Source organism: Luteibacter sp. Sphag1AF (assembly GCF_014192715.1).
Lineage (GTDB): Bacteria > Pseudomonadota > Gammaproteobacteria > Xanthomonadales > Rhodanobacteraceae > Luteibacter.
Window position 1 is genome coordinate 396,366 of record NZ_JACHYH010000003.1, and the last position, 57,671, is coordinate 454,036.

The 57,671-nt window shown below is 63.1% G+C and carries 47 protein-coding genes and 1 other RNA gene (2 of these 48 cut by a window edge); 20 read left to right on the forward strand and 28 right to left on the reverse strand.

The genetic code is table 11. The features are described 5' to 3' along the window. The 6 genes from lptD to FHW69_RS11270 all read left to right on the forward strand — a co-directional run. Positions 1-336: the final stretch of an LPS assembly protein LptD gene (gene lptD, locus FHW69_RS11245; protein ID WP_343204010.1), read on the forward strand. It extends 2,142 nt beyond the left edge of the window; 336 of the gene's 2,478 nt are visible here — the last part of the coding sequence; its start codon lies off the left edge, out of view; its stop codon occupies positions 334-336. A 94-nt stretch (positions 337-430) separates the two neighbouring features. Further along, entirely contained in the window at positions 431-1,816 is a 1,386-nt protein-coding gene (locus FHW69_RS11250; RefSeq protein WP_183423141.1) for a peptidylprolyl isomerase, read from the forward strand. A 7-nt stretch (positions 1,817-1,823) separates the two neighbouring features. Beyond that, the gene (gene pdxA / locus FHW69_RS11255; RefSeq protein WP_183423142.1) at positions 1,824-2,819 is read left to right on the forward strand and encodes a 4-hydroxythreonine-4-phosphate dehydrogenase PdxA; all 996 of its coding nucleotides are present in this window, start codon (positions 1,824-1,826) and stop codon (positions 2,817-2,819) included. Then, positions 2,816-3,607, forward strand: a complete 792-nt coding sequence (gene rsmA, locus FHW69_RS11260) for a 16S rRNA (adenine(1518)-N(6)/adenine(1519)-N(6))-dimethyltransferase RsmA (protein WP_183423143.1) — start codon at positions 2,816-2,818, stop codon at positions 3,605-3,607. Before pdxA ends, rsmA begins: the two co-directional genes overlap by 4 nt. A gap of 51 nt (positions 3,608-3,658) precedes the next feature. Next, complete coding sequence (apaG, locus tag FHW69_RS11265) at positions 3,659-4,042, forward strand: Co2+/Mg2+ efflux protein ApaG (protein ID WP_183423144.1); 384 nt, start codon at positions 3,659-3,661, stop codon at positions 4,040-4,042. Between the two features lie 57 nt (positions 4,043-4,099). Next, on the forward strand, positions 4,100-4,951 hold the full coding sequence (locus FHW69_RS11270) for a symmetrical bis(5'-nucleosyl)-tetraphosphatase (protein ID WP_183423145.1): 852 nt from the start codon (positions 4,100-4,102) through the stop codon (positions 4,949-4,951). A gap of 84 nt (positions 4,952-5,035) precedes the next feature. Here FHW69_RS11270 and secA read toward each other — a convergent pair whose 3' ends face one another. Next, positions 5,036-7,750, reverse strand: a complete 2,715-nt coding sequence (gene secA, locus FHW69_RS11275; protein WP_183423146.1) for a preprotein translocase subunit SecA — start codon at positions 7,748-7,750, stop codon at positions 5,036-5,038. A 139-nt stretch (positions 7,751-7,889) separates the two neighbouring features. After that, positions 7,890-8,756, reverse strand: a complete 867-nt coding sequence (locus FHW69_RS11280) for a peptidoglycan DD-metalloendopeptidase family protein (protein WP_255494757.1) — start codon at positions 8,754-8,756, stop codon at positions 7,890-7,892. 97 nt (positions 8,757-8,853) lie between these two features. Here FHW69_RS11280 and FHW69_RS11285 point away from each other — a divergent pair, with 97 nt between their 5' ends. Next, positions 8,854-9,324, forward strand: a complete 471-nt coding sequence (locus FHW69_RS11285) for a DUF721 domain-containing protein (protein WP_183423148.1) — start codon at positions 8,854-8,856, stop codon at positions 9,322-9,324. Positions 9,325-9,534: 210 nt separating this feature from the next. Here FHW69_RS11285 and lpxC read toward each other — a convergent pair whose 3' ends face one another. From lpxC to rsmI, 17 genes are all read right to left on the reverse strand, one after another. After that, positions 9,535-10,446: a UDP-3-O-acyl-N-acetylglucosamine deacetylase gene (gene lpxC / locus FHW69_RS11290; protein ID WP_183423149.1), complete on the reverse strand. Its 912-nt coding sequence runs from the start codon at positions 10,444-10,446 to the stop codon at positions 9,535-9,537. Between the two features lie 296 nt (positions 10,447-10,742). Continuing rightward, positions 10,743-11,927, reverse strand: a complete 1,185-nt coding sequence (gene ftsZ, locus FHW69_RS11295; protein WP_183423150.1) for a cell division protein FtsZ — start codon at positions 11,925-11,927, stop codon at positions 10,743-10,745. Between the two features lie 127 nt (positions 11,928-12,054). Beyond that, positions 12,055-13,290: a cell division protein FtsA gene (gene ftsA / locus FHW69_RS11300; RefSeq protein WP_183423151.1), complete on the reverse strand. Its 1,236-nt coding sequence runs from the start codon at positions 13,288-13,290 to the stop codon at positions 12,055-12,057. Next, on the reverse strand, positions 13,287-14,039 hold the full coding sequence (locus tag FHW69_RS11305) for a cell division protein FtsQ/DivIB (protein WP_183423152.1): 753 nt from the start codon (positions 14,037-14,039) through the stop codon (positions 13,287-13,289). The genes ftsA and FHW69_RS11305 overlap by 4 nt, the downstream gene beginning before the upstream one ends. Beyond that, positions 14,036-15,037 carry a D-alanine--D-alanine ligase gene (locus FHW69_RS11310; protein WP_183423153.1) on the reverse strand — a complete coding sequence of 334 codons (1,002 nt, stop codon included), beginning with the start codon at positions 15,035-15,037 and terminating at the stop codon, positions 14,036-14,038. Before FHW69_RS11310 ends, FHW69_RS11305 begins: the two co-directional genes overlap by 4 nt. Continuing rightward, positions 15,037-16,476 carry a UDP-N-acetylmuramate--L-alanine ligase gene (murC, locus tag FHW69_RS11315; RefSeq protein WP_183423154.1) on the reverse strand — a complete coding sequence of 480 codons (1,440 nt, stop codon included), beginning with the start codon at positions 16,474-16,476 and terminating at the stop codon, positions 15,037-15,039. Before murC ends, FHW69_RS11310 begins: the two co-directional genes overlap by 1 nt. Beyond that, positions 16,473-17,540, reverse strand: coding sequence for an undecaprenyldiphospho-muramoylpentapeptide beta-N-acetylglucosaminyltransferase (gene murG / locus FHW69_RS11320; RefSeq protein ID WP_183423155.1), 1,068 nt, complete (start codon positions 17,538-17,540; stop codon positions 16,473-16,475). The genes murC and murG overlap by 4 nt, the downstream gene beginning before the upstream one ends. Next, positions 17,537-18,757 (reverse strand): putative lipid II flippase FtsW, encoded by a 1,221-nt coding sequence (ftsW, locus tag FHW69_RS11325; RefSeq protein WP_183423156.1) that lies wholly within the window; start codon positions 18,755-18,757, stop codon positions 17,537-17,539. Before ftsW ends, murG begins: the two co-directional genes overlap by 4 nt. 5 nt (positions 18,758-18,762) lie before the next feature. Next, positions 18,763-19,845, reverse strand: a complete 1,083-nt coding sequence (gene mraY, locus FHW69_RS11330; RefSeq protein ID WP_183423157.1) for a phospho-N-acetylmuramoyl-pentapeptide-transferase — start codon at positions 19,843-19,845, stop codon at positions 18,763-18,765. After that, positions 19,835-21,196, reverse strand: coding sequence for a UDP-N-acetylmuramoyl-tripeptide--D-alanyl-D-alanine ligase (murF, locus tag FHW69_RS11335; RefSeq protein ID WP_183423158.1), 1,362 nt, complete (start codon positions 21,194-21,196; stop codon positions 19,835-19,837). The genes mraY and murF overlap by 11 nt, the downstream gene beginning before the upstream one ends. Further along, positions 21,193-22,683, reverse strand: coding sequence for a UDP-N-acetylmuramoyl-L-alanyl-D-glutamate--2,6-diaminopimelate ligase (locus FHW69_RS11340; protein ID WP_183423159.1), 1,491 nt, complete (start codon positions 22,681-22,683; stop codon positions 21,193-21,195). Before FHW69_RS11340 ends, murF begins: the two co-directional genes overlap by 4 nt. Next, positions 22,680-24,488 carry a penicillin-binding protein 2 gene (locus tag FHW69_RS11345; protein ID WP_255494758.1) on the reverse strand — a complete coding sequence of 603 codons (1,809 nt, stop codon included), beginning with the start codon at positions 24,486-24,488 and terminating at the stop codon, positions 22,680-22,682. The genes FHW69_RS11340 and FHW69_RS11345 overlap by 4 nt, the downstream gene beginning before the upstream one ends. Then, positions 24,485-24,757 carry a cell division protein FtsL gene (gene ftsL, locus FHW69_RS11350; RefSeq protein WP_183423160.1) on the reverse strand — a complete coding sequence of 91 codons (273 nt, stop codon included), beginning with the start codon at positions 24,755-24,757 and terminating at the stop codon, positions 24,485-24,487. The genes FHW69_RS11345 and ftsL overlap by 4 nt, the downstream gene beginning before the upstream one ends. Beyond that, positions 24,754-25,683 (reverse strand): 16S rRNA (cytosine(1402)-N(4))-methyltransferase RsmH, encoded by a 930-nt coding sequence (rsmH, locus tag FHW69_RS11355; protein WP_183423161.1) that lies wholly within the window; start codon positions 25,681-25,683, stop codon positions 24,754-24,756. Before rsmH ends, ftsL begins: the two co-directional genes overlap by 4 nt. A gap of 42 nt (positions 25,684-25,725) precedes the next feature. Further along, complete coding sequence (gene mraZ, locus FHW69_RS11360; RefSeq protein WP_183423162.1) at positions 25,726-26,172, reverse strand: division/cell wall cluster transcriptional repressor MraZ; 447 nt, start codon at positions 26,170-26,172, stop codon at positions 25,726-25,728. Positions 26,173-26,480: 308 nt separating this feature from the next. Continuing rightward, an RNA gene (gene rnpB / locus FHW69_RS11365) (RNase P RNA component class A) lies at positions 26,481-26,845 on the reverse strand. A gap of 58 nt (positions 26,846-26,903) precedes the next feature. Beyond that, positions 26,904-27,734 (reverse strand): 16S rRNA (cytidine(1402)-2'-O)-methyltransferase, encoded by an 831-nt coding sequence (gene rsmI, locus FHW69_RS11370; RefSeq protein WP_183423163.1) that lies wholly within the window; start codon positions 27,732-27,734, stop codon positions 26,904-26,906. Positions 27,735-27,858: 124 nt separating this feature from the next. On the opposite strand from rsmI, the gene FHW69_RS11375 reads away from it, so the two are divergent. From FHW69_RS11375 to FHW69_RS11385, 3 genes are read left to right on the forward strand one after another with little or no spacing between them, the layout of a single operon-like run. Next, on the forward strand, positions 27,859-29,667 hold the full coding sequence (locus FHW69_RS11375; RefSeq protein WP_183423164.1) for a penicillin-binding protein activator: 1,809 nt from the start codon (positions 27,859-27,861) through the stop codon (positions 29,665-29,667). A gap of 39 nt (positions 29,668-29,706) precedes the next feature. Continuing rightward, complete coding sequence (locus FHW69_RS11380) at positions 29,707-30,084, forward strand: YraN family protein (protein WP_183423165.1); 378 nt, start codon at positions 29,707-29,709, stop codon at positions 30,082-30,084. Positions 30,085-30,102: 18 nt separating this feature from the next. Further along, a complete protein-coding gene (locus FHW69_RS11385; protein WP_183423166.1) occupies positions 30,103-31,485 on the forward strand; it encodes an FAD-linked oxidase C-terminal domain-containing protein in 1,383 nt (460 codons plus the stop codon). Between the two features lie 99 nt (positions 31,486-31,584). On the opposite strand, the gene FHW69_RS11390 is transcribed toward FHW69_RS11385, so the two are convergent. The 3 genes from FHW69_RS11390 to FHW69_RS11400 all read right to left on the reverse strand — a co-directional run bounded on the left by FHW69_RS11390 (position 31,585) and on the right by FHW69_RS11400 (position 35,937). After that, positions 31,585-32,268: an HAD family hydrolase gene (locus tag FHW69_RS11390; protein ID WP_183423167.1), complete on the reverse strand. Its 684-nt coding sequence runs from the start codon at positions 32,266-32,268 to the stop codon at positions 31,585-31,587. Between the two features lie 87 nt (positions 32,269-32,355). Beyond that, positions 32,356-35,076 carry an EAL domain-containing protein gene (locus FHW69_RS11395; protein ID WP_183423168.1) on the reverse strand — a complete coding sequence of 907 codons (2,721 nt, stop codon included), beginning with the start codon at positions 35,074-35,076 and terminating at the stop codon, positions 32,356-32,358. Between the two features lie 84 nt (positions 35,077-35,160). Continuing rightward, a complete protein-coding gene (locus FHW69_RS11400) occupies positions 35,161-35,937 on the reverse strand; it encodes an iron-containing redox enzyme family protein (protein WP_183423169.1) in 777 nt (258 codons plus the stop codon). 273 nt (positions 35,938-36,210) lie between these two features. On the opposite strand from FHW69_RS11400, the gene FHW69_RS11405 reads away from it, so the two are divergent. Together FHW69_RS11405 and FHW69_RS11410 are read left to right on the forward strand one after the other, a co-directional pair. After that, the gene (locus FHW69_RS11405) at positions 36,211-38,268 is read left to right on the forward strand and encodes a M13 family metallopeptidase (RefSeq protein WP_183423170.1); all 2,058 of its coding nucleotides are present in this window, start codon (positions 36,211-36,213) and stop codon (positions 38,266-38,268) included. Positions 38,269-38,310: 42 nt separating this feature from the next. Further along, positions 38,311-38,511 carry an oxidoreductase-like domain-containing protein gene (locus FHW69_RS11410; protein WP_183423171.1) on the forward strand — a complete coding sequence of 67 codons (201 nt, stop codon included), beginning with the start codon at positions 38,311-38,313 and terminating at the stop codon, positions 38,509-38,511. Here the strand turns inward: FHW69_RS11410 and FHW69_RS11415 are convergent. After that, positions 38,477-41,059, reverse strand: coding sequence for a glycoside hydrolase family 31 protein (locus tag FHW69_RS11415; RefSeq protein WP_183423172.1), 2,583 nt, complete (start codon positions 41,057-41,059; stop codon positions 38,477-38,479). The genes FHW69_RS11410 and FHW69_RS11415 overlap by 35 nt on opposite strands. A gap of 83 nt (positions 41,060-41,142) precedes the next feature. Further along, positions 41,143-43,335 (reverse strand): ATP-binding protein, encoded by a 2,193-nt coding sequence (locus FHW69_RS11420; protein ID WP_183423173.1) that lies wholly within the window; start codon positions 43,333-43,335, stop codon positions 41,143-41,145. Positions 43,336-43,551: 216 nt separating this feature from the next. Between FHW69_RS11420 and FHW69_RS11425 the strand changes: the two genes are divergently transcribed. After that, positions 43,552-44,499 carry a DUF2167 domain-containing protein gene (locus FHW69_RS11425; RefSeq protein WP_183423174.1) on the forward strand — a complete coding sequence of 316 codons (948 nt, stop codon included), beginning with the start codon at positions 43,552-43,554 and terminating at the stop codon, positions 44,497-44,499. A gap of 48 nt (positions 44,500-44,547) precedes the next feature. Here FHW69_RS11425 and FHW69_RS19220 read toward each other — a convergent pair whose 3' ends face one another. After that, positions 44,548-45,936, reverse strand: a complete 1,389-nt coding sequence (locus FHW69_RS19220; protein ID WP_183423175.1) for a GGDEF domain-containing protein — start codon at positions 45,934-45,936, stop codon at positions 44,548-44,550. A 60-nt stretch (positions 45,937-45,996) separates the two neighbouring features. Continuing rightward, positions 45,997-48,294, reverse strand: coding sequence for an EAL domain-containing protein (locus tag FHW69_RS11435; RefSeq protein WP_183423176.1), 2,298 nt, complete (start codon positions 48,292-48,294; stop codon positions 45,997-45,999). Positions 48,295-48,776: 482 nt separating this feature from the next. On the opposite strand from FHW69_RS11435, the gene FHW69_RS11440 reads away from it, so the two are divergent. The 3 genes from FHW69_RS11440 to FHW69_RS11450 all read left to right on the forward strand — a co-directional run bounded on the left by FHW69_RS11440 (position 48,777) and on the right by FHW69_RS11450 (position 50,682). Continuing rightward, a complete protein-coding gene (locus FHW69_RS11440) occupies positions 48,777-48,929 on the forward strand; it encodes a hypothetical protein (RefSeq protein ID WP_183423177.1) in 153 nt (50 codons plus the stop codon). Positions 48,930-49,014: 85 nt separating this feature from the next. Beyond that, positions 49,015-49,791 (forward strand): glutaminyl-peptide cyclotransferase, encoded by a 777-nt coding sequence (locus FHW69_RS11445; protein WP_183423178.1) that lies wholly within the window; start codon positions 49,015-49,017, stop codon positions 49,789-49,791. 141 nt (positions 49,792-49,932) lie between these two features. Next, positions 49,933-50,682, forward strand: a complete 750-nt coding sequence (locus FHW69_RS11450; protein WP_183423256.1) for a glutaminyl-peptide cyclotransferase — start codon at positions 49,933-49,935, stop codon at positions 50,680-50,682. Positions 50,683-50,791: 109 nt separating this feature from the next. Here the strand turns inward: FHW69_RS11450 and FHW69_RS11455 are convergent, their stop codons facing one another. Continuing rightward, the gene (locus FHW69_RS11455; RefSeq protein ID WP_183423179.1) at positions 50,792-53,413 is read right to left on the reverse strand and encodes a M1 family metallopeptidase; all 2,622 of its coding nucleotides are present in this window, start codon (positions 53,411-53,413) and stop codon (positions 50,792-50,794) included. Positions 53,414-53,497: 84 nt separating this feature from the next. Beyond that, positions 53,498-54,112 carry a hypothetical protein gene (locus FHW69_RS11460; RefSeq protein WP_183423180.1) on the reverse strand — a complete coding sequence of 205 codons (615 nt, stop codon included), beginning with the start codon at positions 54,110-54,112 and terminating at the stop codon, positions 53,498-53,500. A gap of 183 nt (positions 54,113-54,295) precedes the next feature. Here FHW69_RS11460 and cycA point away from each other — a divergent pair, with 183 nt between their 5' ends. The 4 genes from cycA to FHW69_RS11480 all read left to right on the forward strand — a co-directional run. Further along, complete coding sequence (gene cycA, locus FHW69_RS11465; RefSeq protein ID WP_183423181.1) at positions 54,296-55,681, forward strand: D-serine/D-alanine/glycine transporter; 1,386 nt, start codon at positions 54,296-54,298, stop codon at positions 55,679-55,681. Positions 55,682-55,839: 158 nt separating this feature from the next. Then, complete coding sequence (locus tag FHW69_RS11470; RefSeq protein ID WP_183423182.1) at positions 55,840-56,622, forward strand: restriction endonuclease; 783 nt, start codon at positions 55,840-55,842, stop codon at positions 56,620-56,622. A 222-nt stretch (positions 56,623-56,844) separates the two neighbouring features. Further along, complete coding sequence (locus tag FHW69_RS11475) at positions 56,845-57,330, forward strand: nuclear transport factor 2 family protein (protein WP_183423183.1); 486 nt, start codon at positions 56,845-56,847, stop codon at positions 57,328-57,330. Between the two features lie 85 nt (positions 57,331-57,415). Further along, positions 57,416-57,671: the start of a histidine kinase gene (locus tag FHW69_RS11480; protein ID WP_183423184.1), read on the forward strand. Its footprint extends 815 nt past the window's final position; only the first 256 of its 1,071 coding nucleotides appear in the window; it begins with the start codon at positions 57,416-57,418; its stop codon lies off the right edge, out of view.

The window sequence follows — 57,671 nt, forward strand, 5'->3', positions numbered from 1 at the left end:
CGCAACGTGATGGAACAATTCGACACGTCCGTGGTCTATCCGGTCTCGGAACGCTGGCGCGCTCTGGCGCGCTGGGTATTTGCCCGTCGGGACGTGTTACCCAACCAGTACGGGCAGCAGGTCTTCACGTTCTCCCATCGCACCCTGGAAGCGGCGGCGGGTGTTGAGTACGACAGTTGCTGTGTGGCCTTCCGGCTCCTGGGCCGCCACTACGTCCGCGACTACACCCGCTCGACGACGAACGCGATCATGTTCGAGGTTGAATTCAAGGGCTTGGGCTCGCTCAGTCCGCAAACGGGGACCTATTTGCGGCGTGCTATCCTTGGCTATCAGTAAGAGGGATTAACCTCCCTTTTGTATACGACGGGGCGGCGCCTGGCGCCCCCCGGCGACTCACCGACACGCCCTGAAGGGCTCCAGGCTCGATTCGATGAAGCAGATCCTCGCTTACTCCCTGCTCGCTGCCGCCCTTGCGGTCGCCATGGCCCCCGCGCATGCCCAGATGCTGCCCTCTGCTGCACCGGCGGCTGGCACCAGCGGCGCCACGGGCAATGGCTCGCTCGACCGGATCGTGGCGGTGGTCGAAGAAGACGTCATCCTGCAAAGCGAACTGGACCAGGCGATGAACGCCATCGTCCAGCAGTACGCAAGCAACCCCGGTCAGCTCCCGCCGCGCGACGTGCTGGCCCGCCAGGTGCTGGACCGCCTGATCCTGATGAAGCTCCAAGTCCAGAAGGCCGAGGATCAGGGCATCCGCGTTTCCGACGCTGATATCGACGCTGCCGTCGGCAATGTCGCCCAGCAGAACAAGATGTCGGTCGACCAGTTGCAGGCCGCGGTCAACCAGCAGGGTGGCCCGGGCAGCTTTGCTGCATTCCGCAAGCAGATCGGCGACCAGATCCTGGCCCAGAAGCTCCACGAGAACGTGGTGCGCGACCAGGTGACCGTCACCGACGCCGAAGTGAACAACCTGCTGGACAGCGCCAGCTACAAGGCCGGCGAAGTTCACCTGGCCCATATCCAGATCAGCACCCCGGCCAACGGTGGCGCCAGCGACATCGCTCAGGCGCAGAAGAAGGCCGAGGACGCGATCAACGCTGTGAAGGGCGGCATGGACTTCAACGCTGCCGCCATCCGCTACTCCGATGCTCCGGACGCCCTGGAAGGCGGCGATCTCGGCTGGCGCCGCATGGACGAAGTGCCGCCGGCCTTCGCCGACGCCATCGCTGCCCTGAAGCCCGGCGAGACCAGCCCGGCCCTGCGCGGTCCCACCGGCTTCCATATCCTGAAGCTGATCGAGACCCGCGCTCCCGGCAAGCAGATCGTCACCGAGTACCACGCCCGCCAGATCCTCATTCGTCCGTCCGAGCTGGTTACGCCGGAACAGGCACAGAAGAAGGCTCAGGACATCTACAACCGCCTGGTCGACAAGAAGGAAGACTTCGCCAAGATCGCGAAGGACGAATCCAAGGACAACACCACGGCCAACGTGGGCGGCGACATGGGCTGGTTCGCGAAAGATTCCTGGGGCACCGCCATCGGCGGCGAGATTGCCGGCCTCAAGGACAACGAAATTTCCCATCCCATCCAGACCGAAGCTGGCTGGATCGTCATTCAGCGCCTGGGTACCCGCGAAAGCGATCTGACCGTGCAGTTGCAGCGCGATCAGGCCCGCCAGGCCATCGGCAACCGTAAAGCCGACACGGCCTACGAGAACTTCCTGCGCGAAACCCGCTCCAGCGCCTACGTGGACATCCGCGTACCGGAACTGCGCGACCCGGCCGACACCAACAGCCAGGCTTCCGCCGACAAGTGAGTCACTGATGACCTCCACCACCCTTCCACGGCTCGCCGTTACCGCCGGTGAGCCGGCCGGGGTGGGGCCGGAACTCATCGCACGACTGGCCGCCACGGACCTGGCAGCCGACCTGATCGCGGTCACAGACCGCGATCACCTGCTGGCTGCTGCCGCCATCTGCGGCATTGAGCTCACCCTTACTGACGACGACGGGCAACGCCTTTACGAGCGGCCGCCGGGGCATCTGCGCATCCGCCACGTGCCGCTGGGCTCGCCCGCAGTATTCGGCCAGCCGAGCCCTCGTCATGCTGCGCACGTCATTGCCACGCTGACACTGGCGGCCGACGGCTGCCTGTCCGGCGAGTTCGACGCCGTGGTCACGGCGCCCGTGCAGAAAGCCACCATCAATGAAGGTGGCATTCCTTTCAGTGGCCACACCGAGTTCTTCGCCGAGCGCGCGTCAGCCGAGGTGGTGATGATGCTGGCCAGCCCGGAATTGCGGGTGACCCTGGCCACCACGCATCTGCCGCTGTCAGCGATTCCCGCCGCGATCACCGCACCGCTGCTGGAACGTTGCCTGCGCATCGTGCAGCAGTCGCTACAGCGGCTGTTTGCCATCGCGCAGCCGCGCATCGCCGTGCTGGGCCTCAATCCGCACGCGGGCGAAGGCGGCCACCTGGGGCGCGAGGAAATCGAGACCATCGAACCGCTGCTGGAACGTCTGCGCGGCGAAGGCATGGATCTGCTGGGCCCACTGCCCGCCGACACGGCCTTCGTACCTGCCATGCGCTCCCGCTACGACGCCGTGCTGGCGATGTACCACGACCAGGCACTCCCCGTTCTGAAAAGCGAAGCGTTCGACCGCACCGTCAACGTCACGCTCGGACTTCCCTTTATCCGCACGTCGGTCGATCACGGCACCGCACTCGACCTCGCCGGCACCGGCCAGGCTGATGTGTCGAGCCTGATTGCCGCCACGCGCATGGCCATGGATCTGGCCCAACGTCGAGCTACCCGATGAACGCACGTCCCAAAAAGAGTTTCGGCCAGCACTTCCTGCATGAGAAGCGCTATATCGAGCGCATCGTCTCGTCCATCAGCCCGCGCGACGGCGATGTGGTGGTGGAGATCGGCCCCGGTGAAGGCGCACTGACGATGCCCCTGCTCGCCGCAGCAAAACGCATGACCGCCATCGAACTGGACACGGACCTCATCCCTGGCCTGCGCGAACGCGCGGCAGCCGTGGGCGAGCTCACGGTGATCCACGCCGACGTGCTGAAGGTGGACTTCACCGCACTTGCGCGCGACCTTGGGGTCGACAAACTGCGCATCGCGGGCAACCTGCCCTATTACATTTCCAGCCCGATCCTTTTCCATTGCGTGGAGCACGCGCCGGCCATCGCCGACATGCACTTCATGCTGCAAAAGGAAGTGGTGGACCGCATGGCGGCCGAGCCCGGCAGCAAAGTGTACGGACGCCTGAGCGTGATGTTGCAGCTGGCATGCAAGGTGGTGCCGCTGTTCAACGTGCCACCGGGTGCGTTCCGGCCGCCCCCGAAGGTGGACTCCGCCGTCGTACGGCTGGTGCCGCTGGCGCCCGAACAGCTTCCCCGCGTGGACGGCGATGCCATCTACAAGGTGGTGAAGGCCGCCTTCGCCCAGCGGCGCAAAACGCTGTCCAACACGCTGAAGGGACTGATCGACGAGCCGACTATCCGCTCGCTGGACATTGATCCCAAAGCACGCGCTGAGACGCTTTCGCCGAGCGACTTCGTGAGACTGGCGCAAACCCTGGCGCGCGATGACTGATCACCGCACGCCGGACTTGCTCCACCCCTCCCCGTCCCCGACAATCCCTCAATGACCGAGAAATCCCCCTACACGATCGCCGTGGAGGTTGAGAGCCGCTTTGAAGCCGAGCAATCCCAACCCGCCGACAATCGCTACGTTTTCGCCTACACGATCACCCTGCGGAATGCCGGCAGCGAAGGCGCGCAACTGATGACCCGTCACTGGGTCATCACGGACGCGAATGGCAAAGTCGAGGAGGTGCGTGGTGAGGGCGTGGTGGGTGAACAACCTTGGATGCGACCTGGCGAGACGTTCGAGTACACCTCCGGGGCTGTACTCGAAACCGCCGTCGGCACCATGCAGGGCAGTTACAGCATGCTGGCCGATGATGGCACGCGCTTTGATGCCCCCATACCGGCCTTCGTACTCTCCATTCCCCGCACGCTGCATTAGGAAGCAACACATGGATAGCGTGCACGCCGACAACGGCGCGGCGGAGCGCCTGTACTGATGGCCGTTTACGCAATCGGTGACGTACAGGGATGCTACCCCGAGCTCCAGCGGATGCTGGAGAAGATCCGCTTCGATCCTGCGGCGGATCGCCTGTGGTTCTGTGGCGACCTCGTCAACCGTGGCGGCCAGTCCCTGGAAACCCTGCGCCTTATTCATTCGCTGCGTGACAACGTCATCATTACGCTGGGCAACCATGACCTGAGTCTGCTGGCCATTGCGCAGCGGCGCGAGGATGCGCAGTCGCGCGTCAACGCCGAGTTGCGCGAAGTGCTGTTTGCAGAGGACGCTCCGGTGCTGCTTGAGTGGATGCGCAATCAGAAGTTGCTGCACACCGATGAATCACTCGGCTGGACCATGATTCACGCCGGCCTCGCCCCTTCCTGGACGCTGCGCCAGGCGCAGCGCGCCGCGCTGGAAGTCGAGCGCGAACTGGGCGGCCCGCGCCATCAGCGCCTGCTGAAGAACCTGTTCGGCAATCGCCCGCCGGGCTGGAACAATCGCCTTCAGGGTGTGGAGCGTCATCGCGCCACCATCAACACGCTGACCCGCATGCGCTATTGCGACGTGAATGGCCGCATTGATTTTGAAGGCAAGGGCACACCCGGGACACAGAAGCCGGGCATGTATCCGTGGTTTGAAGTGCCAGGCGTTCGCCGTCGCGAGACACGTGTGGTTTGCGGACACTGGTCAGCGCTGGGCCGCTTTGCCGGCCTGGGCGTCTATGCCATCGACACCGGCTGCGTCTGGGGCGGCCAACTCACGGCGCTGCGCCTGGATACGGAAGAGCCGGAATACATCACGGTGCAAGCCGAATCGCACAGGCAAAAGCCCAAGGGTGGCGGAGACTGAGCAAGTGAGCCAAAGCCCATTCTTGTCGGGCGTGGCGGAAAAAATGGATTAAAAAAAACCCGCCTTCTCCGGCGGGTTTTTTTATCAGCTGAGCTGACCGTGGCAGTGCTTGAATTTCTTGCCCGAACCGCAGGGGCAAGGATCATTGCGACCGACCTTCGGACCATCACCCAATGCCGTTGCCGTGGCCACCGAGGCGGCGGCAACCTCAGGCCCCTGGCCTGCGGAACCGGCATCGGCGTGCTGGAATTGCAGACGCTGCGATTCGGCGGCGCGCTGCTGCTCAGCTTCCATCTCGGCGACTTCTTCCTCGCTGCGAACGCGAATGCGCGCAAGCATCTGGACGACTTCGGCCTTGATGCGATTGAGCATCTCGGAGAACAGCTCGAACGACTCGCGCTTGAACTCCTGCTTCGGCTGCTTCTGGGCGTATCCGCGCAGGTAAATGCCCTGACGCAGGTAGTCCATGCTGGCCAGATGCTCCTTCCAGGCGTTGTCCACCACAGAAAGCATCACGTGCTTTTCGAGCGAACGCATGGTGTCGGCACCAATCTGCGCTTCCTTCTCGGCGAACAACGCATCAACCGCTGCGCGCACGTGCTCGAGGATGCCGTCAGCGTCGACTTCCGTCTGCTTCGCAACCCAGGCCACGAGGTCCAGATGCAGGTTGAGTTCGCTCTGCAGTTCGCGGTCGAGACCGGCGATGTCCCACTGGTCGTCGATGCTGTCGTGCGGTACGAATCGACGCACGAGGGCCGTCGAGACGTCCTCGCGGATGTCACGCACCATGTCGGAAATGTCGTCGATTTCCAGAAGCTCGTCGCGCTGCGCGTAGATGACCTTGCGCTGGTCGTTGGCGACGTCGTCGAACTCGAGGAGGTTCTTGCGGATATCGAAGTTGTGCTGCTCGACCTTGCGCTGGACCTTTTCGATCTGGCGCGTGATCAGGCGATCTTCCAGCGGCTCGTCTTCCTTCATGCCAAACATGCGCATCCAGCGACCGATCCTCTCGCCACCGAAGATGCGCATCAGGTTGTCCTGAAGCGACAGGTAGAAGCGGGACGAACCCGGATCTCCCTGGCGGCCTGAACGACCGCGCAGCTGGTTGTCGATACGACGCGACTCGTGACGCTCGGTACCGATGATGTGCAGACCGCCCGAAGCCAGCACCTGCTCGTGGCGCTTTTTCCATTCGGTACGGACCTGGGCGCGCTCAGCGTCAGTCGCATCTTCCGGCAGCGCGGCGAGAGCAGCTTCGAGGCTGCCACCCAGCACGATGTCGGTACCGCGACCGGCCATGTTGGTGGCGATGGTCACCGAACCGGGCGCACCGGCCTGGGCCACGATGTGCGCTTCGCGTTCGTGCTGCTTCGCGTTGAGCACTTCGTGCGGGATGCGCTCCTGCTTGAGCAGCGAGGACACCAGCTCGGACACGTCGATGGATGCCGTACCCACCAGCACCGGCTGGCCGCGCTCGTTGCACGCCTTGATGTCCTGGATGACGGCCTTGAACTTGGCTTCCGGCCCGAGGAACACGGAATCCGGATTGTCGACGCGGACCATCGGCTTGTGCGTGGGGATGACCACCACTTCCAGGCCGTATACGGTCTGGAATTCGTAGGCTTCGGTATCGGCCGTACCGGTCATGCCGGCCAGCTTGGAATACATGCGGAACAGGTTCTGGAATGTGATGGTCGCCAGCGTCTGGTTTTCGCGCTGGATGGGCACGCCTTCCTTCGCTTCCACCGCCTGGTGCAGACCCTCGGACCAGCGACGACCTGCCAGCGTACGGCCGGTGAATTCGTCCACGATGATGACTTCGCCGTCGCGCACGATGTAGTCCACATCGCGCTGGTAGATGGCGTTGGCGCGCAGCGCCGCATTCAGGTGGTGAACGATGGCCAGATTCTTCGAATCGTACAGACCGCTGTCCGGATCAATGACGCCGTCTTCGCGCAGCAGCTGCTCGGCGTGGGTCATGCCCTCTTCGGACATGTGCACCTGCTTCTGCTTCTCGTCCACCCAGTAATCGCCGGCGCCATCTTCGGCTTCCTGGCGGATCAGGCGCGGAACCACGCGATTGACGGCGATGTACAGCTGCGGAGAGTCTTCGGCCGGGCCGGAGATGATCAGCGGGGTACGGGCTTCATCAATGAGGATGGAGTCCACCTCGTCGACGATGGCGTAGTTCAGGCCGCGCTGATTGCGCTGGTCCTTGCTGAGCGCCATGTTGTCGCGCAGGTAATCGAAACCGAACTCGTTGTTGGTGCCGTAGGTGATGTCGGCGGCGTAGGCCGCTTTCTTGTCACCGTGGTCCATGCCCGGATAAACGACGCCGACGCTCAGGCCAAGGAAGTTGTAGAGCTTGCCCATCTGCGCCGAGTCACGGCGAGCCAGGTAGTCGTTGACGGTAACGACGTGAACGCCCTTGCCTTCCAGCGCGTTGAGGTACACCGGCAGCGTGCCGACGAGGGTCTTGCCCTCACCGGTGCGCATTTCCGCGATACGGCCCCCGTGAAGCACCATGCCGCCGATCATCTGGACGTCGTAGTGGCGCATGCCCAGCACGCGGCGCGCGGCCTCGCGGGTGGTGGCGAAAGCTTCCGGAAGCAGCTTGTCCAGCGTTTCGCCGGCCGCGAGGCGCTGACGGAATTCTTCCGTCTTGGCCTTCAGCTGGTCGTCCGATAGCTTTTCAAACTCCGGCTCGAGCGCGTTGATGCGGCGTACGTTTTTCGACAACTCGCGCAACACACGTTCGTTACGGCTGCCGAAAATACTCGTCAGTGCACGATTGAACATCGATCATCCGGATCAGAGACTTAAGGGGTCCCCGGCCGGCATACCCGGTCGGGACAGAAGGGCGATGATACTACGGCCCGCCCATGCTTTCCTCGGGGTGGCGGCGACCGGGGCGTGATTCAACCCCAGAAGCCGTGAGTCAGCGGTGACTGCGGGCAAAAGCCAGCGGATTGACCACCCGGTCGTGATACCAGACCTCGAAATGAACGTGCGAGCCCGTGGAACGGCCCGTGGAGCCGGCCTTGGCGATCACATCGCCCACGTGAACGCGCTGGCCCGGCTTGGCCACGATCACGCTGTTGTGCGCGTATCGGGTCATATAGCCGTTGCCATGGTCGATTTCGATGACATCGCCGTAGCCGTTGCGGATACCCGCGAAGGTGACCATGCCCTCAGCCACTGCCGTCACGGGCGTACCCGTGGGCGCGGCGATGTCGATGCCGGTATGACGTGCGCTGTGGCCGCTGAACGGATCGGGGCGACCACCGAAGTAAGAGGAGATGTAGCCCTGAACGGGCATGCCGGTGGGGCGCAGGCTGGATTCGATGCTGCGGTCGAGCAGCAGATTCTGCAGGGCCTGCAATTGGGCCTGCTGGCTGTCGAACTGACCGGCGAGGTCGTCGATACTGCGATCCAGGGTCTGCGGCAGGGCGTAGGAGACGTCGGTGGACGTGGTCTCCGGGCCGCCCACTGCGGGGGATTCGTCAAAGTTGAACTCACCATCGTCGAGCTTGCCGACCTCGGTAAGTCGTTCTCCAAGAGCGTTGAGACGGATGGACTGTGCCTGGAGCTGGCCGAGCTTCACGGCCAGGGCGTCCAGATCGCGCTGGGCGGTCTTGCGCACCTCGGCCAGCTGGTCGTTCTGGCTGGCCACTTGCTGGCGCAGCGTATGGATGTCTGACAGCGCACGGTCGTGCGGATTGGCCACGGTCAGTGCCAGAGCACCCCCGATGGCCGCGACGCCGAGAACTACGGCTGATGCGCCCAGAGCGATCTTCCGGCGCATGCGCCTGCATGAAAGATCCAGCGTTTTTGGCCCTTTCTGGCCACGTGACACGAGTATGATTTGCATACGATCCACAACAAAGATTTCCGACCGGCCCATGCAGCCTCCGTTCCAGCCACCCCGTCGCTCGACCCGCGGACTGAAGTCCGTTGCCGAGGCCGGGCCCGTCGCGTCGCTCGCCAAAAAGGCGCGCGAACTGGACGAACTGGACCGCAAGTTGCGCCAAACGCTGCCGTCACCACTGCGCGATCAGGTCCGTTTTGCCGATCTGCGCGATGGCCGCCTCGTTTTCCTGGCCCCCTCCTCCGCCTGGGCTGCGAGGCTGCGCATGTACCAGGCGCAAATCCTCTCAGCCGCGCGCGCCTTCGGCGCACCAGCAGGTTCGTTAGCCGTGAAAGTGGCCCCCTTGCCGCCCGAGGAAATCATTCCGGATCGGCATAAAGCACTTTCGGCCACGGCAGCCAGACATCTCGCAGCCGCCGCGGCGTCCCTGTCAGACCCCGTATTGAAGAGTCTGTTCCTCGAACTCGCCTCCCACGCCGAAAAACCCGGCGATTCAGAGACTTGAGATAGCGAGAACCCCCGTTCCACACCCCCGGCTGTCCGCCAGGTGATCACTTTTATAGCACGATCCGTAAGTGAGAACACAAGACCTGCACGCCGCCTTCACGGAAGTGTGACGGGAGCGACGACCGTCGGGCAGATTTGCAGACAACAAAAAAGCCGCGGCTTGCGCCGCGGCTTTTCCGTCCCTGATACGCCTTTAAGGCGTAGCCCGTCAGACCGCCGCAGCGGGATGGGCGTAGGAAATCGGCGCTTGCGCCGGATCCTTGAAGCTGACTTCTTCCCACGCAGTGGCATCGGCCATCAGCGTGCGCAGCAGCTTGTTGTTCAGTTCATGACCCGACTTGTGCGCGTAGTACGCGCCGATCAGGCTGTGGCCAAGCATGTAGATGTCGCCGATTGCATCGAGGATCTTGTGCTTCACGAATTCGTCGTCGTAACGCAGGCCGTCTTCGTTGAGCACGCGATAATCGTCCAGCACCACGGCGTTATCCATCGAACCGCCGAGGGTGAGGTTGCGCTCACGCAGCATTTCGATGTCGCGCATGAAACCGAACGTGCGGGCGCGGCTGACTTCCTTGACGAACGAGGTCGTCGAGAAATCCATCTCGGCCTGCGAATTGCGCTTGTTGAACAGCGGGTGGTTGAACTCGACCGAGAAACCCACCTTGAAGCCGTCGAACGGCTCAAAACGGGCCCACTTGTCGCCGTCCTGGACCTTGACCGGCTTCTTGATGCGGATGAAGCGCTTCGGGGCTTCCTGCTCCTCGATGCCAGCGGACTGGATCAGGAACACGAAAGGACCGGCGCTGCCGTCCATGATGGGGACTTCCGGGGCCGACAGGTCGACGTATGCGTTGTCGATGCCAAGGCCTGCCATCGCCGAAAGCAGATGCTCGACGGTGGAAACGCGGACGTCGCCGTTCACCAGGGTGGTGGAAAGACGCGTGTCGCCGACATTTTCAGGGGACGAGCGAAGCTCGACCACCGGTTCGAGGTCGGTGCGACGAAACACGATACCCGTGTTCGGCGCCGCGGGACGAAGCGTCATGTACACCTTGTCGCCGGTATGGAGGCCGACGCCCGTGGCGCGAATGATGTTCTTGAGCGTGCGCTGCTTAATCATTTTTGGTCAAACCTGTCTGGCAGCAGCCTGAAGTGGCGGAGATGCTAACACAGTCTTAACCTCGGAATAAACAAACCAGACGGTACAGTCTAGATTTGCTTCACTGTTCCTTCAGTCTCAAGTTGAGATTCGTTCTCATATTCCCGTCTCGAAAGTTCTTGCGAATCATGGATCTGGCGGCAGCGAACCGCGCTCCGCCACCGGACGGGGGGCGGCGGAGCGCGGCGGCGTCCAGGCTCCTGCCTGGCGTCGCCTCACGTCATCCCTGACGCGTCATGGGTGCTGCCGAAGCGGTATCAGTCAGCCTGGCGGCGCAGGAACGCCGGGATATCCAGGTAGTCGATAGCCGGCTCGGCCGATTTTGCCTGCACGGGCTCCGAACGCGTGGCCGCGACGGTTTCCGGCTGAGCGTAATCCACCACTTCGTTACCGGTACCGGTGCGAAGCACGACCGGACGCGGACGCTGGCGCATTTCCACCTGCTGCTGGACGGCCTGGCGCACCGGCTGCTGCTTGGCAGCGGCGGCACGGTTCAGGCCCGTGGCAACCACGGTCACGCGGACGTCGTCCTGCATTTCCGGGTCAAGCGAGGTACCGATGACCACGGTGGCGTCTTCGCTGGCGAAATCGTGGATCACGCGACCGATTTCGTCGAATTCGCGCATGGTCAGGTTCGGACCCGCCGTCACGTTGACGAGGATGCCGCAAGCGCCGTTCAGATTCACGTCTTCCAGCAGCGGGTTGTTGATCGCGGCTTCGGCGGCGGCCTGCGCGCGGTCGTCGCCACGGGCGGTGCCCGAACCCATCATCGCCATGCCCATTTCGCTCATGACCGTACGCACGTCGGCAAAGTCGACGTTGATGAGACCCGGGCTGGTGATGAGGTCAGCGATACCCTGAACGGCGCCCTGGAGGACGTCGTTGGCGGCCTTGAACGCATTCAGCAGGGTGACTTCGCGCCCCAGCACCGAGAGAAGTTTCTCGTTCGGCACGGTGATCAGGGAGTCGACATGCTGGGACAGGTCTTCGATACCCTTCAGGGCGACCTGCATGCGGCGACGACCCTCGAACGGGAACGGCTTGGTGACCACAGCCACCGTCAGGATGCCCTTCTCTTTCGCGAGCTGGGCCACGACCGGAGCCGCGCCCGTACCGGTACCACCACCCATGCCAGCGGTGATGAAAACCATGTCCGCGCCTTCCAGCATCTCTTCGATGCGCTCGCGGTCTTCCAGTGCGGCCTGACGGCCGACTTCCGGGTTGGCGCCAGCGCCAAGACCCTTGGTGACGTTGCTGCCCAGCTGAAGATGCGTGCGCGACGCGCAGGTCTTCATGGCCTGGGCATCGGTGTTGGCGACGACGAACTCGACGCCTTCGATGCTGGAGTTGACCATGTGGGCCACGGCGTTGCCACCGCCGCCACCGACGCCGATGACCTTGATGACCGCGTTGGGTGCCAGTTTCTCGATGAGTTCAAACATTTCCCGTCCTCCGCAGAACTTGTGATTTTTAGTTATGTCCCGTTCCCGACTCCTGTCGGGCGCGGGTTGCGGGCAGTCCTATCGCCCCGGCGCCCACCTCCTTCGGGCGCCGAAATAAATCATTTCGTCAGAAGTTCTTCGTAAACCAGCTACGGAACTTCTCGACCATTCCGCCGACACTGCCGCCCGACGAACCGGAGCTGCGCATGCCGCCGCCCGAACGCGAGCCATGCAGCAACAGGCCAACGCCCGTCGAATGCAGCTCACTGGACACGACATCACCCAGGCCCGACACGTGCTGAGGCACGCCGACGCGAACCATCTTGTGGAAAATTTCTTCCGCCAGTTCCAGCGCGCCTTCCATCCGCGAAGCACCACCGGTGAGAACGATGCCGGCAGCGACCAGGCTTTCGTAGCCCGACCGACGCAGTTCGTCCTGCACCATCTCGAAGATTTCTTCGTAGCGCGCCTGCACCGACTGCGCGAGGGCCTGACGTGCCAGACGACGCGGCGGACGATCACCCACGCTGGGCACCTGGATCGTTTCCTCGGCATGGGCAAGCTGAGCCAGCGCACACGCGTATTTGATTTTGATCTCTTCCGCGTGAGCGGTTGGTGTGTGCACCCCATACGCGATGTCGTTCGTCACCTGGTCGCCGCCGACCGGCAGCGACTTGGTGTAGCGAATGGCACCCTGCGTATAGATGGCGATATCGGTGGTGCCTGCGCCGATGTCGACAAGACACACGCCCAGTTCGAGCTCATCTTCGGTCAGCACCGCTTTCGCGCTGGCCACGGCCGCAGGTACCAGTTCGTCCACCGACAGCCCGCAACGCTGGATGCACTTGCTGATGTTCTGCACCGCGCTGGCCGCGCCGGTTACCAGATGCACGCTGGCTTCCAGACGCACACCGCTCATGCCAACCGGATGGCGGATGCCGTCCTGGCCGTCGATGCGATATTCCTGCGACTCCTTGTAGAGCACCTTGCGGTCAGCCGGAATGGCGACGGCGCTGGCCGCTTCCAGCACCTGTTCCAGATCGGCAGACATGACTTCACGGTCGCGGATCGCGGCGGTGCCGTGTGAGTTCTTCGTCTCAAGGTGGCTGCCGGAGATCGACGCATACACCGAGCGAATGTCGCAGCCGGCCATCAATTCGGCCTCTTCCACCGCGCGCTGGATGGAGTGCACGGTCGATTCGATGTCCACGACCGAACCGCGCTTCATGCCGCGCGACACGTGGGTACCGATGCCGATCACTTCGATCGGTTCGCCCGGCTCGTACTCACCCACAATCGCCACCACCTTGGAGGTGCCGATGTCGAGGCCGACGACGAGCTGTTTATCGTTCTTGTTTCTCATGTTCCGGCCTTAGCTTCCGCACGCGTGGCAGCCGGCGCTTCCGGCTGGGGCCACTTGACGGCAAATCCATTGGTGTAACGAAGGTCGGCGTAGGCGAACGAGCCCTGCCGACCGGCGATCAATTGCGGGTACACATCGAGGAAACGCGACAGCCGGCGGTCGGCCTGTTCGCGATCACCGATGACGATGTCGGCGCCACTTTCGGTCGTAACGCTCCAACTGCCACGATCACTCAACGACACGCCGGTCACCTGAAGCTGTGCACGGCCGGCAAACGCTTTCTGCGCCTGCGCATAGAAGCTCACCACTTCAGCCAGTCGCGCATCCGGGCCCCGCAATTGCGGCAGTCCGGCCATCTGATCGGCGCCGGGGGCCTGGAAAACCAGGCCCTGGCGGCTGATCAGCTTGTCGTCGTTCCAGCGCGCAAACGGCTGACGCTCGTAGATGCGAACCAGCAGCGTGTCGGGCCAGCGCTTGCGCACTTCCACCGACTCCACCCAGGGCAACGTGCCGATGGCCGTGCGCACGTCTTCCAGATTGGTAGCAAAAAAACCTTTCCCCAGATGAGGCAGCACAGCGCCGCGCAGCTGTTCGGCACTGACGTGCGTGAACTCCGCCTCGACTTTCAGCTGCGTCACCGGCCAGCGATTGGCCGCGAACCAGCCTTGCATCACGCCAACCACGGGCAACACCACCAAGGTAATGGCGATGACCCAGGCAACGATCCGCGTGGCGGCGCTTCCTTTCACTGATGTCCTCCGTTGGTGCGGACTTCTGCACGGAACGAGGTTTCCAGGATGCGCCAGCACAGATTCTGGAAATCCAGACCTGCCGCTGCTGCGGCCTTGGGAACCAGCGAATGGGTGGTCATGCCCGGTGCCGTATTGACCTCAAGCAGCCAGTTCCGGCCGTGCTTGTCGCGCATCACGTCCACGCGGCCCCACCCCGAGCAGGCCAGCGCATCGAATGCGGTGAGTGCCAGTGCACGCATCTCGGTTTCGGCATCGGCGGAAAGACCCGGAACGATGTACTGGGTGTCCTCGGCGATGTACTTGGCGTTGTAGTCGTAATACGCGCCCTTGGGCACGATCTTGATCGTCGGCAGCACTTCACGCCCAAGGACGCCGACGGTGAATTCGCCGCCCTCCCTGTCGTCACCTTCGATCAGCGTTTCCATCAGCATGTCGCCCGGATAGCGCAGCGCCAGTTCCACAGCAGAATCGAGCTGGTCTTCGGAGAACACGCGCGAGACGCCCACGCTGGAGCCTTCCCACGCGGGCTTTACGATCAGCGGAAAGCCGATCTCGGCGGCAGCAGCGTGCACGTCGGCACCGCGCGGCAACGCCTTGAAGCGCGGGGTGGGAAGGCCGAGCGAAGCCCAGACCTGCTTGGCGCGGATCTTGTCCAGCGACAGCGCGGAGCCCAGCACACCGGAACCGGTGAACGGGATGCCCAGCGATTGCAGCGCGCCCTGAAGCTCGCCGTTCTCGCCGCCACCGCCGTGAAGGATGTTGAACACGCGCGCGAAGTGACCGGCCCGCACGGCGTCCAGCAACGCCGGAATGCCGTCGATGGGGTGCGCGTCGATACCGCTGGCGCGCAGGGCGTCCAGTACATTGCGGCCGGAATTCAGGGACACCTCGCGTTCGGCCGAGCTTCCGCCCAGCACAACAGCGACGCGGCCGAACTGCGCCGGATCAGTCACCGTGTGGCCAAACGTGTTCTGGCCGGTGAGTTGGGTGCTCATCACTTCTCAGTCCTCAGATTTCCAACAGCAGCAAGGTCGATAGCGGCAGCGCCGATATCGCCTGCGCCAAGCAACATGACCAGATCGCCATCGCGCACCAGCGCCGGAAGCGCATCGCGCAGATCGCGGGGATGGTCAATCAGTACCGGGTCGGTCTTGCCACGCGCACGGATGGCGCGCGCCAGAGCGCGGCCATCAGCACCCGGAATCGGGCTTTCACCCGCCGGATAGACTTCCGTCAGCACCAGCACGTCCACTTCGGCAAGCACCTTGGCAAAGTCGTCCAGCAGATCACGCGTGCGGCTGTAACGATGCGGCTGGAACGCCACCACCAGGCGACGATCCGGCCAGCCACCACGCGCAGCAGCGAATACAGCAGCCAGTTCGCGCGGGTGATGACCGTAGTCATCCACCAGCAGCACACTGCCCTGATCCAGCGCCAGCTCGCCGCGACGATGGAAACGGCGGCCCACGCCTTCAAAGCGCTGCAATGCCGACGCAATGGCCGTGGCCTCCACGCCCAGCTGCCAGCCCACGGCGGCAGCGGCGAGCGCGTTCTGCACGTTGTGGCGACCGGGAAGATTCAGCGTGACCGGCAGCGTGCCATCCATGCCGGGCAGATGCAGGTCGAAGTGCATTTCAAAGCCCTGCTGACGCACGTTCGTCGCGCGAACGTCGGCATCCTGCGCATCGATACCGTAGGTCAGCATGCTGCGCGACGTGTCCTGCGCGAGCCTGGCCACTTCCTCATCATCAATGCACAACACGGCCAGGCCGTAGAACGGCAGGCGATGCAGGAAATCACCAAAGGCCTTCTTCACCTGCGCGAAGTCGCCGTTGTAGTTTTCCAGGTGATCGGCATCGATGTTGGTCACCACCGCCATCACTGGCGACAGCATCAGGAACGAACCGTCGGACTCGTCGGCTTCCGCCACCAGATACTGGCCGGTGCCCAGGCGCGCATTGGCGCCAGCGGCATTGAGCTGGCCGCCGATCACGAAGGTCGGATCGTAGTCAGCCTCTGCGAGCACGCTGGCCACAAGGCTTGTGGTGGTGGTCTTGCCATGGGTGCCGGCAATCGCGATGCCACGGCGGAAACGCATCAGCTCACCCAGCATTTCAGCGCGTGGCACCACTGGAATGCGATGGGCAAGGGCAGCCATCAGCTCGGGATTGTCGGCGCGAATGGCACTGGAGGTGACCACCACATCGGCGCCATCCACGTTGGCGGCATCGTGACCCACGTGCACGTCGATGCCCAGACGGGCCAGACGCTCGGACGTCGGCGACACGGCCCGGTCAGAACCGGACACGCTGTAGCCCAGGTTGTTCAGAACTTCGGCAATGCCACTCATGCCAACACCGCCCACACCAATGAAGTGCACGCGGCGGAAGGTGGTCATGAAATCGTCGTGGGCGCGCAAACGACTGGGCGTCATGCGGAAACCTCCATGCAATGACGTGCAATTGTTGCTGCGGCGTCGGGCTTGGCCAGCGTACGTGACGCTACGGCCATCGAGAGAAGGCGACCTCGGTCGCCGGTAAGTTCGCGGATGCGGCCGGCCAGCACACTGGCGTCCAGATCACGCTCCTGAATCATTTCTGCCCCACCGGCAGCGACAAGCGCCTGGCCGTTGCGGGTCTGGTGATCGTCCACCGCGTGCGGGAACGGCACCAGGATCGAGGCCACACCGGCAGCGGCAAGTTCAGCTACCGTCAGCGCGCCTGCGCGACAGACCACGAGGTCAGCCCATGCGTACGCCGCTGCCATGTCGGCAATGAAAGGCTCAACGGACGCCTGCACACCTGCCTGGGCATACGCTTCGCGGGCCTCATCCACGCCGCGCGCCCCGCACTGGTGCAGCACGTCGGGGCGGATATCCTCCGGAAGCATGGCCAGTGCAGCTGGCACGCGCTGATTCAGCGCGCGGGCGCCAAGGCTGCCGCCGAGCACGAGCACACGAGCCCTGCCCTCGCGACCGGCAAGACGGACGGGAGGCTCCGGCAATGCGGCGATCGACTCGCGCACGGGATTTCCCACCCAGTCCGAATGCGGCAAAACACCAGCAAACCCGCTCATCACCGTACCGGCAACATGGCTGAGCATGCGGTTGGTGAAACCCGCCACGCCGTTCTGTTCGTGGACCAGCAGAGGCACACGCGCGAGCCACGCGGCAACGCCTGCGGGACCGGCCACGTAGCCGCCCATCGACAGCACGCAGCGCGGACGCAAGGTGCGCATCAACGACATCGACGCACCCAGCGAGCGGGCCAGCATCATCGGCGCGCCGAGACGCGTCCGGATGCCCTTGCCACGCAGGCCGCCGACGGCAATGGTGTGCAACTCGATGCCGTGCTCGGGAACCACGCGGGTTTCCATGCCGCCTTCGGCACCCAGCCAGACCACGGGAACACGACGCGCGCGAAGCACGTCAGCAACCGCCAGTCCGGGGAAGATGTGTCCACCCGTACCGCCCGCCATGATGAGAACCGGGCCACTCATGCGGTGGCCTCCATCGGCGCGTTGGTCGGCACGCCCATGCCGGGCATGCGGGTGGCCATCTGCCGCGCGTCTTCAGCACGATTGATTTCAAACGTGGCGCGCAACAGCACACCGACCATGGCGCAGGTCAGCAGCACGCTGGAGCCGCCCGAGCTGATCAGCGGAAGGGTCAGGCCCTTGGTCGGCAACACGCCGAGATTCACTCCGATGGACACCATCGCCTGGAAGCCCATCATCAGCGAAATGCCAAAGGCGACGTAGCCGGAGAAACGCTGACCCAGTTCCACGCCCTTGAGGCCAAGATAAAGGCCACGCCCCACCAGCAGCATGTAAAGGCCGATCACCAGGCAAATGCCAGCCAGGCCAAGCTCCTCGGCCAGCACGGCAAGAATGAAGTCGGTATGCGCTTCGGGCAGGTAGAAAAGCTTCTGCACGCTGGAGCCCAGCCCCACGCCCACCCACTCGCCACGGCCCACGGCAATCAGGGCCTGCGTGAGCTGGAAGCCGTCGTTGAATGGGTCCTTCCACGGATCAAGGAACGAGGTGAGGCGCTTGATGCGGTAGTCCTCGGCGGTCGCCGCGTAGATCAGCAGTGGCACCAGGGGTGTTCCCAGCAGCAGCAGGTTGCGCATGCGCGCACCGGCCAGCCACACCATGCCGACCGTAGTGGCCACCACCAGCGCTGCCGAGCCGAAGTCGGGCTGCGCCAGCAACAGGAGCACGATCATGCCTGCCACAGCCACGGGCTTCACGACGCCGAAGAGGTGATATTCCACACCTTCACGATGACGCACCAGATAACTGGACAGATAAATCACAAGAATCAGCTTCACCGCTTCCACGGGCTGGAAGCTGGTGACAATGAGGTTCAGCCAGCGACGCGCGCCGTTGATGCGCATGCCGAACACCGGCAGGAACACCGCCAGCAACATGGCAATGCCGATCAGCAGAAGCGGCACGCTGTACTTCTCAAGCGTCTTCAGTTCGGTGCGCATGGCAGCGCCAGCAAGGCAGCTGCCCAGTACGAGAAACACCAGGTGGCGCTTCAGGTAATAGAACGCACCGATATGCTGACCATCGGCCACGGCGATCGAGCTGGACGCGACCATCACCACGCCGAGGCTTGCCAGCGAAAGCGCAGCAAGCAGCAGCAGGAGGTCGAAACTCCCCCGCGGCCCTTGCCGACGTTTTGCCTGGCTGTTACCGAAGCCGAACATGATTCTCAGCGCACCTTCAATGTGGCAAGACCGATAAGCACCAGCACAACGCTGATGATCCAGAAACGCACGATGACCCGCGGCTCGGGCCAGCCTTTCAATTCAAAGTGATGGTGGATCGGCGCCATGCGGAATATCCGCTTGCCGCGCAACTTGAAGCTTGCGACCTGCAGCATCACCGACGCGGTTTCCATCACGAACACGCCGCCCATGATGAGCAGCACGATCTCCTGACGCACGATCAACGCCACGCAACCCAGCGCTGCGCCGATGGCCAGCGCGCCGACATCGCCCATGAACACCTGAGCCGGATACGTGTTGAACCAGAGGAAACCAAGACCGGCACCTGCCAGCGCACTGCAAAAAATGGCCAGTTCGCCCGCACCCGGAATCGCAGGAATGCCAAGGTATTCGGAGAACAGCTTGTTACCCGCGAGGTAGGCAAAGATGCCCAGCGCGCCAGACACCAGCACGCTGGGCATGATGGCCAGGCCATCCAGGCCGTCGGTCAGGTTCACCGCGTTGGAGAAGCCAACGATGATGAAGTAGCCGATCACCACGAAGAAGAAGCCCAGCGGCAACGCCACCTGCTTGAACAGCGGCAGGTACAGCGCGGTTTCAGCCGGCACCTGATGCGTGTAGTAAAGAAACAGCGCTGCGGCAAGGCCGAATACCGACTGCCAGAAGTACTTCCAGCGGCTGGCCAGACCGCGGCTGTCCTTGAGCACCAGCTTGCGGTAATCGTCGTAGAAGCCGATGACGCCGAACGCAAGGGTCACCAGCAGCACGACCCATACGTAGCGATTGCCAAGATCCGCCCACAGCAGCGTGGACACACCAATGGCAAACAGGATCAACGTGCCGCCCATCGTCGGCGTGCCTGCCTTGGACAGATGGGTCTGCGGGCCATCGCTGCGCACGACCTGACCGGCTTTCAGCGCAGCCAGCTTGCGGATCAGCGCGGGGCCCAGCAACAGCGACACGGCCAGCGCCGTGAGGGCAGCCATGATCGCGCGGAAGGTGATGTACTGGAAAAGATGCAGCGACGTGAAGTGCCGAGCCATCCATTCCGCCAGTTCAAGCAGCATCGGATGCTCCTTCAGCGTGTTTCTTCAACGCAGCGACCACCCGATCCATGCCCGCCGAACGCGAACCCTTGACCAGGCACGTCACCCCTTCGTGCAAACCGGCCACCGCATAAGCAACCAGATCGGCCTGCGTCGCGAAATGCATCGCGCCATCACCGAAGGCAGTCACGGCGGCAGCGCTCAGCGTGCCGGTGGCCAGCAGCCGGTCAATGCCGCGCTCGCGCGCCAGGCGGCCAATGCCTGCATGCAGGGCCTGTGCACCGGAGCCAAGCTCCGCCATGTCGCCCATTACCAGCCAGCGCTTGCCATGGGCCAGCGCCAGCGTGTCGATGGCGGCGGCAGTGGAACCCGGGTTGGCGTTGTAGCTGTCGTCGATCAATGTCCAGCCACCGGGCATCGGTTCAAGATTGAGCCGGCCCGACACACGCGGCACGTTCTCCAGGCCTTCCACAATCGTGTCGACCGGCACATCCAGCGCGATGGCAATCGCCGCGGCAGCCAGCGCATTGGCCACGTTGTGGCGACCCGCCAGCGGCAGCTGCACGTCAGCATCACCGTGCGGAGTGGATAGCACAAAGTGCGTTCCATCCACCCGCATTTCGACGATATCGGCGCCAATATCCGCGCGATGGTCAAGGCCATAGCGCAACGTGCGACGCGAACCGGCCAGATTCATGAAGTAGCTGGCGAACGCATCGTCGGCGTTGATGATGGCCACGCCGTCCGGCGGCAGAGACTGATAAAGCGCACCCTTGGTCTCCGCCACACCTTCCACGCTGCCCATCCGCTCAAGATGCGCGGGCGCAATGGAATTCACGAGGCCGATATCGGGCCGTGCGATGGCAGCCAGGTAGTCGATGTCGCCCGGCTTGCCAGCACCCATTTCGAGTACGGCGTACTGCGTGTCCGCAGGCATGGCCAGCAGCGTGAGCGGCATGCCGATCTCGTTGTTGTAGTTGCCACTGTTCACGTGCGTGCGGCCGTGACGCGACAGGATCGACGCCGTCAGCGTCTTCACCGTGGTCTTGCCGTTGGAGCCGGTGATGCCAACAACGCGCACATTGCTCTGCGCGCGCATGGCGCTGGCCAGATCGCCCAGTGCCAGCTGCGTGTCATTCACGATGACCTGCGCAATGGGCGCATCCACCGGGCGGGTGACCAGCGCGGCAACGGCACCGCGTTCGGCAGCCGCCGCCACGAAATCGTGCGCATCATGGTTTTCACCGGGCAACGCAACGAACAGTTCGCCAGCCTTCAACGTGCGGGTATCAATCGAGAAGCCTTCGATCTGAACATCGGCGCCCATAAGGCGGCCGCGGGTCCAGAGCGCAACGGCGGAAAGGCGCATCATGCGCGTACTCCTTTAGTGCTGTGACCGATCGCCTCACGGGCGACGGCGAGATCGTCGAAGGGACGTTTGCCCTCCGGACCTTCCTGATAAGTTTCGTGGCCTTTGCCCGCCACAAGCACCACGTCATCGGATTTCGCATCGGCAATCGCCAGCGAAATGGCCAGCGCGCGGTCGCGCTCCACGATGACGGTGTCGCGGTGGGCAAAGCCTTCCAGAATCTGCTGGACGATGAAATCGCCATCTTCGCCGCGCGGATTGTCGTCAGTGACGATCACCACGTCGGCCAGGCGCTCGGCAATCTGCGCCATTTGCGGGCGCTTGCCCTGATCGCGCTCGCCGCCGCAACCGAACACGCAGATGAGGCGGCCCTTCGTGTGCGAGCGCACGGACAGAAGCGCCTGCTTCAGCGCGTCCGGAGTGTGTGCATAGTCCACAACGATCAGCGGCTTTTTGCCTTCACCACCAAGACGGCTCATGCGGCCGTTGACCGGCTCCAGCGATTCGAGCGCGGCATGAATGCGATCAAACGGCTCGCCCAGGGCGCCCAGCGTGGCAGCCACGGCGAGCAGGTTGGCAACGTTGAAACGGCCGATGAGCTGGCTGCGCACCGTGCGCATGCCCCAGGGGGTAACGAGATTGAACGACAAGCCGCGCGCCGACGTCACGACGATGTCTGCCTTGATCTCGGCATCGGTATCGGCGGCCATGCTGGTGCGCAGGCGCGTGATGCCCTCGCCCAGATGTTTGGCAAGCTTCGCACCAAACGGATCATCCACGTTGATGACGGCGGCGCTCAGGCCCGGCCATGCGAACAGGCGCGCTTTCGCTTCGCCATACGCTTCCATGGTGCCGTGGTAATCGAGATGGTCGCGGGTGAGGTTGGTGAACACGGCCACATCGAACGCGATGGCGTTGACCCGGCCCTGATCCAGCGCGTGGGACGACACTTCCATGGCCACATGCGTGGCACCCGCCTCACGAAAATCCGCCAGCACGGATTGCATGCTGATGGCATCCGGCGTGGTGCGCTCGCCTTCGGTGACCGCGCCATGCATACCGGTGCCCAGCGTGCCGACCGTAGCCGGACGACGACCCAGGAACGCCAGCGCCTGCGCGATGAGCTGCACGGTGGACGTCTTGCCGTTGGTGCCGGTGACGCCAACTACCTGCATGGATGCCGACGGCTCGCCATAGAAGCGCGCAGCAATCTGGCCGGTCTTCTCGCGCAGCCTCTCGACGCCGATCACCGGCACGCCCGGATCAACCGCATCGAACGGCGTTTCTGCCAGCACCACGGTCGCGCCACGCTCAATCGCGCCAGCAGCGAATTCCAGACCATGGTTCTTGCCGCCGCGCAGGGCGACGAATGCCTGACCGGCGCTCATGGCGCGCGAATCAAGGCCAAGTCCCAAAACGACAAGATCGCCGGCAGCAGAACTGTCGGCGAATCCATCAAGCAAGTCAGCCAGTCGCATCTCGCGCGTCATGGCACCACCTCTTCGGCGGCACTGTCATCAGCGGCCGGTGGTGGCGCGCTGGCATTTCCGATCAGACCGCCCTGGCTGGGACCGCCGGCGTACCAGCGACCCACGTTGTCGGGGGCGATATCCAGAAGGCGCACTGCACCTTCCATCACCTGCGCGAAGGCCGGACCCGCCACCGAGCCGCCGTAATAACGGCCACCCTGGGGGTCGTTGACGACGACCACGGTCACCAGTCGCGGGTTGCTCGCCGGAATCATGCCGACGAACAGCGAAATATAGTTTTTCGAGTAGTAACCGCCGACGGACGCCTTGTGCGACGTACCCGTCTTGCCGGCCACGCTGTAATTGGCCACCGAGGCAAAGCCAAAACCGGTACCGCCCGGGCTCACCACCGTTTCCAGCATGCGCACGAGCTCGTTCGCCACTTCCGGCGTCACGACCTGGGTCGGCGGGTTGTCCGCACCCTTGATGAAGCTGGGCGCGCGCAGCTGGCCGCCATTGGCGATGGCCGAATAGCCGACCGCGAGCTGCAACGGCGTGACGTTGAGGTTGTAGCCATACGCCATGCGCGATTTTTCAATAGGCTTCCAGGTGCGTCCCACCGGCAGGTAGCCAGCCGCTTCACCCGGAAAACCACTGCCCGTGCTGTTGCCGATACCGAACGACTTGAACATGCCGTAGAGGAAGTCGGTATCGAGCGTCATGGCAATCTTGGCGGCACCCACGTTGCTGGACTTGGTGATCACGCCGGTTGGCGTGAGCGTGCCCCAGTTGTGCGTATCGCGCACCGGGTGACCGCCCATCATCCAGGTGCCCGGCGACGTTTCGATCAGCGGCGCCGTCGGCGTGTACTTGCCGCTGGTGAGCGCGGCGGCCATGGTGAACGCCTTCATCGTGGAGCCCGGCTCCACTACGTCGGTGACTGCGCGGTTGCGGCGCTCGGAAGGCGTGCTGCTGCGCACGGCGTTCGGATTGAACGACGGAAGGTTGGCCATGGCCAGCACTTCGCCCGTATGCACGTCCATCACGACAATGGAGCCTGAGTCGGCCTTGTTCTTTTCCAGCGTCTGGCTGAGCGCGCTATAGGCAAGGTACTGAATGCGGCGGTCGATGCTGAGCGTGATGTCGCGACCGGCCTGCGGCTCGCGCACCAGTTCCACGTCTTCCACCACATGCCCCATGCGATCGCGGATGACGCGCTTCGCACCGGGCTTGCCTGCCAGCCATTCGTCAAACGCCAGTTCCAGACCTTCCTGCCCCCGGTCGTCAATGCTGGTAAAGCCGAGGATGTGGCTGTTGACGGCACCGGACGGGTAATAGCGGCGGTATTCGCGCTGCGAGGCGATGCCGGGAATTTTCAGGTCCATGATCGCCTGCGCGTCTTCCGGACGCATCTGGCGCGCGATGTACATGAACTCCTTGTCGCTGCGCTGGACAATCTTCTGTTTCAGATCATCGGCATCCATGTGCAGCGCCTTGGCGAGATCCGGGATGCGGTCCTCGTTTTCCAGCACTTCGGGCGGGTTGGCCCAGATGGATGCCACGGGCGTCGATACAGCCAGCGGCTCGCCGTTGCGATCAAAGATCGTGCCGCGCGATACGGCAATCGGCATCTCGCGCAGGAAACGCGCGTCGCCCTGATCCTGGTAGAACTGTTTGCGCACCACCTGCAGGTCGAATGCGCGAACCACGAGACCCAGCGAGCACAGGCCAAGCAGCACGACGACCACGGTCATGCGCTTGCGCGGGCTGGGGCCCTGGCCACGACGACGGCTGGGCAGCGCGGTATGGGAGAACCGGCCCTTCATCGACGCACCAACTGGATGTCCTGCGGGCGCGGATTCAGCATGCCGAGCTTGCCGCGCGCTTCCGCGTCGATGCGGCTGGGTTCGGCATAGGTGGCCTGCTCAAGTTCAAGGCGGCCGTATTCCACGCCGAGCTCGTCTTTCTGATTCTGCAACCGCGTGATTTCCATGAAGAGCACGCGACTCTCGTGACGCGTCCACACCACACCGATCGCGCTGCCAAGCACGGCCAGAAGCAGAAGGGTGAGGCAGATCGCGCCGAAGGTCTTCATCCAAGCTTCTCCGCCACGCGGAGAACGGCTGAGCGCGAGCGGGGGTTGGCTGCCACTTCCGCGTCGGACGGGAAGCGCGCCTTGCCGACCGGTGCCAGCAGTGCAGCCTTCGCTTCCACGGGCGGCGCGCGGCGATTACCCTGCACGCGGCCTTCGTGCTTGCGGATGAACTGTTTGACCGCGCGATCTTCCAGCGAGTGGAAGCTGATGACCGCGAGACGGCCGCCGGGCTTGAGCAGATCCAGCGCAGCGGCAAGACCGCGGTCAACCGCGTCCAGCTCGCCGTTCACACGGATGCGCAGCGCCTGGAAACTGCGCGTGGCGGGATTCTTGCCGGGCTCACGACGGCCCACGCAACGGGCCACCAGATCGGCAAGCTCGGACGTGCGGGTGATCGGCTGTTCGGCGCGGCGCTCGACGATAGCCTTCGCGATGCGGCGACTGAAACGCTCTTCACCGAACTGCCAGAGCACGTCGGCAATCTCGCGCTCTTCGGCCATGGCCAGGAAATCGGCCGCGCTTTCGCCACGCGAGGTATCCATGCGCATGTCCAGCGGAGCATCGCCCATGAAACTGAAGCCACGCGAGGTGTCGTCCAGCTGCGGGGACGACACGCCAAGGTCCAGCAGGATGCCGTCCAGGCCGCCTTCGGCGAGCTCGGGCCATTCACCCATGGTGGCGAAATTGTCGTGACGGATGGCCACGCGCGGATCGGCAGCGAAGCTGGCCTGCGCTTCGGCAATAGCGGTGGGATCGCGATCCATCAGAAAAAGGCGGCCCGAGTCGGACAGTCGCGCAAGCATCGCGCGGGCATGCCCGCCACGACCAAACGTCCCGTCCAGATAGCGCCCGCAAGACTGCAAGGCGAGTCCCTCCAGCACTTCATCGAGCATCACCGGGATGTGCCGCAGTTGAAGACCCGCCATTGCCGCACCCCGCTCCCGTTCCACCGTCACCTCAAAATGTCGTTACAAACGCAGATCAGTCATGTCGTCGCTTATTTCGTCTTCACCGATGGTTTGGCGAATCTTCGCGAGGTGGGCTTGCTCGCTCCAGAGTTCAAACTTGTTACCCATGCCGAGCAGTACCGCCTTTTTCTCGATACCCGCCGCAGCACGCTGGCTGGCAGGGAGGAGAATGCGCGCCGCACTGTCGGGCTCGACGATGGCCGCCGCACCCACCAGTTTCATCTGCAGGGCACGATGGACCGCCTTCACGCTGGGCAACGCGTTGACCTGATCCCGGACCTTCTCCCACTCAGCGTGCGGGAAGACCCAGAGGCAACCGGATTCAAAGGGGTTGTATGTGAGGACCAGACGGTTCGCGCAGGCGGCCACCACCAGATCCCGATACGAGGTCGGAATCGTCAGACGACCCTTGTCGTCGACCGTGATGGCAGTTTCGCCTTGGAACATTCGCTGGTTACCCCACCAAATCCCACAATTTCACACCGGAGCCCACGATAGTCTCGCCCCCTGAGACTGTCAAGAATTTTTTCTTGAGAATCAAAGAGAAAGCGGCGGTTCATGCGAATTTCCAGCCGTTTATGAGGAAGGATCGCAAGGTGCTTGAATCACTGGGTTTTTTTGCGCGAGCCTTCGATGAATAGCGGGCTCCGGCGGGCAAACGTGAAGATGGAACTGAAGAGGTCGTTCAGACCTGCGCCGTCAGAAAACAGAATGCCCGACGTCAGAACGACGCCGGGCACCTGAATGCTCAGAATGAATGGAGTCGGCCTGTAAGCCGGGTTCTGTGCGTCTTGCGACGTGACAGTCATTCTTCTCGGCCTGACGTCACCGTCAGGCTCTAGCAACCTACCCGGGGACGACACGGGCCGCGTCATAGTCCCCTTATTTGGTCTTGCTCCGGGTGGGGTTTACCGTGCCATGCGGCGTTAGCCCCGCACGCGGTGCGCTCTTACCGCACCCTTTCACCCTTACCTGATCCCCTTGCGGGGCCATCGGCGGTCTGCTCTCTGTTGCACTGGCCGTCAGCTCACGCTGCCCAGGAGTTACCTGGCACCCTGCCCTGTGGAGCCCGGACTTTCCTCGATACGCTTGCGCGCGACGCGACTGTCCGGCCGACTCCACCGCCCATTGTACACGAGTGGACTCATGGGCCGGCCGCGGCGGTGACGCTCACGCCGTCAGGACGCCCCGTACAACGCCTTGCGTGGCGCACCTGTAATCGCCGCCGCCAGCTTCGCCGCCTTGGCCGGAGGCATCTCTTCCCGAAGGATGGCAAACACGCGCAGGCCTTCACCTACACGCGCATCCTCGTCCGCTTCACGTCCCGCGACCATCAACACGAACTCGCCCTTCTGCTGATGGGGATCGCCCGCAACCCGCTCGACCAGCGCGCCCACCGGCTCACCGAGCACGGTTTCGAACATCTTGGTCAGTTCGCGCGCCAGCACCACTTCGCGGTCGGCGCCGAAGATGTCACGCATGTCTTCCAGACATTCCAGCACGCGATGCGACGACTCGTAATAGATGACCGTACGTGTCTCCCCCAGCAACTCCTGAAGACGCGAACGCCGGGCACCGCCCTTTGCGGGCAGAAATCCCTCGAAGACGAAACGGTCGCTGGGCAGTCCGGCAACGGACAGTGCGGCGATGGCGGCGCAGGCACCGGGAATCGGCACCACGCGGACACCGGCCGCGCGTGCGGCCCGAACCAGCCGGAATCCGGGATCGCTGATAAGCGGGGTGCCTGCATCGGACACCAGCGCCACGCTTTCGCCGGCCAACATGCGCGCAACCAGGCCATCCACTGCCGTGCGCTCGTTGTGGTCATGCAGAGCAACCAGCGGCGTATCCACCTGATAGTGCTGCAGCAGCGGACGTGAGTGGCGGGTGTCTTCCGCAGCTACCACATCGACGCGCTTGAGCGTCTCAATCGCCCGCGCCGTGATGTCGTCCCGGTGCCCGATGGGCGTGGCGACGACGTACAGCAGGCCTTGCCTCGGCGTGGACATCTGGCTTTCCTCTTTTAACGACCGGACATTGTAAGCGGCCTACCTGTTTCGCGGGCGCAGCTCGCAGCGGCCCGGCGAGGGGATCGGCTATGATCCCGGGCGCAGCTATTAATGGAATATTCTCATGCGTCCGCTTCGCCTCACGGCAATTGGTCTCCTGCTCAGCGTCGGTCTGGCCGGTTGCGTTACTCCCGGTGCCACCCAGCACACCACCAGCGCGCCGTCCGGCGCGGCCACCCAGGCGGCGCAGGCGCTGTACACCCGAGGCCAGTTCGACGAGGCCGCCCAGGCCTACATCAACCTGGCCAATGAAGACGCAGACCATCGGGATTACTACAAGCTTCTTGCCGCCGAGTCCTACCGCCAGGAAGGCCACATCGAGCGTGGCGCCCCGCTGATCGCCGATATCCGCCGCTCGAAGCTTGAAGGTGAGGACGCCATCCGGTTTGACGCCCTGCGCGCCGAACTGGCCCTCAAGAACAAGGACGCCAACACGGCCCTGTCGCTGACCGGCCAGCCGACCACCCGCATTTCGCCGCAGTTGCTTGTACGCATCACGGAGCTTCGCGCGCAGGCCCAGGCCGCATCGGGTGATCCGTGGAAGGCCGCGCAAACCCGTGAGGGCATGGATACCCAGCTGCAGGGTCTGGACCGGGAGCAGAACCGCCGCCAGATCGTCACGTTGCTGACCGGCATGGGCGCCGCCGACCTCGCGGCACGGGCGGCCGACCTGCCCGCCAACGATCCGATGCTTCCGTGGGTCAACGAGGCTCAGGTACAGCTCGGCGTCAGCGTCACCCGTCCGCCCGCCCAGCTCGACCAGGCAGTCGGCACGGTCACCGGTGGCGACAAGGGTGTTCGCGAAGGCTACAAGGTACCGACGAAGGTCGCCCTGCTGCTGCCGCTCAGTGGCCAGCTGGCCTCGGCCGGCAACACGATCCGCGACGGCTTCTTTGCCTCCTACATTGATGCTGGTCATACCGACGCGCCGCGTCCGGCCGTTGTCGTGTACGACTCGGGCAATGACGCCGCTCACGCCGTGGCTGCCTACGAGAAAGCCGTCTCCGAAGGCGCGCGTCTCGTCGTGGGCCCGCTCAACCGCGAGGGCGTGTCGGCGATCTTCGCCAAGGGCGCTCTCCCGGCACCGATCCTCACGCTGAACTACCCCAACGACAACAAGAACCTGCCGCCGGCCGGTGCCAACGAATTCGGGCTGCTCCCGGAGACCGAAGGCGCCCAGGTAGCGGACCACATGGCCGACAAGGGTATGAAGACCGCCACGGTCATCGTCTCCACCGACGATTTCGCGCGGCGCGCCGGTAATGCCTTCAAGGCCGAGTGGCAGGCGCGCGGCGGTACGGTGGACAGCCAGATCACCATCGACCCGGGCACGATCGACTACGCACCGCAGTTGCACGAATCCGGCGACAAGGACCCGGCACTGAGCGGCGTGTTCATCAGCATGAAGCCGCAGCAGGCACGCCTGCTCGTGCCGCAGCTGCGCCTGGCAAAGAACACCCTGCCGATCTTCGCCACCTCTCACGTCTATGGTGGTGTTGACGACGCGGCAGCCGATCACGATCTGGAAGGCGTGGAGTTCTGCGACGCGCCGTGGCTGTTCGACGCGCAGCCGGGCCTGCCCCGCCGCAGCGACCTGGCCACCAGCATGCAGGCAGTGCGTGGCGTCTCCGCCCGCCTGTTTGCCTTCGGCATGGATGCCTGGGGCCTGGTGCCCTATCTGGATTGGCTGCGCGCCCATCCGGGCAGCTACTTCCCCGGCGCAACAGGGCAGTTGGTGGCCGACGAATTCGGCCGTGTGCGCCGGGTGCTGATCTGGGCACGTTTCCAGGATGGTATCGCTCACCCGGTGGCTGGCAGCCTGGAGCTGGAAGCCCCCTCCGCCACACCCAGCGTGGATACCGGCGAGGGCTGAACAACGCCCTCCCCCGTCACTCAAGGACAAGGACGTCCCGTGAACACCCCCAACGAACGCGACCGGCAGCGCAAAGCCACCGGCCTGGACGGCGAAGCACGCGCCCGCCGTTATCTTGAAGCGCAGGGTCTGGACCTCATCGAGACCAACTACCGCACCCGCGCTGGCGAAATCGACCTCATCATGGCTGACGGCCAGACAATCGTGTTTGTGGAAGTGCGGGTTCGCCGAAGCCGTGGCTTTGGCGGAGCCGCCGCCTCCGTCACGAGGACCAAACAGCAAAAGCTCGCGCAGGCCGCGTCGCACTGGCTCCTCAACCACGGCCGTCATGCCGCCCGCCCTTGCCGCTTTGACGTGATTGCCTTTGAAGGCGATGGACCACCCGACTGGATTCGCGGCGCCTTCGAGGTTTCCTGACGGCGGTATCATCGCTGGATGAATACGCCGCTCCCCGCCACCCTCCTTGCGGACCTGCGCCAGCTCCTGGGCCACAACCTGTCGACAGATGATGGGGAGCGTCTGAGTTACGCCTACGACAATTCCCGCCGGCAGGCGCTGCCGGACGCCGTCGCTTTTGTCACTACCCACGACGAAGTTGAAGCGCTGGTCCGCGCCTGCCGACAGCATGGCGTGCCAGTCATCGCGCGTGGCCGCGGCACGAACACCACGGGTGCCACGGTGCCGGTGAATGGCGGTGTGGTGGTCAGCTTTGAGCGCATGAACCGCATCGTGCGGCTTGACCCGGATAACCGGCTGGCCGTGGTCGAGCCAGGCGTCCTCAATGGTGACCTGCAGAAAGCGCTCGCGCCCCTCGGGTTTTTCTGGCCACCGGACCCCACCTCCTCCCCGTGGTGCAGCATCGGCGGCAACCTCGCCTGCAATTCCGCCGGGCCGCGCGCGGTGAAGTACGGCAGCCCACGGGACAACACGCTGGGTCTGCGTGCCGTAGCGGGCACGGGCGAGAGCTTCCGCTGCGGCACTTACACGACCAAGGGCGCCACCGGCTACGACCTCACCCGGCTACTCATCGGGTCGGAGGGCACATTGGCGCTCATCACCGAAGCCACGCTCAAGCTGACCCCGAAGCCGTCCGGGCTGCGCACCATGCGGGCGACGTACGAGGATGTGGGAAGTGCTGCCCGGGCCGTGGCGCGCATCATGGCGCAGCCCGTGACGCCTTGCGCACTGGAATTCATCGACGACGTGGCACTGGGTCTCGCCCGCGCTCACGGCGGCGACAGCGTGCCGGTTGCCGGCGCGATGCTGATGATCGAAGTCGACGGCGAACCCTCTGCCCTGGACGACGCCGCACATGCTGTGGCGCAAGCCGCCAGCGGGCACGGCCTGATGGACTTGTCGGTCGCGCGAACTGCGGAAGAGACCGCGCTGCTGTGGTCGGCGCGCAAGGCGCTGTCGCCCGCACAGCGCACGATTTCGCCACACAAGATCAACGAAGACGTCGTGGTGCCGGTGAGCCGGCTGCCGGAACTGGTCGACGGCGTGAAGAGACTGGCGGCGCAGCACGATGTATTGATCGTTTGCTTCGGCCACGCCGGCAACGGCAACCTCCACGTGAACCTGCTGCCCCGAAACGATGCCGAACGCACGCGCGCCGAAGCATGCCTGCATGAATTGTTTGCGCTGGTCATATCACTCGACGGCACGCTATCGGGCGAGCACGGCATCGGCATCGCCAAGCGCGACTTCATGCCCCTCGCCCTGTCGGCCAACACGCTCGGACTCATGCACCGGGTCAAGGATGCATTTGATCCCGACGGCATCCTCAACCCCGGAAAGCTGCTACCGCCCCGCCTCTAAGCCCGGCCCTGCATTGCACTGGGGAAGCGGGCCTGCTCGCAATGCCTGCAAAGCGGCACATCCACGCCGTAAAGCAGGCACCATCGCTCGCGATAGACCCTAAGCCACGCGCCCGGGCAAAAACGCTTCCGCCCCAAAATGCCGCAGCTCTGCAATGCTGTCCACCGTGATATCCGGCGGCGTGTGCTCAAGCTCCGCCCCCGCCGCTGCCGCGTAATGCCCCTGGCGCACGAACACGGTCGTAACCCTGTCGCCCATCGCCTGCTTCAGCGCGACAAGAATGCGCGGCTTGTCGTCCACCATCACGTAGTGATCGGCCGGATAACGCGCAAACACATCATCGAGCATGTCTTCCTTGTGCACGTAGATGAGCACATGCCCGTCCAGCGCATCCCACAGACCGGCACGACGTGCCTTGCGCGGCTGGAACACAGCGTCGCCGTCAGAAAGAATGACCGGCTGCCCCAGCGTCTTCAGATGATCCAGCACTTCGAACGTGCCCGGAAACACGCGCTCGTCAAACGGGTAATCAAGAAGAAAGAACGACATGCCGGAGAAACCGGGCTGCGTCTCCCGGCCAATGCGCAGCCGTTGCAGCGTGGTCAGATAATCGGCGAAGCCGTACGTCTTGCGAAGCTCACGATCAATCGCGTTATACGCGTCGCGACCCTCAGTACCGAAATCGCGCTCCAGGCGGGCGTACAGATCAGCACCGAAGCGATCGTTGTCCAGCAACGTGTTGTCGATATCGAGAAGAAAAACCAGCTTGTGAGTGTTCGACACCGTACGGCCCTGCAAGTGGGAAACTGCCCACCATGCTACCGCGCGACGCGTGAAAGATTCAGATCACCGCACTGGCGCCCGGAATAGTCATGCGCGCTTGGGCGGCACCAGGGTCAGCTTTTTCGCAGGTTGTTTCGCATTGGGCGCGAGCAGCCGCTCGATTTCATCGGTAAGCAGCGGCTTGGAGTACAGATAGCCCTGCCCTTCACCGCAACCCGCGCGCAGCAGGAATTCATGCTGCCCCTCGGTTTCGATGCCCTCGGCGATGGTGTGCAGATCCAGGCTCCGTGCAATGGCGACCATGGCTTCGGTGATCGCCGCATCGTTGGTGTTGCCGGGAAGGCCCATGACGAAGGAGCGGTCGATCTTGAGGAACGCCACCGATGGCAGTTTCAGATAAGCCAGCGACGAGTAACCCGTGCCGAAATCATCAATGGCCACACCGATGCCCAGCCCATGCAGCGCCAGCATGGTGCGATGCGTGTCTTCGCCCAGATGAAGAATGGCGCTCTCGGTGATTTCCAGAATCAGGCGGGCCGGCGGCAAGCCGGTGGCCTGAAGTACGGCGTGGATGCCGGGAACGAAGTCCGGATGGCCAAATGAGCCCGCCGATACATTGACCGCCACGCGGATAGGTGGAAGCCGCGCCTCGTCCCAGCGACGCACCTGTGCGCAGGCCGTCTCCAGTACCCAGTGATCAATCTGGCGAATCAACCCGAGGCTTTCCGCGATGGGAATGAACTCGTCCGGTGGCACGTTTCCGCGATCCGGATGGTTCCAGCGGATAAGCGCTTCCACCGCCACGATGCGCCCGGTACGCAGTTCGACGCTGGGCTGATACACCACGTGGAATTCGTGCCTCGTCAACGCCTGACGCAGATCTGCCGCCAATTGCAGGCGTCGCCGCGCATCCGCATGCATTCGAGGCGTGTAGAAGCGCAGCGCATTGCGCTCTTCGGATTTCGCCGTGTACATGGCCGCATCCGCGTTGGCGATCAGCGTCACCGCGTCACTGCCATCGAGCGGAAATCCTGCGATGCCAATGCTCGCACTCAGGAATATTTCGTAGTCGCCCAGATCAAATGGCCGTGCAAGCGCCACCAGCAATGCCTGCGCGACGTCGTTGGCTTCCTCGCGCGAGCGCAGGTCGGTAAGCAGTACGGTGAACTCATCACCACCAATGCGACCGGCTACATCTTTACGTGCCAGTTGCGCCCGGATGCGCTCTGCAACACGCACCAGCAACGTGTCGCCGATGGCATGGCTGTAGCTGTCGTTGACGACCTTGAACGCGTCCAGGTCAACAAACATCACTGCCACGGCACCGCGCTGATGGGTCGCCTGCGTGATGGCTTCGCTGCACAGTCGCTCGAACTCCGAACGCGTGACCAGGCCGGTCAGTGGATCATGCGTGGCCAGATGCTGAAGCCGCTGGCGATCCGCCTTGCGTGCCGTGATATCCGTGACCACGGCCACGTAATGCTGCGGCCGCCCCATGCTGTCCCGGATGGCACTGATGCTCAGCATTTCCGGATAGGTGGTGCCATCGGCCCGGCGACTCTCTACCTCGCCCAGCCAGTTCGCTCCCTCGGCCACGTCTTCCCAGATCGACTGTGGCAATGGCTGGCCGTCGGGCAGCGTGCGTGTGGCGTCAAAGCGAGTGTGGCGCAACGCGCTTGCCGGGATGCCGGTGAGCCGGGTGTGTGCTTCGTTGGCGGTGGTGACGCGACGGTCGGCATCGGCAATGAGCACACCTTCAGCGATGCTGGCCAATGCTTCGGCGGCGATCCGGCGCTCCTGCTCGATGGCAACGCGCTCGGAGATATCGCGCACGATGGACTGGCACACGCGCCGGTCAGCCCACACCACCAGCGTACTCTGGGTTTCCACCGGAAGCGTGCCGCCCTCTGGCATGCGCAGGGAGCCCACGCCGGAATGCGGCGAGCCTTCCGCGAACAGGCTGGCCAGATCAATGCCCACCAGTTCGCTGCGCGCGCAGCCTATCCACGAGGCCGCGCGCTGATTGACGTCAAGGATGCGTCCGGTTTCTTCATCAGCCATGAAAATGGCGTCCGCCGCGCTGTCGAACAGCAGCGTGTAGCGCTCTTCCGTGCCGCGTATGCTGGAGAGAATGCGACCTGCCATGCGCAACCACAACAGCGATGCTATCGCAGCCACAGCCAGCACGGCGAAAAACAATACTTTGCCAAGCCACACCGCGCCCAGCGCGATCTGCAACGAGAAGAGTTTCGTGCGTGGCTCGATGTAGCGGTTGAGTGTGGCAATGCGCGCACGCGCTGCCGCTACGTCGTGGGGAGGAACCGTACCTTCGGCAAATTCCTTCTCAAGGTCCTGTGCGATCTGGTTCAGTTCTTCGAGACTGGAATCCACCGACCGCCATGCCATGTTCGCTTCTTTCATGTATGGCAGGTTGGCGAAATGGTTGAACATGAAAACCATGCCCGGAATGGCATCCGGAATGACATCTCCACGCGCAAAGGACGCCTCGACGGCCTGCTGGTCGAACTGCTTGCTGGCGATGGCGTCGCGGGCCGAACGGTCAGCCATCAGAATGGCGTAGTTGGCGTGGAAGCTTCTCAGGTGCACGGCATCGCCGCTGGCGGCGTAGTTGTCCAGGTCGATCACTGCCTGCTTCTGGGCTTTCGCCCAGACACTCTCGCCGTTAAGAAAACCAGCCAGAATGACCTGGGTCTGCAAAGCGCCCCAGGTAAGCAGGAGGATCAGGGCAACAACGGCCACAAGCGCGTAGGCCAGAGGCCTCAAGCGTCGCAACAGAGGTTGTTGCATGCCGGCATCGGTTTTGCGCATTGAGTCCTCAGGCTGCCCTTAGCTAGCGTCAATCATGCGCCACTTTGCAATGACGCTGCCCGATTATGCTGCGGCCTCGTTCACCTTATCGAACGAGCTTGCCGCATCCATGCAACGATCAAGGGTGATGCTCATGCTGACGTAGCTGCGGCGGACACATTCTCCGATGTGTTCCACCTCGTCGACCGGGGGGTTGCTCCCGAGCAACGCGCAGACGATTTCCAGAGCCTCCCAGGGATGGGTATCGTCATAGGCTGCGTGCAACTGTAGCCAGCGCAGGCTCGCTTTGCGGCCGATAATCGGCAAACTTTCCGCATAGGCCTTGCTTTCCCAGATCAGTTGGGACCAATCGCCCGTGGCCCCTTCCACGGCATAGTTGGTGGCGGCAATACCGGCCGCCAGCGAGTCCCGGGCGCTCACTTCCTCGCACCATTCGGCCAGAGCCTGAGAGCCTGCGGGCGACCGCCCGGTCAGAACCTCCTCGCGGGCGACGCCAGCCCCCTCGGCCCAGTTCAGCCAGTAATCGGCGTGGTTCTGCTCGACGCGGATATTGCGCACCAGCCAGCGCCGGGCCATGTCGTCGCCCTGGCTGCGTCCATAGCGCGTTTTCAGCAAACTATGCGACATGTACCCGGGGAAACGTTCGATCACCGGCCATACGCCCACCATGAAATTGCGGGTGGATATCGCATCCAGCTTTGCGGCACGCATCGCGTCCCACATGGAGTGCTCCACAATGCCCTGCCGCGCATCCGCGCAAGAGGAAACCATATCCTGCGCCCATGTCGGGTAGCTAAGAATGTCCATCTGCGGGCCGGTCAGTTCAAAACGAGCGTTCATATCAATCTCCAGGTCTGTATGTGTTACTGCCATTGAGTGAAAAGACAGGAACCGGCCCGGGTGCCCCGTAGCCGGCCCCTACCGGCGCAAAAGCGGGCGCCGGGCAGTCATTACGGCACAACCCTCTGATCGAGCGTGTCTGCGAGAGCTCCGAGAGCCCTTTTTCAGAAAATTCGCCCCCCCCAAAGCGACCCATCCCATGGGTCATGGGTCACAACAGGCCCCGTGAGGGCTATCGTGGGCCCCCCAACCCATGCCCGAAGGCGTATGACCATGGCCCGACACAGCTGGCTTCTCGCTTCTGCCATCACGATGGCACTTGGTATTTCCGCGGTTACCGCCGCGCCGGCCTCGGCGCCGGTCGGCGTCGACCAGACAGGGATCGACCGGTCGATCCAGCCGGGCGACGATTTCAACGGTTACGCCAACGGCAACTGGGAAAAGACGGCCGTCATTCCGTCATACCGCTCTAGCACCGGCATTTTTCTGCAGCTGTACGAGCGCGCCGAGAAGCGCACGGCCGATCTGGTCAAGGCGGCCGGCGACAGCCATCCGGCCAAGGGCTCTCAGGAGCGCCTGATCGCGGACTACTACGCGGCCTTCATGAATGTGGACGGCATCGAGAAGGCAGGCCTGAAGCCGCTGGACGGCGAGCTTTCCGCCGTTGATGCCATCAAGACACGCACCGACCTCTCCCGCGTGCTCGGCAGCCAGCTGCGCGCCGATGTCGACCCGATCAATGCCACCAACCTGCATACCGAACACCTGTTCGGACTGTTCGTGGCCCAGGGCCTGGAAGATCCGTCGCACAACATGCCGTATCTCCTGCAGGGCGGCCTGGGCATGCCCAACCGCGATTACTACCTGGGCACCGACAAGAACATGGTCGAGGCGCGCCAGAAGTATCAGGCGTATATCGCCGACGTCCTCAAGCAGTCCGGCACCGCCGATGCCGATGCGAAAGCCCGCGACATCCTGGCGCTGGAAATGAAGATCGCCAGTGCGCAGCAGAGCATCGTGGACAGCGAAGACATCCACAAAGCCAACAACCCCTGGCCCACCAGCGCCTTCGCCAGCAAGGCACCGGGCATCGACTGGAACGCCTATTTCAAGGCCGCCGGCCTGGATACGCAGAAAACCTTCATCGTGTGGCAGCCGGCCACCGTCACGAAGCTTTCGGCGCTTGTTGCCAGCGAGCCGGTAGAGACCTGGAAAACCTATCTGCGCTTCCATGTCATCAACGAGAACGCCTGGCTGCTGCCGAAGGCCTATGTGGACATGGCTTTCGAGTTCTTCGGCCACACGCTCCAGGGCACGCCGAAGCAGTCTGATCGCTGGAAGCGCGGCCTCGCCCGTACCAACATCGACCTGGGTGATGCGGTCGGCCAGATCTATGTGAAGAAATATTTCTCCGCCTCTTCGCGCGCGCAGGTGCAGACGATGGTGGAAAACATCCTCAAGGCCTTCGATGAACGCGTGGACAAGATCGACTGGATGACGGCCGCCACCAAGAAGAAGGCCAGCGAGAAGATCGGCACCGTCAAGGTAGGCGTGGGCTATCCCGATACCTGGCGCGACTACAGCAGCCTGGACATCCGTCCGGACGATGCTGTCGGCAATCATCTGCGTGCACAAGCACTCGAATACCGTCATCAGGTGGCCAAGCTGTCGCAGCCAGTGGACCGCAACGAATGGTGGATGACGCCGCAGACGGTCAACGCCGTGAATCTGCCGCTTCAGAATGCACTGAACTTCCCGGCAGCCATTCTAGAGGCACCGTTCTTCGATCCGAAGGCTGACGCCGCTTCCAACTACGGTTCCATTGGTGCGGTGATCGGTCACGAAATCAGCCATAGCTTCGACAACACCGGCGCCGAATTCGATGCGCAGGGTCGTCTGGCCAACTGGTGGACCGACGCCGATCAGCAGCACTTCAAGGCAGCCGGCCAGCGCCTCGTCGAGCAGTACAACCAGTACGAAGCGCTTCCGGGCCTGCACGTCAATGGACAGCAGACGCTGGGCGAAAACATTGCCGACGTGTCCGGCCTGGCCATTGCCTATGCCGCGTATCGCAAGTCGCTCAATGGCAAGGAAGCGCCGGTGATCGACGGCCTGACCGGCGACCAGCGCTTCTTCCTGGCATTCGCCCAGTCCTGGCGTACCAAGAGCCGCGACGCGGCGCTGCGTGCGCAGATCATCGGCGACGGCCACGCACCGGGCCAGTTCCGTGCGCAGACGGTTCGCAATATCGATGCGTGGTATGACGCCTTCTCGCCGAAGCCCGGCCAGAAGCTGTACCTGGACCCATCGCAGCGCGTGAAGATCTGGTAAGCCCCATGGCGACGACGGTCATCCGTCGTCGCCATTTTCCACATGTCCGTTCCTGACGACCCCAAGCCGCTCCCACCGCCCGAACCCGACCCGGAAGATTGCTGCGGTGAGGGTTGCGTGCGCTGCATCTACGATGTCTATGACGACGCCGTGGAGCGTTATCGCGCGCGGCTTTCCGAGTGGCAGTCACGCCACCCGGACACGCCCGCTACCAGTCAAGACGCTCCACCACCGAGCGCTTGAGCGCATCGTCAATGGGCGTGGAGTTGATGCTCTCCGGCAACGCTGCAAAGCGCGCATCGAACTGACGCACCGCATCCACAAAGCGCTTCGCGCGCCCCTCGTCGTCGCCGTTCTCCACAGCATAGGCAAGCACGCGCGCTGCCTGGCCAGCCAGATCAATGTCGTCGGGCAAGGATGAAATGTCGTTCCACACCTGCTTGAGGTGGCTTACCGCATCGCGCGCACGGCGCATCCGGTGCAGCAGACCGGCAGACTTCACAAATGCCGGATCGAAACGCGCCACGATGTCCTGTGCCTCGTCAACACAGGCCGGCTCAAGCTGCACGCGCACGCACAGCCACTGGGTGTCGAATAGCCACGTACCCGGCGCAGGAACGGCACTGAACGGGAGTGCACGGCCGTTGACTTCCACCGAATGGGGAACATCGGCGTCCAGCAGTTCAACGATGTACGTACGCAGGTCAGGCTTGCCGTCGTAAACACCATCCATCGCATCAATATGGACGCGATGCGTCCGGCCAGACCGGCGGCTGCGCACACCCGTGCGTGCAAACTGGCCGCGCTGGTAACCCTGCGTGGCGCCGTCGTCGTCATACAGCACGGTGTCACCTTCAGCCCCGGGAAACACCTGAAGGATGATCGTCGACGGCACGCTGGAAAGATCACGCAACCCTTCGGGGTAAAGCGGAAGCACGGCACCGGGGCGTACGAATACGGGAATTTCGTGCAGGCCGTAGCTTCGCTCGAACACCTGTCCGCCCTCGAAGGATTCGGCACCGCCGCGGCTGTACCAGCGCCCCGGTGGCAGCCACACCGGGAACGGCGCGGCACCGTCTTTCATGGGCACCGTCACCGGTGCAATGAGCAGATCGTCGCCGAACATGTATTGCCCGGGCACTTCATAAGCTTCGTCGTGCTCCGGCCAGTCGTAATACATGGGCCGAACCATCGACACGCCCGTGTCGTATGCCGTGCGCGATGCCGCGTAGATATACGGCGCCAGCCGGTAGCGCAGCCGGATGGCTTCAAAGATTGCGTCGCCATAGGGCGGGCCGAAATGCCAGGGCTCTTTGTGCAGGCTGGCTTCTTTGGCCGAGTGCGTGCGAAATACCGGGCTGAACACGCCGTACTGCATCCAGCGTGCGTAAAGCTCCGGGTCAATACGGCGTTCGCTTCGTGGAATGCTCTTGGCGAACGTGTGGCCACCGATGTCGTGGCTCCAGTAGCCGTACAGCACGTTGGACGCCATGGCGGTGAAATGCGGCTGATAGGCCAGCGATTTCCAGGTAATGACGCTGTCACCGGAAAAACCGATGGGATAGCGATGATTTCCAAGGCCGCCCCAGCGGTGATAGATCAGCCCGCGCGCGTCATCCCTGCGCTGCATCTCGGTAAAGAACACATGATTGAGCCACCAGGTATTGCTTAGCCCCGGATGCGATTTTGAATCTGGCCACTGCTGCCAATCCAGCCACCAGAAATTGACACCCTGCTCTTCCAGCGGATGCAGGATCGTGTCAAACAAGGCGCGCATGTACGGCTGCGACGCACCCTCGAAAGGTATGGGCGCGTTGGTCGAGGTATCCCAGGACAACGCCGCTGCCATCGCCTCGTACTTCTCTTCGTACGGCATCACACCAGATGCCGGGTGCAGATTCAGCGTGATCTTCAGGTTTTGCCCGTGCGCCCATTGCATGAAGGCGGCGGGTTCGGGAAACAGGCTGCGATTGAAGGTGTAGCCCGTCCAGCCGGATTTCTCGCCGAATTCGTCGGTATGCTCGTGGCCCTCGCGCAGCGACAAGCCGGGTGTGATGTGCCAGTCCATGTCCAGCACCAATACATCCAGTGGCACGCGCTCCTTGTCGAAACGCGCCACGAGAATGCGCAGTTCCTCGTCGGAATAGTTCCAGTAGCGTGACCACCAGTAGCCGAAGACGAAGCGTGGCGGCATGGGCTGCGGACCAGAAATGGCCGCGAAGTCTCCAATGGCGGCGCGATACGCGTGTCCGTAGCCGAAGAAGTACAGATCCTGATCGCCCTCGCCCTTTCTGGGCAACACCCAGCCGCTGTCATCGATGCGATAGCTGGTCGAGTCATCCACCACGTGCCAGCCATCACGGGCAATCAGGCCGTCTCCCAGCGGAAGCCTGCTGCCGTCCTGCCATATGTCGCCGTCATAGCGATCCAGCGTGCGGTACGTCCCGCCCAGGTTGTGATGTTGCACGGTGCCCGGCGTCCAGGAGATGCGCTGGTCGCCGTCCAGGACGTCGATCTGCAGATTCGATGCATCAAAAGGGCCATCACCTTTGCGGAACCGAAGCTGCAACGTGCCGGTGTCTATCGACAGCGTGGTGTCGTCTTCATCGAGGCGGAACGGCGGTACTTGCAAGGCCCGGAATACGGCGAACTGCGTTCTCTCATCATCGAACACGCCCAGCGCGTTCCATTCCAGGCGGATGACGCGCGGTGTCAGGACCGTGAATCGTGCGTTGCCGCGAACGATCGTTGCACCTTCGTGCGCAAGCGCGCAGTCGCGTGGAGCTGTCATGGGGCTTTGATCCTCTAACCGTCAGGCGATTCCAGTATGACAACCGAAGAATTCGCGAACGGTGAAAGCGTTCCGCCTTTGCCTCAGGAACCGGCCCAGGCACTGTGCCGGTGGGCTTCGTGCAGGTTCAGGCGCTGGTCTTCCACATAGCGATGAGCGGATCGCAGCAGTCCATCCAGTTCCACGATAGCCGCCGACATGCTGCCGCCCGCATCAATCAGCACGGCCAGATCGTCACACACCCGCGTTCCACCGGGTGCGCCAAGGTTGCCCACCACGTTTTTCAATGCATGCAGGGCTTCGGAAGCATCCGGGTATTCGCCGCGCGACAGCGCGTCACGCAAGGCTTTACCGTGGGTGCGCATCGCATCGTCGCAAAGGTCTACGAACTCACGCAGCTCCTTCGGCGAGACCAGCGCCCGCATGTCGTCCAGCGGTGCGCGGTGTGGATCGCCGGGTACGGGCGGGTCAATGGCCGGTTGCCAGTTGCGGGCGAACTGCTCCAGGCGGCGGTCTTCGGCGATGGACTCCAGGACGTCCAGCAGGCGCGGCGTGGGGATGGGCTTGGTCAGATAGGCGCGTGCTCCCCCCTTGAACGCAAGGCGGATGGCCTCCTGGCTGGAGTCCGCACTCAGCATCACGATAGGAGGCGACTGCGCGGAACCGGCGGCTTCTTCGATGCGCCGGATCACGTCCCAACCGGATCCACCAGGCATGTGCAGATCCATGAAAATGACGTCGAAGCTGCGATTGCCCAGGTGCTCCATGGCCTCATCGCCATCCGCGCAGAACGTGGCGGTGTGACCTGCACGCTCAAGAATGCGTCCAATGATTTCGCGATTGGCGGCGTGGTCGTCCACCACCATGCAGTTCAGTGGCGGCACGCGCGTGCGATGCTCATCCAGCCGGTCGATAACAGACAATTCCGATGAAGGCCGTGCACCCACGGGGGCACGTGCCAGCGGGAAGCGCCACGAGAACACGCTGCCGCCGCCCGGACGATCAGCCACGTCGAGCGAGCCATGCATCTGATCTGACACACTGCGCACGATGTAAAGACCCAGGCCCACACCGTCATTGGTGCGCGCGGCACCACCGCTTACCTGATGGAAGGGGCGGAAAATGCGGGCCTTGTCTTCATCCGCGATGCCGATGCCCGTATCGGTCACCGTACACAGAATGGATTCGCCCACGCCAACCGGCGATGGTGCAAGTCCAATGGCCACGTGCACGCGGCCCCCTGTGGGCGTGAACTTCACGGCGTTGGACACCAGGTTGCTCAGCACCTGCTCGATGCGGCCCGGGTCTCCCTTGAAGATGCCATCGACGGCCGGGTCGCAGGAGAACGTAAGGGTGATGTCCTTGTCCACGGCGTGCGAGCGGCAGACGTCGCGAACGGTGTCCAGCACTTCGTCGAACCCGAACGACTGATGCCGCAGCGTCAGTCGTCCGCCGTTGAACGACGCCACGTCCAGCACGGCATTCACTCGGTGCAGCAGCGCATTCGCATTGGAAGCCAGCAGCGTGACCAGACGGCGCTGGTCTTCGGTCATCGCGTCGGTGTCGATCAACGCCGCCGAGTGGATCACGGTGTTGAGCGGCGTGCGCATTTCGTGGCTCATCATTGAAATGAAACGATGCTGGGCCTCGCGTGACGCAATCGCCTCCACCGAGACTTCGCGCAACGCGTCCATCATGCGGAAGATCATCAACGGCAAAATGATGACGAGGGTCAGCGCATAGACGGCATAAGCCGGGCGACTGATCCAATAGCCCGACGGCGCGCTCACGGCCAGGATCACCAGTGACGCGACGATGCTGGCATAGAACGGCCGGCGCCCGTAACGTGCGCCCACGGCGACTGAAAGAAACGGCAGCACGGCCGTCAACGTGATCACCAGCATGAAGCCAAGCTTCAGCAGAACGCCCACGCCGACGAAGTTGGCGACCACGCCGATGGCATCAGCGCGACTGCTGTCACGCAGCCATGCGGCACGCACCAGCAGCATCCACACGATGCTGGCCACAAACAGGGCCACCGCCATCGGGAAGGTTTCCCGCGCGTCCTGCAACATCGCCGGCTGGGTGGTTGTGGTGGTCCAGTACGCAGTCCAGACCGTGGTCAGGCCCAGAAGTACCGCACGCATGACCGACACGTGGTGTTCACGGAAGGATGCAACGATTCGGTCGATCCGCGGGTGTCGCAGACGGGTTGCCACGTCCACCAGCATCGCGGCTTGCGCCACGTTGCCAGTGTTTGCCCGGTCGATCCCCATCCGTACTGCCCCTGTGCTTACCAGACCCCCAGTCTAGTTCGAACGAGAGCCCCGGCCGATACCCTCCTAAGCATGTAAACGTTTCCACTAACGCATTTTTATGCGAATCGGCATTCAGGGAGGCGCCGCGACGCCACTTTAGGAATTTCGTACAATTATGCGATCGCGGACATCGGTGCGCCGTACCGACGCGACATCCAATAAGGGACATCTTCAATGACGATCGCGTCCTGCGCGCTGCGGGCGGCTTTGCTCGCTGCTCTGGCCACTACGCCTGCCCTCACCTTTGCCGAGCCAACACCTGTTGTTGCCGATGATGCCGCCACGCCGGCTGCCGACGAAAACAACGATGCGGAAGTGAAGAAGTTCCTTTCCTCGCTGACGATGCAGACAGGCAACGTGTCGATCCCCGCCGCGCACGCCACACTGAAGCTTCAGCCGGGTTACGCCTTCCTGCCGGCGAAAGATGCCCAGCGCGTGCTGGAAGATCTCTGGAACAATCCGCCGGACAGCGACGTGCTTGGCCTGATCGTGCCGGGCGAGAACACCGATGTGCTGATGAAGGAAAGCGCCTGGGCGGTTGTGGTCACCTATTCCGATGACGGCTACGTCTCCGATGCCGACGCCAGCAAGATCGACTACGACGACCTTCTGAAAGACATGCAGAAGGAAACGCTGGAAGCCAACGAAGAGCGCGTGAAAGCTGGCTACGACGCCGTTGAACTCAAGGGCTGGGCTGCCGCTCCACATTACGACGCCGCCACGCACAAGCTGTACTGGGCGCGCGAGCTGGCGTTCAAGGACAAGGACGGCGAAGAAAGCCGCAGCCTGAACTACGACATCCGCGTGCTGGGCCGTCACGGTTACCTGCAGTTGTCGGCAGTAGCGCCCATCGGCCAGCTGGCCAAAGTGGAAGCGGACATGCCTCAGGTGCTGGCCATGACCGACTTCGACGCGGGCAAGCAGTACGGCGACTTCGACGAGAAGAACGACAAGATTGCAGCCTACGGCATCGGTGCGCTTGTGGCCGGCGGCATTGCAGCCAAGGCCGGCCTCTTCGCCAAGCTGGGCGTCCTGCTGCTCGGCCTGAAGAAGTTCCTCTTCGTTGGCATTGCGGCCATCGGCGCTGCGATTGCCAAGCTGTTCAAGAAGAAGACGAACTGATCCTGGCGAAGCCATGTGCGGCGCAGGTGCCGCGCATGGCTTCGCTGTTTACAGCGTGGCGCAGCGATTGCGCCCTGCGCCCTTGGCCGAATACAGCGCGCGATCTGCGCGTTCAAAAGCCGATGCCGGCGTGTCCAGCGTATCGAAGCGGGTGACGCCTCCGGACATCGTGACCTTGACCGGCCGCGAGCTTGCATGAAATGCCAGCCCCTCCACGATGCGCCTGAGGTCATCCGCGACATCCGTCGCTGCCGCCTGATCCATGCCCTCGAAGATCGCCACAAACTCCTCGCCGCCAAAACGCGCCACGAAAACCTCGTGCGACGCCGCATGCGCCGTCATGGCCTGGCCGACGATGCGCAGCACCGCGTCACCCGCAGCGTGGCCAAAGCTGTCATTGATCGTCTTGAAGTGGTCGATGTCGAACGCACCCACGCAAAACGGCGTACCTGATTCACGCAGGGCGCGCTCGCTTTGTGCCATGCGGCGCTCGTAGGCCAGACGATTGGGAATGCCGGTCAGCGGATCGGTCAGGGCCAGTTCGTGCTCGCGGCGCAGAGAGTCCTGCAGCGACGTGGCCTGGGTTTCCAGCTCTTCCACGCGGTCCCGCATCTGTGCAGTGCGGTCGCGCCAGGCGGCCAGGCGTGCCTCTTCCCTGTCGCGGAATTCGCGGAAATGCTGGTCAATCATTTCCAGCCGCGATTCGACCTGACGCTGCAACGTGCCGAGGTCCACAGCCTCACGGGTCTGCTCGCCCAGCAGGCGCATTTCCTCGCGGACGCTTGAGTCAAAGCCGCGGCCATCATCGGCCCCGGTGTGCTGTCCTTCCATTTCGCCAGCCAGGTAACGGGTCATCTCGCCCAACCGGCCGCTGACATCGGCCAGGAGCGCCTGAAGGCGATCAATGTCGGCACGCAGGACGTCGCGCTGCTGGTTGATCAGGTCGGCCAGACGCGCAACCAGCTCCGCCACGGCCTCCGCGTTCTGCGCCTGGCCCAGCGCACCGCGCAACGATTCCGCATGCTCGGCAAGGGCGGGCACCAATACCACGCGCAGCAACACCTGCCGCAGCGCCTCGACGGCCGGCGATCCGGCATCGGGGGCGGGTGTTACTTCCAGCGCGGGCGCGGTGGGTGGTGCCTTCGGTGAAGCATCCATTCGCGCAACGACATCGGCCAGCGCGTCCAGAAGAGGATTCAGCGCGTCAGGCGAGGATGCCTGCCGAAGACCGTCGCCCAGCTGATCGAGCAAATCATCCGCCTCGGGGCCCTGCCCGCGGGCAAGTGCCACCAGCCGCAGGACCAGCCGGCGCAAACCTTCTTCCAGCGCACGGAAATCGCGTTCGTCGCGCTCCATCCGTTCAAGCGCAAGATGATATTTGCGCTCCCAGTGTTCCTGCTCCACGCCATTCCCCGAGTCGACCGTGCCAGAAAGCACCGCGCTGGCGTCCCGGCCCGGTGCAAGAAAAGCTGCCGCGGCAAGGCGGCTCGCCGTGCTCTATACGACGTGCGAACCGCTTGCTTCGCATAATTGATTCAGGGCGTGGAAGTCCATCGCGCGGGCCACGTAATAGCCCTGCGCATGGTCGCAACCCACGCCACGCAGGTACTCCAGCGCATCCGCATCTTCCACACCCTCGGCCGTCACCTGGTAGCCCAGCCGGTGGCCCAGTTCGATCAGCGACTGCACGATGGTACGGTCGGTCTCGTCACTGGCCAGCTGCTGCACGAACATCTTGTCGATCTTGAGCTCGTGAACCGGAAGATGCCGCAGGTAACCGAACGAGGATTGTCCGATACCGAAATCGTCGATGGCGATGTCGATACCCATATCGGCTAGCCGGCGCAGGACTTGAAGCGCCGCCTCCGGCTCGCCGATCACCGCGCTTTCGGTGACCTCAAGCACGATCATGCTACCCGGCACCCCGTGCATGCGGAGAAGCTGGCCAACCCGGTCAGGCAGCTCGGCGTCCTCAAGATCACGGGCTGACAGGTTGATGGACACCTTCAGCGCATGCCCCCGCTCGCCCAACTGATGAACATGGGCAATGGCGGTCGCCAGCACCCAGCGGGTCACCCGGCCAATGTTGCCGGTTTCCTCCGCCGCGTAGATGAACTCTTCCGGCTGAATCCATCCACGCGTGGGATGGTTCCAGCGGATCAACGCCTCGGCCGCATCCATGGTGCCGTCGGCCAGGCGGAGTTTGGGCTGGTAGTGCAGTTCCAGCGCATCCGAATCAATGGCCGCGCGCAATTCGCTCATGAGCGAAAGACGCTCCGGACGATGGGCGTCCAGATCGGGATCGTACACATCCACGCCCCGGGTCGAACCGGCCGCCGCAAACTGCGCCACTTCGGCATGGCGCAGCAGCGTCGCCGCCTGCATGCCATGTTCTGGCGCCAGTGCGACACCAATGGCCGGCCCCATGTCGATGCTGACGTCAGCCTCGGTGTACGGGTGACCCAGCGCGTCCAGCAGGCGGAAGGCCAGACCGATGGCAGCCGCGCGATCCGCTCCGGCCATCCACAGAACGAAGTGCGTATCCGTGGCGCGAGCCACCAGATGATGACCGGCCAGCTGCCGGACCCGTGCGCCGGCGTCACCCATCAGGCGATCTGCCAGCGCATGGCCAACCGTCTTGACGATGTCGGGCAGACGGGTCAGGCCCACCAGCAGCAACGCGCCTTCGGCACCGGGATGGCGCGTCAGGTAGTCATCAATGTCGTCTTCGGCGGCCGTGCGGTTGGGCAGGCCTGATACCGGATCGTGCATGGCCTGATAGCGGATATGCCGCTCGCGCTCGCGCACGGCCTCGCTCATCGTGCGGATGGCCAGCGCCAGCTGACCTATTTCGTCTGTGCGGTTCACCACCACAGGGGTGTCGTAGTCACCGGCCTCGATGCGCCGCGCGACTTCCGCCAGCGCTTCCACGGGGCGCGACACGCTGCGCGCCACGAGCCACGCCACCAGCAGACCCGTGGCCAGCGACAGGGCAAGCAGCGCCGCCCATGCGCCACGCACCGCCCGATACGGCGCCAGTGCATTGTCCAGCGAATAACCGATCAGGGCATACACCGGCGAACTGCCGCCCGGCGTCTCCAGCGGCTGCGCGAGCAGAAGCATCTGCTGGCCATCAACGTCTATGCGAGTGGGCGTAAGAGGAAGCGGAAGGCCGGCGGCACGCAGCCCGGAGGCCAGATTCAGGTCACCCGCGCCACGAGCCACCACGACCCATTCACTGTCCGCGCCCCGGGTAATCAGCTGCGCATATCGCGGAAGCACACTGAGGTGCTGCATGTGTTCGATCAACGTGTCGTCCACGGGAATGCTGGCGGCAATCCGGCCAATCGGGTGCGGCGCCGAAACCGGCACCGTAACAATCCAGAACGCATTGCCGTCCACCGTGGTCACCGCCGCCGCGCGGGCGCCAGCGCCGTCCTTGAGCAGGTCAGGTAAAGGAAACGGGTGCGGCGTAGCGTCGCCGGCCGTGTCTTCCTGGACCACGCCATGCGTGTCGATCATCTGCATGCGCTCAGCACCCATCCGCTGACCGCTGGTACGCAGGATCGAGAGCATCGCTTCCCGGTCACGGGATGCCACAGCCGCACGCATGCCTGCATCCAGCGACATCGACTGGGCGCTGGTGGCAACGCCGGCCGAAAGGTCGGTCATCTGCGCCACGAAGGCCGCGGCATCGGTGCTGAGCTGGTGCCCGCCGTCCACCATGAGCTGGGACCGGGCGACGCCGGAGGCGAGCGAGGCCGTGAGCACCTGCACGACTACCAGAGTGCCCACGAAAAACAGCCCCAGACGAGTGCGAAAACCGAGCGCTCTCATTTGCCTCGCAGCCAGCCTGGCATGACAGGAATTACCTCGGATATCGCAAGAAACAGCGCAGCCTGACGGATCAGGCGCTCCGTTCCGGATTGGTGCTGCCAGTACATGCGGTTCCCCTAACGACCACGGGCTAGCCTACATGGCTCATCCCGTTATCGAAAGGCATTAGCGGGTGTCAGACGAACGTTTGGGAGCACGTCCTTTCGTACCTGTTCGGCAAAACCTCAGAAGCTGCTCATAACTTTCGCAACCACGTCGTGCTTACGCAGCAAGCCATTCGAGCGGAAGGCCGAACGTTTCATCTGCAACAAATATGCACGAGAAAAGGTGTTTTTCCTGTCACTCCGATTTGCCTCATGGCACTAAGGCATTTCTTTGTTGACACCTCATGGACGTCCGTTTACTTATCCGCCCACTGCACGAATCGGAAGCGAAAGGATATGTCGCTCTTCAGGACGCAGGCGCATCGCGCCCACACCACGGATGACATGGGAACCATCAATCTGCGCTCACCTGTCGTCGGCAGGTATGCACTTGGCGTCGCAGTGGCGCTTATCATCATGATCGCCTTGCACTACGCATGGATGATCTGATCGACAACGGGCGACGGCGATTCCTGGAAATCATCCCTGTTGGTTCGTTTGTCGACGGGCCAAACCTCGTTACAAAGGCAAGCTGATGCGTCGACTCCTGCTCCTGTGCATTCCGGTACTGACCGCGTGCGCCAGCACATCCGAACACCTCTCGAAGCGCGCACCCGCTCTCACCTACGACATCGTCGCCACTTATCCGCACGAAACCTCCGCGTTCACTGAAGGCCTGCTACTCCATCACGGGGTACTTTTTGAATCGACGGGGCTTCCCGGCCGCTCCACGCTCAGACGCACTGACCGTGCTGCACAGCTATCCTGCTCCGTCGGCATATCGCGTGAGACATTCGGCGAAGGCATCGGCGTACTCTCCGGCTATCTTTACCAACTAAGCCAAAGCGCTCCGACTGTTCACGTCTACGACATACGTGACCTCGCACCCGTGGACACGCTGTCTCTGCCCGGCGGTGGCTGGGGCATGACCTCCGATGGTCGTCGCCTCATCGTGAGCGACGGCACTGCGCGCCTTCGTTATTTCGAGGAGCGCATGCGCCATATGGAAACACTGGAAGTCACCGAGCACGGTCGCCCCGTGGAGCGGCTGAACGAGCTGGAGTGGGTGAACGGCGACATCTACGCCAATGTATGGCCCTCCACCCGCGTGGTCCGGATCAATGACCAGAGCGGTGAAGTCACCGGCTGGCTGGACCTCAGTGCCATCGCCGCACAAGCCAATACCAACGACAAGGACAAGGACAAGGACAGCGTGCCCAACGGCATCGCTTATGACCAGAAGCGCAACACCCTTTTGGTCACCGGAAAATACTGGGCGAAAATCTACGAGCTGCGCCTGCACGATCCCTGACGGGCACGCCGGATCTCCCTTGCAATGCCACGACGTCATCGGTAGCTTCGGCGCGGCCCCGTGCCGTCACAAGCCCACCGGAACGTACCCATCGTGAATCAGTCGCCTGCCCGCCGCACGCCGCGCCGTTACCGAACGGCCATTGCTCTCGCCCTCGTTACCCTGCTTGGACAATCAGCGGTCGATGCCGACACCATTCCCGTCTACGGGTACAAGGTCGTGAAGCGGTATCCGCACGATCCGAAAGCATTTACGGAAGGCCTTTTTTACGAAGACGGCTTCATGTACGAAAGCACAGGCCAGATCGGTGCCTCCACCGTCCGCCGCGTGGATCTCGACACGGGCGAAGTCCTGCAGCGCGCCAACACGTCGTCAGGCTATTTCGGCGAGGGCATCATTGCGTGGGGCCCGAAGCTGATCCAGCTGTCGTGGCAGCAGGGCATCGGTTTCATTCTTGACCGCAAGACCTTCGCGCTGAAAAGCACTTTCACCTATCCAGGGGAAGGCTGGGCTCTGACGCGCGATGCAAAGCACATCTACATGAGCGACGGCACGCCAACAATCCGCGTGCTTGATCCCGATACCCTGTCACCGGTGAGCACCATTCAGGTAACTGCTGACGGAAAGCCGGTACCCAACCTCAACGAGCTTGAGTGGGTAAAGGGACAGATTTACGCCAACGTCTGGCTGACCAACCGCATTGCGCGCATTGATCCGAAAACCGGCCATGTGGTGGGCTGGATCGACCTCAAGGGTCTGATCGACGAAAAGGAACTGGCTGATCCGGGCAACGATGTGCTCAATGGCATTGCCTATGACGCCGAACACGACCGCCTGTTCGTCACGGGTAAGCGTTGGCCTTACCTGTACGAGATCAAGCTGACCCGTTGATGACGTGACACTCACTTCCACCGACATTCCGCCGCGGTGAAACAAAAAAAAGCCGCCGCGCCCCGCCCGCCCTCTCCGGCGAACGGTGCGCGACGGCCCTGTCGCAACTTTACTTCTGAGCCTTCAGCCAGGCATCGACCGACGGCAGGCGCTCGCGCACGACCATAGAGCGATACTTGATGTTGGCGATTGTAGTATCCGAATCACGACGCGCGTTCTCCGCGATGTTGGCCTTGGCAAACGCCTCGATCCGGGGAACCAGCGAAAGATCCAGCGACGAGCCACCCAGCATCGGATAGAAGCGGCTGCCGGTGGTGCTGTCGATGAACTTGTCCACCTGCGCCTTGTGCGCCACCGCGAAATCAAACGCCATTTCCGGATGATTGCGCGAGACGGCACCGATCATGTCGGCGCTGTTCGTGGCACCCGGCTCGTCGGTCAGGGCCAGCTCAAGCGCACGCTTGGCCAGCGCATCGTCCTGCGGGATGGACAGCATGGTGTAGAGCTGGTCCTTCACGAGCGGCGTGGTTTCAGCCTTGGCTTTTGCGTGCAGGGCATCCCACGTGGCGGCGTCAGCATTGCTGGCAACGACGTACGTGATGATCTTTCGCAATTCGCCCGGGACGGCCTTCGGGTCGGTGTCCTGCGCGGCGTAACGACGACGGGCTTCGTCGATCACCTTCTTGTCGCCCAGCTGCGCAAGCGTGGCAATCAGCTCGGAACGAAGAATGGAAACCGATGCGGTATCGGACGACTTGCTTTCCCAGCCCACGCGCTCGAACACCGGGTGCAGACGACCCACGGCGTACTTGCGCAGCGCGTTCTGACGCGTGGTGTCGCCCTTGTAGTAGGCATCCAGGCTGCGCAGATCGCCAGCCACCACGCCCCACATTTCCGGCGCCGCGTCGACCGGCACCTGCTTGGCCAGATCAAGGAAGTTCGACACCGGCTCCAGACCTGCCAGACCCAGCGCCCATGCATCGCCGATCATGCCCATCTGGTCGATGGCAGGCAGTTTCGGATAGGCGGTGCGAAGGCCAGCGAACTGGTCCTGCGGGTACAGCGTGCGGTAGTAGCCCGACTGGCCAGCGTTGACCAGCACCGGGCCGCAACCGGGCAGCGAAACCGAAGCGGTACCGTCCACCAGTGTGGTGACGCTGGCGCCATCCACCGTCTTCGCAATCACCGGCACGTGCCAGCGCAGCGGCGTCTTGCCCGGGCGGTCCTTGGTGAACTCACCCTGGGTGAACGTCACCGAGGTCTTGCCGCCTTCGCACTTGGCAGCCGACACCGTGATGAGCGGCACGCCCGGCTGCAAGGTGAATTCATGCGCGATGGTGGTCACGCCAGGACCGGCCACAGCATCCATTTCCTTCCACAGGTCGTCGGACACCGTGTTGCCGTATGCGTGCGCCTTGATGTAACGCTGCACACCCTGCTGCCATTTATCGGCGCCCACATAGCCCTCAAGCATGCGGATCACCGCCTCGCCCTTGGAATAGGTGATGGTGTCGAAAGCCTGGCTGGCCTGCTCCACGGTGTCGATGTTCTGCACGATGGGGTGCGTGGTGGCGATGGCATCACGCGACATCGCGCCTTCACGCGTGTAGACCGCATCGAGCTGTGCATTCCATTCCGGATGCAGCTTCTCGGTGGTGCGCGCGGCCATCCACGAGGCAAAGCCTTCGTTGAGCCACAGGTTGTCCCACCAGCGCATGGTCACCAGATCACCGAACCACTGGTGCGCCATTTCGTGCGCGGCGGTGTTGAAGATCGCCTGCTTGTCCGACTGCGTGGAGATGGACGGGTCCAGCAGCAGCGCATATTCGAACGTGAAGATCGCGCCCCAGTTTTCCATGGCGCTGAAGAACTGGCTGCGACCCGGCGATGCAATGTTGTCCAGCTTCGGCAGCGGGTACTTCACGCCGAAGTAATTGTTGTATTCCTGCAACACCGCCTTGGACGATTCGAGCGCGAAGTTGGCCTGGTCGGCCTTGCCCTTCTGCGCGATCACACCGATTTCGGTGCCGTCGATGCTGGTGGTGGCGCGGTCGAATTCACCCGTGCCGAAGAACAGCAGATAGGTGGACATCTTCGGGGACGGCGCGAACACGACGTGCGTGTTGCCGTCGCCCTTCTTGTCGGTGGTGGCGGCCGGCATGTTGCTGACGGCCATCTGGTCGGACGGCACTGTGACGTCCAGCGTGAAGGTGGCCTTGTAGTCAGGCTCGTCCCACGACGGGATGAAGCGGCGTGCGTCGGAGTTTTCAAACTGCGTGTAGAGCGCGCGCTTCTTGCCGGCCGTGGTGTCGTAGTCGATGGCGAACAGGCCGTTGGCCTGCGTGCCGATCTTGCCCGTATAGGTCATGGCCAGTGTGTAGCTGCCCGCAGGCAACGGCTTGGCAAACGTGAAGGTCGCCGTCTGTGCGTCTTCGTTCACTGCCACCTTCGGAGCGGCGAGTGCCTTCTTGCCCTTGGGCGTCAGCGTCACGGCCGAGAAGTCCATGCCTGCGGCATTCAGGGTGATGCTGGTGGTCGGATGAAGCACTTCGACCGCGATGCTGACCTTGCCGTCGAACTTGAGCTGTTCGGCATGCGGCACGATGGAAACATCGTAGTGGCTGGGGCGGACGTCCCGCGGCAGCTGCGTCGTGGTCTGATCGGCGGCGAAACTGGCCATCGAAGCGCTGGCCAGAGCTAAGGCAATGGCGGATACGAGTGCGGTACGCATGTCTACCCCATGTACATGATTGAGGCGCGATAGTGATCCCGCCAGCAACCATGCCGTAACAGCCGGAAGTCATGCCGTACAAACTTACGCCAAGGGCACGAGTGCCAGAGTGGCCACCGAAATGGCCTCTGTGACCCAAAGCACACAAGCCATGCGCATGCCGACCAGAAGCTTCTGGATGCTGCCCGCGGCATCCTTGGGCAGACGATGCCAGCCCACCACATAACGCAACGCGTATAACGCCGACCATGACCGGCGCGGCGTCAGATCGGCACCGCCACCGTATTTGTAATGCATGATTTCGGCGAACGCATACGCCAGATGCCCATAGACAATAAGCAGCATCACCGCCGGATACAGGATGATGAAGTCAGGCGGCTGATTCGCCGGCAACACCAGGCAACCGTGACAGTCCGTCTTCGCCAGGGCGTTGGAAAATCCCTGATAAACGAACGCGCAGATGAACAGAAACACCAGGCCGTACCACCAGCGCAGCACCGTCAGAAATCGCGCCAGCTCCGGCGATGCCGCAGGCCGGAGGCCGAAGAAGAACGCCATGAAATACGAGCCATCGTGATATCCCGCTCCCTGGCGCTGACCAGAATCGTTAAGCACAGCGCCTGTGCGCTTCACGAAAAGCGCCACACTGATCGACCATCCGACGGTCAGCGCGATCCAGCCATAGAGGAGCCAGGTCACGCGTGCCTCCGCAGGAATATGTGAAGCGGCGACGTGCGCTGGCAATGATTCATCGTCACGACGTGATCCTCCCCGTGAAAGGCCCGCCCAAGCATATCGCCATTCGCAGCCACCGGCCTCCCCGTAGCCAGCCCGTTCCACATCTTCTATGTTGTGTGCTTCTTCCAAGCCGACGGCCACCCGATGTCCTCTTCGCTGGAGCAACACCCGGACCACCTCAGGCGCAGCCTGTCCAACCGCCACCTTCAGCTGATTGCCATCGGCGGCGCCATAGGCACCGGGTTGTTCATGGGCTCGGGCAAGACCATCAGCCTGGCTGGCCCGTCGATCCTTCTGGTCTACCTCATCATCGGCGTGATGCTGTTCTTCGTGATGCGCGCGATGGGCGAGCTGCTGCTTTCCAACCTGGCCTATAAGTCGTTCATCGACTTCTGTACCGATCTTCTGGGGCCCTGGGCCGGGTTCTATTGCGGCTGGACCTACTGGTTCTGCTGGATCATCACCGCCATCGCGGACGTGATTGCCATCGCCTCGTATGCCCAGTTCTGGTGGCCCGGGCTTGCGCCGTGGATACCCGCGCTGCTTTGCGTACTGCTTCTTCTGTGCCTGAACCTTGCGACCGTGAAACTCTTCGGCGAAATGGAATTCTGGTTCGCCCTTATCAAGATCATCGCCATCGCGGCGCTGATCGTGGTGGGCTTCGGCATGGTGGCCTGGGGCTTCACCGCGCCATCCGGGCACAAGGCATCGCTGAGCAATCTGTGGAGCGACGGCGGCATGTTCCCGATGGGACTGTCCGGATTCTTCGCCGGCTTCCAGATTGCCGTATTTGCCTTCGTCGGCATCGAACTGGTCGGCACCACCGCCGCAGAAACCGCCGACCCGACGCGCAACCTGCCCAAGGCCATCAACTCCATCCCGGTACGCATCATTCTTTTTTACGTGCTGTCTCTGGTGGTCATCATGGCGGTGACCCCGTGGCGTGAAGTGCAGCCCGGCCGCAGCCCGTTCGTTGAACTTTTCGTGCTCGCTGGCATTCCCGCCGCCGCCAGCCTCATCAACTTCGTGGTGCTGACCTCGGCGACCTCGTCGGCAAACAGCGGCATCTTCTCCACCAGCCGCATGCTGTTCGGCCTGGCGCAGGAGAAACACGCACCGCAGGCCTTCGCGCGACTGTCCAGCGCCGCCGTGCCATCGCGCGGCTTGCTGTTCTCGTGCCTTTGCCTGCTGGCGGGCGCCACGCTGGTCTACATCATTCCGAACCTGGTCACCGCTTTCACGCTGGTGACCACGCTGGCCGCCGTGCTCTTCATGTTTGTATGGTCACTGATTCTCGTGGCGTACATGGCCTACCGCAGGAAGCGTCCGGAATTGCACGCCGCGTCCGCATACAAGATGCCCGGTGGCGTATTCATGTGCTGGGCATGCCTTGCCTTCTTCGTCTTCGTGCTGGGCCTGCTATCCCTGGAAGCCGACACGCGCCAGGCCTTGCTCGCCAGTCCCGTATGGTTTGCGCTGCTGGCGGCGGGCTATGCGTGGAAGGGACGCGGAGCGAAGTCAGTTCGCTGACTTCGCTCAACCCACGCAAGGCGCAAATTCGGCAACCTCCCCGTAAGCCAATCTCCAGTAGACGCAACACGAGCGCGCATAGCAGAATGCGAGACTGGCAGTCCTTCGGGGGAAGGGTGTCAGATGCGAGTACAGCCGCTCAGGGGGAGCTTCGGGTTATGTACGGACGCAAGAAGGTAAGGCAACGCCACGAGGACGCCCTGTCGCGGGTGTCGTGGCAAGACTTTGAACACCTGATGGCAAACTATTTCCGCAGTCAGGGATATGTGGTCGAGCACACGGGGACCGGCGCTTCCAGCACAGCATTTGATGGGGGAATCGACCTCAAGCTGCGGCGCAACGACCAATACATTGTGGTGCAGTGCAAGCACTGGAACGCGTTTCAGGTACCGCACAACGACGTGCATCAGCTCATCGGCGTCATGCAGACCCAATGTGCTTCGGGTGCCATTTTCGTCGTCAGCGGCGAGTACACGAAGGCAGCTCTGGATGCCGCTGCGCAATGCAACACATTGCGCCTCATCGACGGCACGGAAGTTCGCGCACTTCTGGGAGATGCCGTCATCATGGCAGCTGCCGCGCGGGCGCCGCACCATGAGCCCGACTGGACCATCCCATCGTTTGCGCAGCCGAAAACCTTGCGTCGCCGATCCCGTAACGACTGGCTGCTTCATCGCATGACCCTCGCCGTGGGCTTTGCGATGTGCGTAGGGTTTGGCATGTCGATGTTTCTGAGCAGCGGAGCCATTCACTCGCGCCCGCCGGTTCCTCAGAACACCACGCTGCCCACACAGGTTGCAGCCATTCCGCAGCCGGTGATCGCGCCGCCGCCACATCCTACGTACACAGCCACACAGATGACGCCCGCGCAACTGAAAGAGTGGGAGCATAAAAACGCCGAGGCGATGCAGATCATGGAACGCACGACCAAGGCGCTCTGACGAGCGCCTTGGTCGTGAGCCGAACGGATTCGGGTCGGCCCGGACGATCAAGCCCGGCCACCTTTGGCCGCCGTGTCCCGGCCTGGGCGGCACGGTTGAAAATCGCGATGCCGTAGCCTCGCCCGCCATTCACCGCACCGCGCGCACGATCCGTCGCAGGACGCTGGCAGAAACGCCGAGGGGGCGCTCCAATCGGAGCACCTCCACCCATCGGGCATCCCCATGCGCAGCACTCTCACCCTGGCACTGTTGTTTTGCCTCGCCGCGACACAGGCACACGCAGCCACCCCGAAAGAAGATATCGGCAAAGTCGTTGATGCTTTTCAGAAAGCCATCATCACCCATGACGGCAAAGGCCTGGAGGCGATGTTCCTGCCCAAAGGCGGCGCGTGGATCGACGTGATGGATGACGCGAGTTTCGCGATCATCAAGGCGCAAAAGCCCGACGCCATGCGCATGCACACCGCTGACTACAAGCCGTTCTGCGATTTCGTGGGAAGCACCGACAAGCGTATCGAGGAGAAGTTTTCCAACGTTCGCATCGAGGCCGATGACAACGTCGGCATGGTGTTCTTCGACTATGTATTTCTCATGGAGGGCCAACCCACCAATCACGGCGTCGAAACATGGCAGATGGTTCGCACCGATGGCGGCTGGAAGATCGGATCAATGATGTACTCGGTCTCGCTGGACAAGCCGAAAAAGTGATGCTTTCCAACGTCATCGCCACCTGCGAAGTGGCCGATGGCAGAATACGTCGACTTTGGTATCCGCCGCCGCATTGAGCATTCCGTTGAACACACGCACCGCCAGCCGGCCGCATATACCCTTCGCGCTGCCGTTGCTGGCGGGCCTGCCGATTGTGCTGTGCATGGCGGTGATGGGCCTGCCTGAGTTGTCGTTCCCCCACGCGGGGCAATATCGCGCCCTGTACGCCACCTGTTACCTCCTGTGGAGCGTGCCACTCACCGCGATCCAGCGCGCGCTGTGGCGGCGCGTGTCTCCGTGGACACTGGCTACGGCGATGCTCGTCGTGACCTACATCTTCT

Bases quoted from the DNA above. Each gene is read 5' to 3' on its own strand.
- FHW69_RS11250 (WP_183423141.1), top strand. From the start codon at position 431: ATGAAGCAGATCCTCGCTTACTCCCTGCTCGCTGCCGCCCTTGCGGTC.
- pdxA (WP_183423142.1), top strand. From the start codon at position 1,824: ATGACCTCCACCACCCTTCCACGGCTCGCCGTTACCGCCGGTGAGCCG.
- rsmA (WP_183423143.1), top strand. From the start codon at position 2,816: ATGAACGCACGTCCCAAAAAGAGTTTCGGCCAGCACTTCCTGCATGAG.
- apaG (WP_183423144.1), top strand. From the start codon at position 3,659: ATGACCGAGAAATCCCCCTACACGATCGCCGTGGAGGTTGAGAGCCGC.
- FHW69_RS11270 (WP_183423145.1), top strand. From the start codon at position 4,100: ATGGCCGTTTACGCAATCGGTGACGTACAGGGATGCTACCCCGAGCTC.
- secA (WP_183423146.1), bottom strand. From the start codon at position 7,750: ATGTTCAATCGTGCACTGACGAGTATTTTCGGCAGCCGTAACGAACGT.
- FHW69_RS11280 (WP_255494757.1), bottom strand. From the start codon at position 8,756: ATGCGCCGGAAGATCGCTCTGGGCGCATCAGCCGTAGTTCTCGGCGTC.
- FHW69_RS11285 (WP_183423148.1), top strand. From the start codon at position 8,854: ATGCAGCCTCCGTTCCAGCCACCCCGTCGCTCGACCCGCGGACTGAAG.
- lpxC (WP_183423149.1), bottom strand. From the start codon at position 10,446: ATGATTAAGCAGCGCACGCTCAAGAACATCATTCGCGCCACGGGCGTC.
- ftsZ (WP_183423150.1), bottom strand. From the start codon at position 11,927: ATGTTTGAACTCATCGAGAAACTGGCACCCAACGCGGTCATCAAGGTC.
- ftsA (WP_183423151.1), bottom strand. From the start codon at position 13,290: ATGAGAAACAAGAACGATAAACAGCTCGTCGTCGGCCTCGACATCGGC.
- FHW69_RS11310 (WP_183423153.1), bottom strand. From the start codon at position 15,037: ATGAGCACCCAACTCACCGGCCAGAACACGTTTGGCCACACGGTGACT.
- murC (WP_183423154.1), bottom strand. From the start codon at position 16,476: ATGACGCCCAGTCGTTTGCGCGCCCACGACGATTTCATGACCACCTTC.
- murG (WP_183423155.1), bottom strand. From the start codon at position 17,540: ATGAGTGGCCCGGTTCTCATCATGGCGGGCGGTACGGGTGGACACATC.
- ftsW (WP_183423156.1), bottom strand. From the start codon at position 18,757: ATGTTCGGCTTCGGTAACAGCCAGGCAAAACGTCGGCAAGGGCCGCGG.
- mraY (WP_183423157.1), bottom strand. From the start codon at position 19,845: ATGCTGCTTGAACTGGCGGAATGGATGGCTCGGCACTTCACGTCGCTG.
- murF (WP_183423158.1), bottom strand. From the start codon at position 21,196: ATGATGCGCCTTTCCGCCGTTGCGCTCTGGACCCGCGGCCGCCTTATG.
- FHW69_RS11340 (WP_183423159.1), bottom strand. From the start codon at position 22,683: ATGACGCGCGAGATGCGACTGGCTGACTTGCTTGATGGATTCGCCGAC.
- FHW69_RS11345 (WP_255494758.1), bottom strand. From the start codon at position 24,488: ATGAAGGGCCGGTTCTCCCATACCGCGCTGCCCAGCCGTCGTCGTGGC.
- ftsL (WP_183423160.1), bottom strand. From the start codon at position 24,757: ATGAAGACCTTCGGCGCGATCTGCCTCACCCTTCTGCTTCTGGCCGTG.
- rsmH (WP_183423161.1), bottom strand. From the start codon at position 25,683: ATGGCGGGTCTTCAACTGCGGCACATCCCGGTGATGCTCGATGAAGTG.
- mraZ (WP_183423162.1), bottom strand. From the start codon at position 26,172: ATGTTCCAAGGCGAAACTGCCATCACGGTCGACGACAAGGGTCGTCTG.
- rsmI (WP_183423163.1), bottom strand. From the start codon at position 27,734: ATGTCCACGCCGAGGCAAGGCCTGCTGTACGTCGTCGCCACGCCCATC.
- FHW69_RS11375 (WP_183423164.1), top strand. From the start codon at position 27,859: ATGCGTCCGCTTCGCCTCACGGCAATTGGTCTCCTGCTCAGCGTCGGT.
- FHW69_RS11385 (WP_183423166.1), top strand. From the start codon at position 30,103: ATGAATACGCCGCTCCCCGCCACCCTCCTTGCGGACCTGCGCCAGCTC.
- FHW69_RS11395 (WP_183423168.1), bottom strand. From the start codon at position 35,076: ATGCAACAACCTCTGTTGCGACGCTTGAGGCCTCTGGCCTACGCGCTT.
- FHW69_RS11400 (WP_183423169.1), bottom strand. From the start codon at position 35,937: ATGAACGCTCGTTTTGAACTGACCGGCCCGCAGATGGACATTCTTAGC.
- FHW69_RS11405 (WP_183423170.1), top strand. From the start codon at position 36,211: ATGGCCCGACACAGCTGGCTTCTCGCTTCTGCCATCACGATGGCACTT.
- FHW69_RS11410 (WP_183423171.1), top strand. From the start codon at position 38,311: ATGTCCGTTCCTGACGACCCCAAGCCGCTCCCACCGCCCGAACCCGAC.
- FHW69_RS11415 (WP_183423172.1), bottom strand. From the start codon at position 41,059: ATGACAGCTCCACGCGACTGCGCGCTTGCGCACGAAGGTGCAACGATC.
- FHW69_RS11420 (WP_183423173.1), bottom strand. From the start codon at position 43,335: ATGGGGATCGACCGGGCAAACACTGGCAACGTGGCGCAAGCCGCGATG.
- FHW69_RS11425 (WP_183423174.1), top strand. From the start codon at position 43,552: ATGACGATCGCGTCCTGCGCGCTGCGGGCGGCTTTGCTCGCTGCTCTG.
- FHW69_RS11440 (WP_183423177.1), top strand. From the start codon at position 48,777: ATGTCGCTCTTCAGGACGCAGGCGCATCGCGCCCACACCACGGATGAC.
- FHW69_RS11445 (WP_183423178.1), top strand. From the start codon at position 49,015: ATGCGTCGACTCCTGCTCCTGTGCATTCCGGTACTGACCGCGTGCGCC.
- FHW69_RS11455 (WP_183423179.1), bottom strand. From the start codon at position 53,413: ATGCGTACCGCACTCGTATCCGCCATTGCCTTAGCTCTGGCCAGCGCT.
- cycA (WP_183423181.1), top strand. From the start codon at position 54,296: ATGTCCTCTTCGCTGGAGCAACACCCGGACCACCTCAGGCGCAGCCTG.
- FHW69_RS11470 (WP_183423182.1), top strand. From the start codon at position 55,840: ATGTACGGACGCAAGAAGGTAAGGCAACGCCACGAGGACGCCCTGTCG.
- FHW69_RS11475 (WP_183423183.1), top strand. From the start codon at position 56,845: ATGCGCAGCACTCTCACCCTGGCACTGTTGTTTTGCCTCGCCGCGACA.